This is a genomic window from Massilia sp., from assembly GCF_046293535.1.
Classification (GTDB): Bacteria; Pseudomonadota; Gammaproteobacteria; order Burkholderiales; family Burkholderiaceae_D; genus Telluria.
The window spans coordinates 1-57,671 of sequence record NZ_JBKBOV010000030.1; the positions used below are offsets into that span (position 1 = coordinate 1).

48 protein-coding genes and 1 pseudogene (1 of these 49 running past the window's edge) are annotated in these 57,671 nt (G+C 64.9%); 33 read left to right on the forward strand and 16 right to left on the reverse strand.

Annotated elements, in window-relative coordinates:
* The 13 genes from ACK4S9_RS15775 to ACK4S9_RS15835 form a co-directional block, all read left to right on the forward strand.
* On the forward strand, positions 1 to 2,625 hold a 2,625-nt coding region (locus ACK4S9_RS15775; protein ID WP_409727296.1), incomplete at its 5' end, for a FimV/HubP family polar landmark protein.
* Positions 2,622 to 3,422: a tRNA pseudouridine(38-40) synthase TruA gene (gene truA, locus ACK4S9_RS15780; protein WP_409727299.1), complete on the forward strand. Its 801-nt coding sequence runs from the start codon at positions 2,622 to 2,624 to the stop codon at positions 3,420 to 3,422. The genes ACK4S9_RS15775 and truA, both read left to right, overlap by 4 nt.
* Before the next feature lie 17 nt (positions 3,423 to 3,439).
* Entirely contained in the window at positions 3,440 to 4,132 is a 693-nt protein-coding gene (locus tag ACK4S9_RS15785; protein WP_409727302.1) for a phosphoribosylanthranilate isomerase, read from the forward strand.
* Complete coding sequence (gene trpB, locus ACK4S9_RS15790; protein ID WP_409727305.1) at positions 4,116 to 5,357, forward strand: tryptophan synthase subunit beta; 1,242 nt, start codon at positions 4,116 to 4,118, stop codon at positions 5,355 to 5,357. Before ACK4S9_RS15785 ends, trpB begins: the two co-directional genes overlap by 17 nt.
* Before the next feature lie 44 nt (positions 5,358 to 5,401).
* Positions 5,402 to 6,199 (forward strand): tryptophan synthase subunit alpha, encoded by a 798-nt coding sequence (gene trpA / locus ACK4S9_RS15795; RefSeq protein ID WP_409727308.1) that lies wholly within the window; start codon positions 5,402 to 5,404, stop codon positions 6,197 to 6,199.
* Between the two features lie 110 nt (positions 6,200 to 6,309).
* Positions 6,310 to 6,609 (forward strand): hypothetical protein, encoded by a 300-nt coding sequence (locus ACK4S9_RS15800; RefSeq protein ID WP_409727311.1) that lies wholly within the window; start codon positions 6,310 to 6,312, stop codon positions 6,607 to 6,609.
* 149 nt (positions 6,610 to 6,758) lie between these two features.
* A complete protein-coding gene (accD, locus tag ACK4S9_RS15805) occupies positions 6,759 to 7,631 on the forward strand; it encodes an acetyl-CoA carboxylase, carboxyltransferase subunit beta (protein ID WP_409266213.1) in 873 nt (290 codons plus the stop codon).
* Positions 7,632 to 7,700: 69 nt separating this feature from the next.
* Entirely contained in the window at positions 7,701 to 8,999 is a 1,299-nt protein-coding gene (gene folC / locus ACK4S9_RS15810; RefSeq protein ID WP_409727315.1) for a bifunctional tetrahydrofolate synthase/dihydrofolate synthase, read from the forward strand.
* A 12-nt stretch (positions 9,000 to 9,011) separates the two neighbouring features.
* Positions 9,012 to 9,953, forward strand: coding sequence for an SPOR domain-containing protein (locus ACK4S9_RS15815; protein WP_409727318.1), 942 nt, complete (start codon positions 9,012 to 9,014; stop codon positions 9,951 to 9,953).
* Positions 9,954 to 9,981: 28 nt separating this feature from the next.
* Positions 9,982 to 10,470 (forward strand): CvpA family protein, encoded by a 489-nt coding sequence (locus ACK4S9_RS15820; RefSeq protein WP_409727321.1) that lies wholly within the window; start codon positions 9,982 to 9,984, stop codon positions 10,468 to 10,470.
* Positions 10,471 to 10,520: 50 nt separating this feature from the next.
* On the forward strand, positions 10,521 to 12,044 hold the full coding sequence (gene purF / locus ACK4S9_RS15825; RefSeq protein ID WP_409727324.1) for an amidophosphoribosyltransferase: 1,524 nt from the start codon (positions 10,521 to 10,523) through the stop codon (positions 12,042 to 12,044).
* A gap of 4 nt (positions 12,045 to 12,048) precedes the next feature.
* On the forward strand, positions 12,049 to 13,287 hold the full coding sequence (locus ACK4S9_RS15830; RefSeq protein WP_409727327.1) for a cystathionine gamma-synthase family protein: 1,239 nt from the start codon (positions 12,049 to 12,051) through the stop codon (positions 13,285 to 13,287).
* Between the two features lie 314 nt (positions 13,288 to 13,601).
* On the forward strand, positions 13,602 to 14,336 hold the full coding sequence (locus ACK4S9_RS15835; protein ID WP_409727330.1) for a sel1 repeat family protein: 735 nt from the start codon (positions 13,602 to 13,604) through the stop codon (positions 14,334 to 14,336).
* Positions 14,337 to 14,361: 25 nt separating this feature from the next.
* Here ACK4S9_RS15835 and lexA read toward each other — a convergent pair whose 3' ends face one another.
* Positions 14,362 to 14,994, reverse strand: a complete 633-nt coding sequence (lexA, locus tag ACK4S9_RS15840; RefSeq protein ID WP_409727333.1) for a transcriptional repressor LexA — start codon at positions 14,992 to 14,994, stop codon at positions 14,362 to 14,364.
* A gap of 239 nt (positions 14,995 to 15,233) precedes the next feature.
* Here lexA and rpsF point away from each other — a divergent pair, with 239 nt between their 5' ends.
* The 8 genes from rpsF to ACK4S9_RS15880 all read left to right on the forward strand — a co-directional run bounded on the left by rpsF (position 15,234) and on the right by ACK4S9_RS15880 (position 21,181).
* Complete coding sequence (rpsF, locus tag ACK4S9_RS15845) at positions 15,234 to 15,632, forward strand: 30S ribosomal protein S6 (protein ID WP_409727336.1); 399 nt, start codon at positions 15,234 to 15,236, stop codon at positions 15,630 to 15,632.
* Positions 15,633 to 15,659: 27 nt separating this feature from the next.
* Positions 15,660 to 15,950, forward strand: coding sequence for a primosomal replication protein N (priB, locus tag ACK4S9_RS15850; RefSeq protein ID WP_281909440.1), 291 nt, complete (start codon positions 15,660 to 15,662; stop codon positions 15,948 to 15,950).
* Between the two features lie 42 nt (positions 15,951 to 15,992).
* Positions 15,993 to 16,283 (forward strand): 30S ribosomal protein S18, encoded by a 291-nt coding sequence (rpsR, locus tag ACK4S9_RS15855; protein ID WP_027866749.1) that lies wholly within the window; start codon positions 15,993 to 15,995, stop codon positions 16,281 to 16,283.
* Positions 16,284 to 16,320: 37 nt separating this feature from the next.
* On the forward strand, positions 16,321 to 16,773 hold the full coding sequence (gene rplI, locus ACK4S9_RS15860; protein WP_027866750.1) for a 50S ribosomal protein L9: 453 nt from the start codon (positions 16,321 to 16,323) through the stop codon (positions 16,771 to 16,773).
* A gap of 105 nt (positions 16,774 to 16,878) precedes the next feature.
* Positions 16,879 to 18,264 carry a replicative DNA helicase gene (locus ACK4S9_RS15865; RefSeq protein ID WP_224942844.1) on the forward strand — a complete coding sequence of 462 codons (1,386 nt, stop codon included), beginning with the start codon at positions 16,879 to 16,881 and terminating at the stop codon, positions 18,262 to 18,264.
* Positions 18,265 to 18,347: 83 nt separating this feature from the next.
* Complete coding sequence (locus tag ACK4S9_RS15870; RefSeq protein WP_409727341.1) at positions 18,348 to 18,974, forward strand: DUF47 domain-containing protein; 627 nt, start codon at positions 18,348 to 18,350, stop codon at positions 18,972 to 18,974.
* Between the two features lie 33 nt (positions 18,975 to 19,007).
* Positions 19,008 to 20,018 carry an inorganic phosphate transporter gene (locus ACK4S9_RS15875; RefSeq protein WP_409727344.1) on the forward strand — a complete coding sequence of 337 codons (1,011 nt, stop codon included), beginning with the start codon at positions 19,008 to 19,010 and terminating at the stop codon, positions 20,016 to 20,018.
* Positions 20,019 to 20,206: 188 nt separating this feature from the next.
* Positions 20,207 to 21,181 carry an IS1595 family transposase gene (locus ACK4S9_RS15880; RefSeq protein ID WP_409727432.1) on the forward strand — a complete coding sequence of 325 codons (975 nt, stop codon included), beginning with the start codon at positions 20,207 to 20,209 and terminating at the stop codon, positions 21,179 to 21,181.
* 89 nt (positions 21,182 to 21,270) lie between these two features.
* On the opposite strand, the gene ACK4S9_RS15885 is transcribed toward ACK4S9_RS15880, so the two are convergent.
* Positions 21,271 to 22,377, reverse strand: coding sequence for a collagen-binding domain-containing protein (locus ACK4S9_RS15885; RefSeq protein ID WP_409727347.1), 1,107 nt, complete (start codon positions 22,375 to 22,377; stop codon positions 21,271 to 21,273).
* A gap of 284 nt (positions 22,378 to 22,661) precedes the next feature.
* On the opposite strand from ACK4S9_RS15885, the gene ACK4S9_RS15890 reads away from it, so the two are divergent.
* Together ACK4S9_RS15890 and pulA are read left to right on the forward strand one after the other, a co-directional pair.
* The gene (locus tag ACK4S9_RS15890; RefSeq protein WP_409727350.1) at positions 22,662 to 25,367 is read left to right on the forward strand and encodes an EAL domain-containing protein; all 2,706 of its coding nucleotides are present in this window, start codon (positions 22,662 to 22,664) and stop codon (positions 25,365 to 25,367) included.
* A gap of 164 nt (positions 25,368 to 25,531) precedes the next feature.
* Positions 25,532 to 28,609: a pullulanase-type alpha-1,6-glucosidase gene (gene pulA, locus ACK4S9_RS15895; protein ID WP_409727353.1), complete on the forward strand. Its 3,078-nt coding sequence runs from the start codon at positions 25,532 to 25,534 to the stop codon at positions 28,607 to 28,609.
* 255 nt (positions 28,610 to 28,864) lie between these two features.
* On the opposite strand, the gene ACK4S9_RS15900 is transcribed toward pulA, so the two are convergent.
* Positions 28,865 to 29,770 (reverse strand): MBL fold metallo-hydrolase, encoded by a 906-nt coding sequence (locus tag ACK4S9_RS15900; RefSeq protein WP_409727356.1) that lies wholly within the window; start codon positions 29,768 to 29,770, stop codon positions 28,865 to 28,867.
* Between the two features lie 214 nt (positions 29,771 to 29,984).
* On the opposite strand from ACK4S9_RS15900, the gene ACK4S9_RS15905 reads away from it, so the two are divergent.
* The 5 genes from ACK4S9_RS15905 to ACK4S9_RS15925 all read left to right on the forward strand — a co-directional run bounded on the left by ACK4S9_RS15905 (position 29,985) and on the right by ACK4S9_RS15925 (position 40,433).
* Complete coding sequence (locus tag ACK4S9_RS15905; protein WP_409727359.1) at positions 29,985 to 31,604, forward strand: GAF and HD-GYP domain-containing protein; 1,620 nt, start codon at positions 29,985 to 29,987, stop codon at positions 31,602 to 31,604.
* Between the two features lie 15 nt (positions 31,605 to 31,619).
* Positions 31,620 to 33,884: a CHASE2 domain-containing protein gene (locus ACK4S9_RS15910; RefSeq protein ID WP_409727362.1), complete on the forward strand. Its 2,265-nt coding sequence runs from the start codon at positions 31,620 to 31,622 to the stop codon at positions 33,882 to 33,884.
* A 188-nt stretch (positions 33,885 to 34,072) separates the two neighbouring features.
* Positions 34,073 to 35,680 carry a ShlB/FhaC/HecB family hemolysin secretion/activation protein gene (locus tag ACK4S9_RS15915; RefSeq protein ID WP_409727365.1) on the forward strand — a complete coding sequence of 536 codons (1,608 nt, stop codon included), beginning with the start codon at positions 34,073 to 34,075 and terminating at the stop codon, positions 35,678 to 35,680.
* A gap of 9 nt (positions 35,681 to 35,689) precedes the next feature.
* Entirely contained in the window at positions 35,690 to 39,709 is a 4,020-nt protein-coding gene (locus ACK4S9_RS15920; protein ID WP_409727368.1) for a filamentous hemagglutinin N-terminal domain-containing protein, read from the forward strand.
* Positions 39,675 to 40,433: a FecR domain-containing protein gene (locus ACK4S9_RS15925; RefSeq protein WP_409727371.1), complete on the forward strand. Its 759-nt coding sequence runs from the start codon at positions 39,675 to 39,677 to the stop codon at positions 40,431 to 40,433. Before ACK4S9_RS15920 ends, ACK4S9_RS15925 begins: the two co-directional genes overlap by 35 nt.
* Positions 40,434 to 40,485: 52 nt before the next feature.
* Here the strand turns inward: ACK4S9_RS15925 and ACK4S9_RS15930 are convergent, their stop codons facing one another.
* The 8 genes and pseudogenes from ACK4S9_RS15930 to ACK4S9_RS15965 all read right to left on the reverse strand — a co-directional run bounded on the left by ACK4S9_RS15930 (position 40,486) and on the right by ACK4S9_RS15965 (position 47,326).
* Positions 40,486 to 41,757: an RNA polymerase sigma factor gene (locus ACK4S9_RS15930; RefSeq protein WP_409727374.1), complete on the reverse strand. Its 1,272-nt coding sequence runs from the start codon at positions 41,755 to 41,757 to the stop codon at positions 40,486 to 40,488.
* Between the two features lie 92 nt (positions 41,758 to 41,849).
* Positions 41,850 to 42,218: a YciI family protein gene (locus ACK4S9_RS15935; RefSeq protein WP_409727377.1), complete on the reverse strand. Its 369-nt coding sequence runs from the start codon at positions 42,216 to 42,218 to the stop codon at positions 41,850 to 41,852.
* 211 nt (positions 42,219 to 42,429) lie between these two features.
* On the reverse strand, positions 42,430 to 42,786 hold the full coding sequence (locus ACK4S9_RS15940; RefSeq protein ID WP_409727380.1) for a YciI family protein: 357 nt from the start codon (positions 42,784 to 42,786) through the stop codon (positions 42,430 to 42,432).
* A gap of 33 nt (positions 42,787 to 42,819) precedes the next feature.
* Positions 42,820 to 43,614, reverse strand: coding sequence for a hypothetical protein (locus tag ACK4S9_RS15945; protein ID WP_409727383.1), 795 nt, complete (start codon positions 43,612 to 43,614; stop codon positions 42,820 to 42,822).
* Between the two features lie 96 nt (positions 43,615 to 43,710).
* Positions 43,711 to 45,564 (reverse strand): PhoH family protein, encoded by a 1,854-nt coding sequence (locus tag ACK4S9_RS15950; protein ID WP_409727386.1) that lies wholly within the window; start codon positions 45,562 to 45,564, stop codon positions 43,711 to 43,713.
* 247 nt (positions 45,565 to 45,811) lie between these two features.
* Complete coding sequence (locus tag ACK4S9_RS15955; protein ID WP_409727390.1) at positions 45,812 to 46,282, reverse strand: peroxiredoxin; 471 nt, start codon at positions 46,280 to 46,282, stop codon at positions 45,812 to 45,814.
* 200 nt (positions 46,283 to 46,482) lie between these two features.
* Positions 46,483 to 46,890, reverse strand: a pseudogene (locus ACK4S9_RS15960) (SMR family transporter); the annotation flags it as partial.
* Positions 46,891 to 46,945: 55 nt separating this feature from the next.
* Positions 46,946 to 47,326 (reverse strand): Mth938-like domain-containing protein, encoded by a 381-nt coding sequence (locus tag ACK4S9_RS15965; RefSeq protein ID WP_409727393.1) that lies wholly within the window; start codon positions 47,324 to 47,326, stop codon positions 46,946 to 46,948.
* Between the two features lie 230 nt (positions 47,327 to 47,556).
* On the opposite strand from ACK4S9_RS15965, the gene ACK4S9_RS15970 reads away from it, so the two are divergent.
* Together ACK4S9_RS15970 and ACK4S9_RS15975 are read left to right on the forward strand one after the other, a co-directional pair.
* Complete coding sequence (locus tag ACK4S9_RS15970; RefSeq protein ID WP_409727396.1) at positions 47,557 to 48,783, forward strand: pyridoxal phosphate-dependent aminotransferase; 1,227 nt, start codon at positions 47,557 to 47,559, stop codon at positions 48,781 to 48,783.
* A gap of 45 nt (positions 48,784 to 48,828) precedes the next feature.
* Positions 48,829 to 50,148: a homoserine dehydrogenase gene (locus ACK4S9_RS15975; protein WP_409727399.1), complete on the forward strand. Its 1,320-nt coding sequence runs from the start codon at positions 48,829 to 48,831 to the stop codon at positions 50,146 to 50,148.
* 91 nt (positions 50,149 to 50,239) lie between these two features.
* Here ACK4S9_RS15975 and ACK4S9_RS15980 read toward each other — a convergent pair whose 3' ends face one another.
* Positions 50,240 to 50,422 carry a hypothetical protein gene (locus tag ACK4S9_RS15980; RefSeq protein WP_409727402.1) on the reverse strand — a complete coding sequence of 61 codons (183 nt, stop codon included), beginning with the start codon at positions 50,420 to 50,422 and terminating at the stop codon, positions 50,240 to 50,242.
* A 251-nt stretch (positions 50,423 to 50,673) separates the two neighbouring features.
* On the opposite strand from ACK4S9_RS15980, the gene ACK4S9_RS15985 reads away from it, so the two are divergent.
* The 3 genes from ACK4S9_RS15985 to ACK4S9_RS15995 all read left to right on the forward strand — a co-directional run bounded on the left by ACK4S9_RS15985 (position 50,674) and on the right by ACK4S9_RS15995 (position 55,193).
* Complete coding sequence (locus ACK4S9_RS15985; protein WP_409727405.1) at positions 50,674 to 52,560, forward strand: MFS transporter; 1,887 nt, start codon at positions 50,674 to 50,676, stop codon at positions 52,558 to 52,560.
* Between the two features lie 40 nt (positions 52,561 to 52,600).
* On the forward strand, positions 52,601 to 53,221 hold the full coding sequence (locus ACK4S9_RS15990) for a hypothetical protein (protein WP_409727408.1): 621 nt from the start codon (positions 52,601 to 52,603) through the stop codon (positions 53,219 to 53,221).
* A gap of 442 nt (positions 53,222 to 53,663) precedes the next feature.
* Positions 53,664 to 55,193, forward strand: coding sequence for a tyrosine-type recombinase/integrase (locus ACK4S9_RS15995; RefSeq protein WP_409727411.1), 1,530 nt, complete (start codon positions 53,664 to 53,666; stop codon positions 55,191 to 55,193).
* 85 nt (positions 55,194 to 55,278) lie between these two features.
* Here the strand turns inward: ACK4S9_RS15995 and dnaB are convergent, their stop codons facing one another.
* The 4 genes in view from dnaB to ACK4S9_RS16015 are tightly spaced (each overlapping or abutting the next) and all read right to left on the reverse strand, a layout consistent with a single transcriptional unit that may run on beyond the window.
* The gene (gene dnaB / locus ACK4S9_RS16000) at positions 55,279 to 56,628 is read right to left on the reverse strand and encodes a replicative DNA helicase (RefSeq protein WP_409727414.1); all 1,350 of its coding nucleotides are present in this window, start codon (positions 56,626 to 56,628) and stop codon (positions 55,279 to 55,281) included.
* On the reverse strand, positions 56,621 to 57,394 hold the full coding sequence (locus ACK4S9_RS16005) for a hypothetical protein (protein ID WP_409727417.1): 774 nt from the start codon (positions 57,392 to 57,394) through the stop codon (positions 56,621 to 56,623). Before ACK4S9_RS16005 ends, dnaB begins: the two co-directional genes overlap by 8 nt.
* The gene (locus tag ACK4S9_RS16010) at positions 57,394 to 57,567 is read right to left on the reverse strand and encodes a hypothetical protein (RefSeq protein WP_409727420.1); all 174 of its coding nucleotides are present in this window, start codon (positions 57,565 to 57,567) and stop codon (positions 57,394 to 57,396) included. The genes ACK4S9_RS16005 and ACK4S9_RS16010 overlap by 1 nt, the downstream gene beginning before the upstream one ends.
* Positions 57,564 to 57,671, reverse strand: partial view of a helix-turn-helix transcriptional regulator gene (locus ACK4S9_RS16015; protein ID WP_409727423.1) — the 3' portion only. Its footprint extends 417 nt past the window's final position; the window shows 108 of its 525 coding nt (coding positions 418–525); the start codon falls outside the window, past its right edge; it ends in the stop codon at positions 57,564 to 57,566. The genes ACK4S9_RS16010 and ACK4S9_RS16015 overlap by 4 nt, the downstream gene beginning before the upstream one ends.

A 57,671-nucleotide genomic window follows, 5' to 3' on the forward strand; every position in this document is an offset into this window, starting at 1 on the left:
GCGGCCCCGGCGGCAGCGCCTGCCGCGCCGCGCGCCGCAACGCCGCAGCAGGCCGCGCCGGCAAGCCAGCCGTCGCAGCAGACGCAGCAGGAACCGCGGCGCGAGACGCCGCGCGCTGGCGCGCCTGCGGTCGACGCGCCTTCGAGCTACCGCGTGCGCCCGGGCGACACCCTGGGCAGGATCGCCGCCAAGCTCAAGCCGGCCGACATCTCGCTCGACATGATGCTGGTGGCGCTGTACCGCGCCAACCCGGACGCCTTCATCGGCAACAACATGAACCGCCTGAAATCGGGCCAGATCCTGTCGGTGCCGGACTCCGGCGCCCTCAGGGGCACCGGCGAGGCCGAGGCGCGCGGCATCGTGGTCGCGCACGCCGCCGACTTCAATGCCTACCGTAACAAGCTGGCCGGGCAGGTGGCCAATGCCGCCCCGCAGCGTACGCCGCAGGCCGGCCAGAGCGCGGCCGGCCGCATCACTGCCAAGGTCGAGGAACGCCCGACCGCCGCCAACGAATCGCAGGACCAGCTGCGCCTGTCGAAAGCGACCCAGGCCAGCGCCGGCGCGCAGGGCGCGCCTGGGGCGACGACGGCAAGCACCGAAGAGGCGATCGCGCGCGAGCGCGAACTGGAGCAGGCCCAGGCCCGCGTGAAGGAACTCGAGAAGAACGTCAACGAGCTGGAGCAGCTGATGACGGTGAAAAGCCGTTCCGGCAGCGAAGTGCAGAACGCCGCCGCGGCCGGCGCCGTCGCCGGCGCAGCCACCGCGACGCCGGCCAGCCCGGCAGCCAAACCGGCGGCGCAGGCCAAGCCGGCAGCGCCGGCCGAACCCACGCCGCAGGAGAAGGGCTTCGCCGACATGCTGATGGACAACATCAACTATGTAGCCGCCGGCGCCGCCATCCTGCTGCTGGGCGCGCTGGGCATCTCGCAGCGCCGCCGCAAGAAAGGCGAGGGCGCCAAGACCATCGTCGCCGAACCCTCGGTGCTGGGCGTGCCGACCCAGGGGGCGCACTCGCTGTTCGCGGAAGCGGGCGGCCAGAGCGTCGACACCAGCAACAGCGTGTTCAATTCCAGCTTCGCCCCTTCAGCCTCGCAGCTCGACACCAACGAGGTCGACCCGGTCGCGGAAGCCGACGTCTACATCGCCTACGGCCGCGACGCGCAGGCCGAGGAAATCCTGAAGGAAGCGCTGCGCAACCACCCGGAACGCCACGCGGTGCGCCTGAAACTGCTCGAGATCTACGCCGCCCGCAAGGACCTGCGCGCCTTCGAGACCCAGGCCGGCGAGCTGCATGGCCTGACGCGCGGCATGGGAGACGAGTGGGCCCAGGCGGCCGCGCTTGGCCTCAGCATCGACCCGACCAATGCGCTGTATGCCGCTGCCGCCGGCGCCGCGCCGGTGGCGCCGACCCCGAGCCCGCAGGAGCGCGACCAGCAGTCGCTGCTGTCGCAGCAGCTCGAGGCATCGTTCCGCGGTGGTGCACCGGTGGCCGCCCTGGGCGCCGGCGCCATGGCCGGCGCCGCTTACGCCGCGCTGGACCACGACGTGGAAGAGGATGCCACCGCCGTGCCGCAAGCCGATGCCGTGCTGTCGCACGACACCACCCAAACGACCGAAGCGCGCGCCGACGACAACTCGCTCGACTTCGACCTCGGCGGCCTGACCTTCGAACCGGTCGCCAGCACCGAAGCGATCCCCATGGCCGGTCCCGGCCGCGATGATGTGCTCGATGAGGCGCTCGATGACACCGCCGTGCCGGATCTCGACTTCGCGCTCGATCCGGTCAGCCCGGCCGATCTCACCGCCGCGCCTGCACCCACGGGCGAAGAGCCCTTCGACCTCGCCTTCGACATGAGCTTCGGCGAGCCGGAAACCGCCGCCCAGCCGCAAGAGGCCGTCGCGGCCGAGCAGGCCGCGGTGGCGGAGCACGACCTGGCCGGCCTGGCCGCCGAATTCGACCTGCCACCGCTGCCGGCGCTGGCCGAAGACGAGCCGCCCGCGCCCGCCACGGCGGCCGCCGAACAGGATCCGCTGTTCGACCTCGACAGCATGGACTTCGGCCTGCCGGCCGCCGCCGCCGCGCCCGCCGCCGTGGCCGAGGCGACCCCGTTCCACGAAGAGCTGCCAGCCAGCCTCGGCGCCCCGGGCGGCGCAGACGATCCGCTGTTCGACCTCGACACCATGGACTTCGGCAGCCCGGCCGAGCCGAGCCCCGCGCCGAGCCTGTCCCAGCCGCATGTCGAACCCTTCGACTTCGACGCGCCGCCGGCCGCCGCCGACGCGACCGCCGATGAAGACCCGTTCGCATTCGACGAGGCCGCGCCGGCTGCGCCGACCGCCGCCGCGGGCGAGCCGTCCTTCGACCTGACCGACATCGACCTCGACCTGCCGACCTTCGAGCCGGCCGCGGGGGCGGATGCCGCGCTGCCGGTGCCGGGCGACGCCCTGGAGCCGGCCGCGATGTCGCCGGAACACATGGAAATGGAAACCAAGCTCGACCTCGCGATCGCCTACCAGGAAATCGGCGACAAGGAAGGTGCGCGCGAGCTGCTCGATGAAGTCATCAAGGGTGGCAGCAGCGAACAGGTGAGCAAGGCCAGCGCAATGCGCTCCCTGCTCGCGTGAGGCGCATCGCACTGGGTGTCCAGTACGTCGGTACGGGCTGGAACGGCTACCAGAAGCAGCCGGAACGAAACACCGTCCAGGACCGGCTCGAGATCGCGCTCGAGAAGTTCGCCTGCACGCCGCTTGCCACCACCTGCGCCGGCCGCACCGACGCGGGCGTGCACGGCATCGAGCAGGTGGTCCATTTCGACACCGAACTCGACCGCGCCATGCAGAGCTGGGTGCGCGGCGTGAACGCCTTCCTGCCCGACTCGATCGTGGTGCGCTGGGCGCACGAGGTCGCGCCCGATGCCGAGGGCAACGAATTCCATGCGCGCTTCTCGGCGCGTTCGCGCACCTATCACTATGTGCTCTACAACCACGCGAACCCGTCGGCGCTGCTGGCCGGCCGGGCGGGCTGGGTGTTCCGTCCGCTCGACGTGGAGCGCATGCGTGAAGCCGGCCAGCACCTGATCGGCGAGCACGATTTCTCGGCCTTCCGCGCCTCTGGCTGCCAGGCCAATTCGCCGGTCAAGCAGATGCATGAGGTCAGCATCGAGCGCTACGGCGATGTGATCGTATTCACGGTGCGCGCCAGCGCTTTCCTCCATCACATGGTGCGCAACATCGTCGGTTCGCTCATCTACGTGGGCACGGGGCGCAACGAACCGGGCTGGATGAAAGAGGTGCTGGAGAGCCGTTCGCGCGACGTGGCCGCGCCCACTTTCATGCCGGACGGCCTGTACCTGGCAAAAATCGATTACGATCCCAAGTGGGGATTGCCCCAGGAGCCATCACATCCGCTGCCTTGGCTCTAGGCTGTTTGAGGATCGTCATGCAACGCACCCGTATCAAGATTTGCGGCATCACGCGCGCGGAAGACCTGCGCGCGGCCGTTCATGCCGGCGCCGACGCGCTGGGTTTCGTTTTTTATCCGAAAAGCCCGCGCTACGTCACGCCGGAACAGGCGGCCGAACTGTGCCGGGCGCTGCCGCCCTTCGTGTCGGCGGTGGCCCTGTTCGTCAACCCGACGCCGGACGAGGTGAGGGCGGTGGCGGCAAATGCGCCGCTGTCGCTGATCCAGTTCCATGGCGACGAAACGGTCGAGCAGTGCGCGGCGCTGGCCGCGGACGTCGCGCGGCCCTTCGTGAAAGCCTTCCGCGTCAGGCCGGACACGGCTCCCGATGAACTGCTAGAATACGAACGCATATACCGCGCCGCCAGTCCCTGGTTCTCCGGCCTGTTGCTGGATACCTGGGTGGACGCCTACGGCGGCGCAGGAAAGGTCTTCGATTGGTCTCTCGTCCCAAAAGAGCTCGCGCCTCGGGTCGTTTTGAGTGGTGGGTTGAACGCACAGAACGCGACTGACGCGGTGGTACGTGTCCGTCCCTTCGCGGTCGACGTCAGCAGTGGCGTCGAAGCGCAGAAGGGCATCAAGGATGCCCGCAGGCTTGCCGATTTCGTTCAGGCAGTGCGGGCCGCCGACGCCATCCATTCGAGTGAGAACCATCATGAAAGATCGTCCTAGCGGGAACACCCCGCTGTTCCAGACCCCGGATTACCAACTGCCCGACCAGAGCGGGCACTTTGGCCCCTACGGCGGCAGCTTCGTCGCCGAAACCCTGTCGCATGCCCTGGCCGAATTGAACGAGGCCTATGCGCGCTATTCGAACGACCCCGAATTCCTCGAGGAATTCCGCTACGAACTGGCCCACTTCGTCGGCCGTCCCTCGCCGGTCTACCACGCCAGGCGCTGGTCCGAACAGGTGGGCGGCGCCCAGATCTTCTTCAAGCGCGAAGACCTGAACCACACGGGCGCGCACAAGATCAACAACGTGATCGGCCAGGCCCTGCTGGCACGCCGCATGGGCAAGAAGCGCATCATCGCCGAGACCGGCGCGGGCCAGCACGGCGTGGCCACCGCCACCATTTGCGCGCGCTTCGGCATGGAGTGCGTGGTCTACATGGGCAGCGAAGACGTCCAGCGCCAGGCGCAGAACGTCTACCGCATGAAGCTGCTGGGCGCGACCGTCGTGCCGGTGGAATCGGGCTCCAAGACCCTGAAGGACGCGCTCAACGAAGCGATGCGCGACTGGGTCACCAACATCGAAAACACCTTCTACATCATCGGCACCGTGGCGGGGCCGCACCCGTATCCGATGATGGTGCGCGACTTCCAGTCGGTGATCGGCGAGGAGTGCCGCGTCCAGATGCCAGCCATGACCGGCCGCCAGCCCGATTTCGTAGTAGCCTGCGTCGGCGGCGGCTCGAACGCCATGGGCATCTTCTATCCCTACATCGACGAGCCGGGCGTGAAACTGGTGGGCGTCGAGCCGGCAGGCGAGGGCCTGGAGACGGGCAAGCATGCGGCGTCCCTGAGCGCCGGCATCCCGGGCGTGCTGCACGGCAACCGCACCTATCTGCTGCAGGACGAGAACGGGCAGATCATCGAGACCCATTCGGTCTCGGCCGGCCTGGATTACCCGGGCGTGGGACCGGAACACGCCTGGCTGAAGGACATCAAGCGCGCCGAGTACGTGAGCATCACGGACGAGGAAGCCTTGCAGGCCTTCCACGACTGCTGCCGCATCGAAGGCATCATCCCGGCGCTGGAGTCCTCGCACGCGATCGCCTACGCGACCAAGCTGGCGGCCACGCTGCCGCAGGACCGGCTCATCCTGGTCAACCTGTCGGGCCGCGGCGACAAGGACATGCACACGGTGGCGCAGAGGATGGGGCTGGATTTCAGCTGACCGCCTGCCCACGCCTTCGTGAACCCTTGATAAGAAAGAACAGCATGTCCCGTATTGCATCGACCTTTGCCGCCCTCAAGGCGCAGAACAAGACCGGCCTGGTCACCTTCATCACCGCCGGCGACCCCGGTCCGGAATTCACCGTGCCCCTGATGCACGCCCTGGTGGAGGGCGGCGCCGACGTCCTGGAACTGGGTGTGCCGTTTTCCGACCCGATGGCCGAAGGCCCGGTCATCCAGCGCGCCTGCGAGCGCGCGCTGGAGTTCAATGTCGGCCTGAAGGACGTCTTCGGTTTTGTGCGTGAATTCCGCAAGACCAACACCACGACGCCCGTCGTGTTGATGGGCTACGCCAACCCGATCGAGCGCATCGGCCCCGACACTTTTATTAGCTGCGCGAAAGAGGCCGGCGCCGACGGCGCGATCGTGGTCGACTATCCGCCGGAAGAATGCGCGGCCTTTGCCGAGGCCATGCGCGCCAACGAACTCGACCTGATCTTCCTGCTGGCGCCGACCTCGACCACGAAGCGGGTGCAGCAGGTGGCGCAGTACGGCAGCGGCTTCAGCTACTACGTCTCGCTCAAGGGCGTGACCGGCTCCGGCAGCATCGACACGCAAGACGTGGCACGGCGCGTGGCCGCGATCCGCGAGCACGTCAAGCTGCCGATCGGTGTCGGTTTCGGCATCCGCGACGGCGCCACGGCCCGTGCGGTGGCGGAGGTGGCGGATGCGGTGGTGATCGGCAGCCGCATCATCCAGGAGCTGGAATCGGTGCCGAAGGAACAGGCTGTGGACGCGGTGCGGAGCTTCACCTCGGGCATCCGCAGCGCACTGGACGCCTGAGCAAAGCTTGCCTTCACGCAAGACGCGGCTTGCGCTGCCGCGTCTGAGAAAGGGGTTCATCGCGGTACAGTAGATCCGTTGTTTTCGATAAACAATTTTTGGATCTTGCGATGAAAATACAAATTGTAAACGTGTCGGTAGGCCAGACAGCGAAGGTCCTGGCAGTGCTGTACACAGTGATGTCCCTGCCCATCATGCTGTTCGTCACGGCAGCGGGATTTGTTGGCGGAGGCCTTGGTGCGGGCATTGGCGTGGCCATCATGACGCTGTTGATTGCTCCGCTTGTGTATGGCTTGCTCACCTTTCTTTTTGCCGGCCTGGTGGCATGGCTCTACAACCTTGTCGCCCGGCGGGTCGGCGGTCTGGAATACAGCATCGCAGACATGTCCGACGCGGCCGCCAAGACCTGAAGGCCCATGAGCAGGAAACACGGGGACGCCATCTGGCGTCCCTTTTTGTTTGATGTCGGAATGGCAATTGGCAGGGCGACATGATTCGACAAGCGGGACGCTTGCGGCTACACTACCGCCACTTCGAAGACTTGCCGCAAGGAGAAAAGATGAGTTGGCTAGAAAAACTGCTGCCCCCACGGATCCAGCGCTCCGATGCCGCCAAGAGCAAGACCATGCCCGAAGGGCTGTGGGTCAAGTGCCCGTCGTGCGAATCGGTCCTGTATCGCGCCGACCTGGAATCCAATCAGCACGTTTGCCCCAAGTGCGACCATCACATGCGCATCCGCGCCCGCGAGCGCCTCGATGCGCTGCTCGACGAAGGCGGCCGTTATGAGATCGGCCAGGAAGCCCTGCCGGTCGATACCCTGAAGTTCAAGGATAGCAAGAAATACCCGGACCGCCTCAAGCAGGCCATGGACGCCACGGGCGAAACCGATGCCCTGATCGTCCAGGGCGGCTCGATCATGAGCCTGCCGGTCGTGGTGGCCTGCTTCGAATTCGAATTCATGGGCGGCTCGATGGGTTCGGTCGTCGGCGAGCGTTTCGTGCGCGGCGCCCAGGTGGCGCTGGAGCAGAAGGTGCCCTTCATCTGTATCACCGCCACCGGCGGCGCCCGAATGCAGGAAGGCCTGCTGTCGCTGATGCAGATGGCCAAGACCACCGCCATGCTGACCAAGCTGTCGGAAAAGAAACTGCCGTTCATCTCCGTGCTGACCGACCCGACCATGGGCGGCGTCTCGGCCTCGTTCGCCTTCATGGGCGACGTCGTCATCGCCGAACCGAAAGCCCTGATCGGCTTTGCCGGTCCGCGCGTGATCGAGAACACCGTGCGCGAAAAGCTGCCGGAAGGCTTCCAGCGCGCCGAGTTCCTGGTGCAGAAGGGCGCCGTCGACATGATCGTCGACCGCCGCAAGATGCGCGAAGAAATCGCCCGCCTGCTGGCGCTGCTGCAAAACCAGGCCGCCGACGCGCTGGCCTGATTCACCCCGGTGCGGGTGCCCATGCATCCGCACCCGTGCTTCCCGCACGCATACCGACGTCTCCATCCAATGCCTACTCTCCCGACCACCTTGCCCGACTGGCTGGCGCTGCTCGAGTCGCGCCATGCCGAAACCCACATCGACATGGGCCTGGACCGCGTCCGCGCCGTCAAGGAACGCATGGGGCTCGCCTTCAGTTGCCCCGTGATCATGGTGGCCGGCACCAACGGCAAGGGCTCGACCTGCGCCATGCTGGAAGCCATGCTGCTGCAGTCCGGCTACCGCGTCGGCCTGTACATCAAGCCACACTTCCTCGACTTCAACGAGCGCGCCCGCATCAACGGCGAGATGGCGTCCGATGAAGCGCTGGTAGCCAGCTTCGATGTGGTGGAAGGCGCGCGCGGCGAGGTCTCGCTGACCTACTTCGAGTTCACCACGCTGGCGATCATGCACCTGATTTCGCAGGCCGGCGTGGACGTCGCCATCCTCGAGGTCGGCCTGGGTGGGCGGCTGGACGCGGTCAACGTGGTCGACGCCGACGTGGCGATCGTCACCAGCGTCGACATCGACCATACGGATTACCTGGGAGACACCCGCGAGAAGATCGGTTTTGAAAAGGCCGGCATCTTCCGCCCGGGCAAGGCCGCGATCTGCAGCGACCCGGTGCCCCCAACAACGCTCATCGAGCATGCGGAAAGCATCGGCGCCGACCTGTGGCTGCTGGGGCGCGACTTCAACTACCAGGGCGACCAGCAGCAGTGGAGCTATGGCGGGCGCGGCCAGCGCCGCAATTCGCTCGCCTATCCGGCCCTGCGCGGCGCCAACCAGCTGCTCAATGCCTCGGCCGCGCTGGCGGCGCTGGAAGTGCTGCGCATGCAGCTGCCCTGCGGCGCCCAGGAAGTGCGCGCCGGCCTGGCCATGGTCGAGCTGCCGGGACGCTTCCAGGTGCTGCCGGGCCGTCCGACCCAGGTGCTGGACGTGGCCCATAACCCGCACGCGGCAAGCGCCCTGGCGCACAACCTCGGCAACATGGGCTTTCACCGCTACACCTATGCGGTGTTCGGCATCATGGAAGACAAGGACATCGACGCCGTTGTCAACCCCCTGAAGGGCATCGTCGACCACTGGTGCGTCACCGCGCTGCCTTCGCCGCGCTCGAGCGACCCGCGGCAACTGGCCGAAAAGCTCGCGGTATTGAAGCCCGCCGGCGCGAAAGAAGACGATTTTTCGGTCGCCGCCTTCGCTACGCCAGCCGAAGCCTATGCGAATGCCGTGAGCCGGGCTGGGGAGAATGATAGAATTGTGGTCTTTGGCTCGTTCTATACGGTCGCCGGCGTCATGGCGGCCCGCAAACACTCTCTTCACTGATATTAGAAACGCATGGGCTTGTTCTCGTTCGGTAGCAAAAACAAGCAAGACACTGTCCGGGACAGCGGCCATTTCGTCAAGGATGACGACGCCGCTTATGGGCAGCAGGCCCGCGCCAAGCGCGCCACCCACGCCGGCGAAGGCGCCACCCGCGGCCGCGGCCGCGCCGGGGCCGATCCGATCCTGCCCGAGAAGAAGCGCGCGCGCCGCCGCCTGGTAGGCGCGATCGCGCTGGCCCTCGCCGCCGCGGTCGGCCTGCCGATGCTGCTCGATTCCGAGCCCAAGCCGCTCGGCGCCGACATCGCCATCAACATCCCATCGAAGGACAAGGCGGCGCCGCTGCCGGTGCCGGCCGCGGCCACCGTCGACAGCGGCGAGGAGATCGTCGAGCCGACCGACGACCCGACGCTCGCATCGGCCCAGCCGCCGGCACCCGCGACCAGCGTGTCGCCGCCGCCGGCCGATCCGCCGCCGGTCCGTACCCTCGACATCGCCCGCGCCGAGTCCGCCGCGGCAAGAGCCGAAGCCCGGCCGGAACCGGCCAAGCCCGAGCCCAGGCGCGAGCCGAAGGTCGAGGCGCATCCGAAGGTCGCCGACCTGGAACCGAAGAAGTTGGAGAAGCCGGCCGAGAAACCGCCGGTCAAGCCGGTCGCCGCGACGCCGGCGCCGGTCCAGAGCGACGCCGCGCGCGCCATGGCCATCCTGGAAGGCAAGCCGGTCGTGAAGGCCGGCGGCCCGTCGCAGAAATACGTGGTGCAGGTGGCCGCGCTGGCGACCCAGCAGAAGGTCGATGAACTGCAGGGGCGCCTGCGTGCGGCAGGCGTGTCCTCCTTCACCGAACGGTCCGGCGACCTGATCCGCGTGCGCGTGGGCCCGTACACCAAGGAAGAGGGCGAGAAGATCCGCTCGAAGCTGATCGCGATGGGCCTGTCCGGCTCCATGGTGCCGCTCTGATCCAGTATTCCAGGCAAGGGTTGGCGGCGTGACGATTTTCGATTACCTGGTCTTGTTCGTACTGGTATCGTCGGTCATCATTTCCACCCTGCGCGGCCTGGTCAAGGAGATCCTGTCGCTGCTGGGTTGGATCGTGGCCTTCGTGGTGGCGAACGCCTACGGCGCCCAGCTGGCGCCGCTGCTGCCGGAGTTGCTGCCCGGCGAGACCGCGCGCCTGATCATGGCCTTCGTGCTGCTGTTCCTCGGCGCGCGTATCCTGATGGGCCTGCTGTCGCTGGCGATCGGCGCCCTGATCGCGGCCAGCGGCCTGAGCCTGGCGGACCGCGGGCTGGGCGGATTGTTTGGATTGGCGCGCGGCATTGTAATCGTGCTGGCCGCCGTCATATTGTGTGGGATGACGTCCATCCCACAGCAGGATTTCTGGAGGAATGCGTTGCTGTCACCCATGGCGGAAACCGGAGCACGCACCGTCAAGCCCTTTCTCCCCGCTGCCCTGGGGCAGCACATCAATTTCTGAAGTCGGTTTTCATTTTTTGTAATCACGCAGTCCAGTTTTAGGAGCGCACCATGTGTGGCATCGTCGGCGTCGTCTCGAACAATCCCGTCAACCAGCTTCTGTATGACGCCTTGCTGCTGCTGCAGCACCGCGGCCAGGACGCGGCGGGTATTGCAACCAATCACAGCAGCATGTTCTCGATGTACAAGGCCAACGGCCTGGTGCGCGATGTGTTCCGTACCCGTAACATGCGTACGCTGCAGGGCAACACCGGTATCGGCCACTGCCGCTACCCGACCGCCGGCTCCTCGAGCGAGGAAGAAGCGCAGCCGTTCTACGTGAACGCGCCCTTCGGCATCACCCTGGCCCATAACGGCAACCTGACCAACCAGGCCCAGCTCAAGGAAGACCTGTTCAAGAACGATCGCCGTCATATCAACACCGACTCCGATTCGGAAGTGCTGCTCAACGTGCTGGCGCACGAGATCCAGGAAGCGGCCGACGGCTACAAGCTCGACACCGACGCGGTGTTCAAGGCGGTGGCGGCCGTGCACCGCCGCGTGCGCGGCGCCTACGCCGTCGTGGCCCAGATCGCCGGCCACGGCATGCTGGCCTTCCGCGATCCGTTCGGCATCCGTCCGCTGTGCCTCGGCGTGAACGAGACCGAAGCCGGCACCGAATACCTGGTGGCCAGCGAATCGGTGGCGCTGGAAGGCCTGGGTTTCCGCTTCGTGCGCGACATCGCGCCGGGTGAAGCCGTCTTCATCGGCAACGACGGCACCTTCCACGAGCGCCAGTGCGCCGAGAACCCGTCGCTCAATCCCTGCGCTTTCGAGTACGTCTACCTGGCCCGTCCGGATTCCGTGATCGACGGCGCCTCGGTGTACGCGACCCGCCTGCGCATGGGCGAATACCTGGCCGACAAGATCCGCAAGGAGATTCCGGTCGACGAGATCGACGTGGTCATGCCGATCCCGGATTCCTCGCGTCCGGCCGCGATCCAGCTGGCGCTGAAACTCGGCGTCGAGTACCGCGAAGGCTTCATCAAGAACCGCTACATCGGCCGCACCTTCATCATGCCGGGCCAGAACATGCGCAAGAAGTCGGTGCGCCAGAAGCTCAACGCGATCGCCTCCGAATTCAAGGACAAGAACGTGCTGCTGGTGGACGACTCGATCGTGCGCGGCACCACCAGCCGCGAGATCGTGCAGATGGCGCGCGACGCCGGCGCCCGCAAGGTGTTCTTCGCCTCGGCCGCGCCGCCGGTGCTGTACCCGAACGTGTACGGCATCGACATGCCGACCCGCGACGAGCTGATCGCCCACGGCCGCACTGTCGAGGAAGTCTGCAAGGAGATCACTGCCGACCGCCTGGTCTATCAGGACGTCGATGCGCTCAAAAAAGCGATCTCGGACGTCAACCCGGCCTTGAAGAATTTCGAGGCGTCCTGCTTCGACGGCGTTTATGTCACCGGCGACGTGACCCCGGAATACCTGGATCGTCAGGAATCCGCGCGCCACAAGGGCGGCAGCAAGGGCGTCGAGGACGCGGCCACCAACCAGCTCAACCTCAACCGTCCGGCCACGGCGGAGTAAGACCATGAGCGAGCAGAAGTACGGTTTCACCACCACCATCCTGCACAACGACCGCAGGAAGAGCATCGAGCAGGGCTCGCTGCACAAGCCGGTGCACACCTCGGTGGCCTTCGGCTACAAGGATGCGCGCCAGCTGGCCTCGGTCTTCCAGGGCAAGGAGCCGGGTTTCCGCTACGGACGCCAGGGCAACCCGACCGTCGGCGCGCTCGAGGACAAGATCACGATGATGGAAGACGGCGTCGGCAGCATCTGCTTCGCCACCGGCATGGCCGCCATCGGCGCGCTGTTCCAGGGACTGCTGCGCGCGGGCGACCACATCGTTTCGTCGTCTTTCCTGTTCGGGAACACCAACAGCCTGTGGCAGACGGTGGCGGGGCAGGGCGTGGCGGTCGACTTCGTCGATGCCACCATTGCCGCGAACGTCGAAGCGGCGCTCAAGCCGGAAACGCGCATGGTGTTCGTGGAGACCATCGCCAACCCGCGCACCCAGGTGGCGGACCTGGCGCGCATCGGCCAGCTGTGCCGCGAGCGCGGCATCCTGTACGTGGTCGACAACACCATGACCACGCCCTGGCTGTTCCGCCCGAAGGCGGTGGGGGCGGGCCTGGTGGTCAATTCGCTGACAAAGTCGATCGGCGGCCACGGCATCGCCCTGGGCGGCGCCCTGACCGACACCGGCCTGTTCGACTGGAGCGCCTACCCGCACATCGCGGCCAATTTCCGCAAGCAGCCGGCCGCTAACCAGGGCCTGGCCCAGTTGCGTGCCAAGGCCTTGCGCGACTTCGGGGCGGCGCTCGGGCCGGAAGCGGCCCACCACATCGCAGTGGGCGCCGAGACGCTGGCGCTGCGCATGGAACGTACCTGCGCCAACGCGCTGGCGCTGGCGCAGATGCTGGAGCGTGATGAACGCGTGGCAGCCGTCCACTATCCGGGCCTGGCCTCGCATCCGCAGAACGGCATCGTCACTGAGCTGTTCCGTGCCGGCGGCTCCCTGATGAGCTTCGAGCTGCGCGAGGATATCGACCCCTTCGACTACCTGAACCGCCTGAAGCTCGGCATCCCGGCCAGCAACCTGGGCGACACCCGTACCCTGGTGATCCCGGTGGCGCACACGATCTTCTTCGAGATGGGCCCCGAGCGGCGCGCCAGCATGGGCATCGCCGAATCCCTGATCCGCGTCTCGGTGGGCATCGAGGACACCGCGGACCTGCTGGCGGATTTCCGCCAGGCGCTCGACGCCTGAGCATGACGGCAACCCTTGGGTTGCCGTTTTTTTCGTAGGGTGGGGGCTGCACCGCATTGCTGGATCAGCCACTCGCGTGGACGCCGCCCACGCGTTCAAACAGCAGGTTAGCCGTGCCACTGTTCTTCGGAGCGTTGAACGCGTGGGCGGCAGTCACGTTGTCGATATGCCGGCCTTCGAGGTGGAGCCGCCCACCCTACGGAAAAAGTGCCGCTCCTTCAAAACGACGCCACTGGCGCCGTTTTGTTTCAGCGGTTGAGCAGGGCGGCACATGCCGCTATCATGGGATTTCTTTTCACCTGATCTCCCTGCCCATGAAGACCAAGCTGTTCCTTGCCTCCCTGCTGCTGTGCGGCGCCGCCTTTGCCGGCGAACTCGAAGACGCCAACGCCCTGTTCGAGAAGAAGGACTACGCGGGCGCGCTGAAGATCTACACCAAACTGGCCAATGCCGGCAATCCGGCCGCCCAGCAGGCGCTGGGCCAGATGTATTTCTACGGCGAGGCGGGAGAGGTCGACGAAGCGAAGGCCACCGATCTGTTCAAGAAAGCCGCCGCCAAGGGCAACAAGGTCGCGATCGCCTCACTCGAGTTGCTCGACCAGCGCGTCAAGCGCCGCAAGGACATCGACTACTGGATCAAGGGCTACGACGGCGAAGACCTGAAGTCGGGCGAGTTCCGTTGCGCCACGCCGCGCATTCCGGCGATGTCGAAGGTGAATGCCGACATCGACCGCATCGGCGCGGCCGTGCAGACCTGGCAGGACTGCTACAACAAGTACGTCACCAACCTGAACGCGGCGATGCCGCTGACCCAGCGCGTCCCGAGCGACATCCGGAAGCTGATGAACAAGGAAGAGCTCGAAAAATCGAATGCCCACCTGGCGCAGTTGCAGGAAAACCTGACCGAGGAAGCCAAGGTGAGTTCGAAGCTGGTGCTGGCGGACTACGCCGCATGGCGCTCGGCGACCGACGCCTATGTGACCGAGCACAACCAGATGGTGAAGTCCGCCAAGAAGGATTCCCACTGGGCGGACAAGAAGATCCAGTAAGCCGCCGCGCTGGCGGCTTGGCGAATCAATGCCAGCTGCGCATCAGGCCGACAGCCAGGCCTTCCAGGGCAAACTCGTCTTCCGGCGTCACCTGGATCACCTTGAAATCGGGATTCTCCGGCAGCAGTTCGACCAGGTTGCCGGTCTTGCGGTAGCGCTTGACGGTCACTTCCTCGCCCAGGCGGGCGACGACGATCTGGCCGTTCTTGGCGCTGTCGATCTTCTTGACCGCCAGGAAGTCGCCGTCGCAGATGCCGGCATCGCGCATCGACCAGCCCTTGACCTTCAGCAGGAAGTCGGGGCGCGCCGAGAACATGGCGGCGTCGACGGAGTAGGTGGCTTCGACGTGTTCCTGGGCCAGGATCGGCGAACCGGCGGCGACGCGGCCGACCAGCGGCAGCGACATCATGAGGTTGGGCGGCGGCATCGGGATCTGCTCGACCGAGGCGCCGACCAGGCGGATGCCGCGCGAGGTGCCCGGCGAAATCTCGATGGCGCCCTTGCGCGCCAGGGCCTGCAGGTGTTCCTCGGCGGCATTGGCCGACCGGAAGCCCAGCTCGGCCGCGATTTCGGCGCGGGTCGGCGGAAAGCCGGTGTTTTCGATCGCTTCCTTGATCAGGTTAAGGATCTGTTCTTGCCTTGCAGTGAGCTTGAGCATGGGTGTTATACGGCACTAGTTGTAAGAGCAGACTGTATTTTTGTACAGTATTCTGATATGCGCAAGGGCAAACACGGGAAAACTGTAAAAAATTTGTGCAGCACCGCGCATCCGTGGCGCCGGGGCATGCCCGGGTTCCCATCCGGTGATTTTTCAGGCTATAATCGAAGGCTTTCCCTTCCCACACTCGTCTTGACGCCGAGGTGGGCATTTGTTTAAACGTCCTTAAGGAGTGTTGCATGCGTCATTATGAAATCGTTTTTATCGTCCACCCGGACCAGAGCGAGCAAGTTCCGGCGATGATCGAGCGTTACAAGACCACGGTGACCAGCCGCGGCGGTAACATCCATCGCGTGGAAGACTGGGGCCGTCGCCAGATGGCTTACCAGATCCAGAAGCTGCCGAAGGCTCACTACATCTGCATGAACATCGAGTGCGACAACGAGACCCTGGTCGAGCTGGAAACCGCATTCAAGTTCAATGATGCCGTCCTGCGTCACCTGACCGTCAAGATGAAGAAGGCCGAAACCGCACCGTCGCCGATGATGAAGTCGGTCCAGCGCGAAGACGCAGCCAAGAGCCACCGCGCGGAAGCAGCTGCTGCTGCCCCGGCCGCTGCCGCTGCCGCTGCCGCCTAAGTTTTTCTCGGGAATTCGTCAAGCGCAGTGAACCGGTTCCAGCTCATCGCGACAATCGCGGAGCGAGACGTCCTGCGTTTCACCCCGGCCGGCGTCCCCATCGTGGGCGCGATCCTGATGCACGATTCGCAGCAGGTCGAGGCCGGAGTGGCAAGGCAGGTCGCGTTTGAAATCCCCGCGCTCGGCGCGGGCGAGATTTCGGGCAGGCTGGAAAGCGCCGAACTCGGCGCAGCCTACCGCTTCGACGGATTCCTCGCACGGAAAAACCGCAACAGCAAAGCCTTGGTGTTTCACATCATTGATTTCAGTGCCGCCTAACAGTAGGTTGGCGCAACTTAGATTAGATACAGGAGCCTCGAAATGGCATTCGGTAAAAAGTTCGACAAAAACAAAGCTAAAGAAAAAATGAAGCGCAAACAGCAGAACCCGCTGTTCAAGCGCAAGAAGTTCTGCCGCTTCACCGCCGCCGGCGTTGAGCAAGTGGACTACAAGGACGTCGACACCCTGAAGGACTTCGTCCAGGAAAACGGCAAGATCATGCCGGCACGCCTGACCGGCACCAAGGCGCACTACCAGCGCCAGGTCGACACCGCCATCAAGCGCGCACGCTACCTCGCGCTGCTGCCGTACACCGACCTGCACAACGCTTAAACAGCGGCACGTCAGTCAGAATACCTGGAGAATAAATATGCAAGTTATCCTGCTCGAAAAAGTCGTCAACGTCGGTAACCTGGGCGACGTCGTCAAAGTCAAGGATGGTTACGCACGTAACTTCCTGATCCCGCAAAAGATGGCACGCCGCGCCACCCAGGCCGCCGTGGCCGAGTTCGAAACCAAGCGCGCCGAACTGGAAAAAGCAGCAGCTGAAAAGCTGTCGGCTGCCCAGGCGCAAGGCGACAAGCTGAGCGGCATGACCGTCACCATCGCCCAGAAGGCGGGCGTGGACGGCCGTCTGTTCGGTTCGGTCACCAACTTCGACATCGCCGAAGCCCTGAGCAAGCAAGGTTTCCCGGTCGAAAAGTCGCAGGTTCGCATGCCGACCGGCCCGCTGAAGACCACCGGCGAATTCCCGGTTGCCGTCGCTCTGCACACCGACGTCGTCTCGGAAATCACCATCGCTGTGGTTGGCGAAGCCGCCTAAGCTGCTGTTGTATAAATGAAAAAGCCGGGTTCGCCCGGCTTTTTTTATCTCCGGAAACTCGCCAATTATTTCAGCCGTGTGACCGGAAACGGTATAATGCCCGCCATGAATTCCCCATCCGATCCGCAAGTCGATTCCCTGCGCATCCCGCCGCATTCCATCGAAGCAGAGCAGTCCGTCATCGGCGGTCTCCTGCGCGATAACGCGGCCTGGGACCGCATTGCCGACTTCATGCACGCAGAGGATTTCTACCGCTACGACCACCGCATCATCTTCGAGCAGATGGTCCGCCTGATCAACGCCGGCAAGCCGGCGGACGTGATCACGGTCTACGAAGCCTGCAACATGCTGGGCAAGGCCGAGGAGGTGGGCGGCCTGCAGTACCTGAACGCGATGGCGCAGAACACGCCGTCGGCGGCCAACATCCGCCGCTACGCCGAGATCGTGCGTGACCGCGGCATCCTGCGCAACCTGATCACCGTCGCCGACGAAATCTCGGGCAACGCCTTCAACCCGCAGGGCAAGGAAGTCAAGCAGATGCTCGACGAGGCCGAATCGAAGATCTTCGCCATCGCCGAAACCGGCGCCCGCGGCCAGCAGGGGTGGAACCCGATCCAGCCGCTGCTCACCCAGGTGGTCGAGCGTATCGACGAGCTGTACTCGCGCGAGAACCAGGGCGAGATCACCGGCGTGCCGACCGGCTTCATCGACCTCGACCGCATGACCTCTGGCCTGCAGCCGGGCGACCTGGTCATCGTGGCCGGCCGTCCGTCGATGGGCAAGACCGCGTTCTCGGTCAACATCGGCGAGAACGTCGCGATCGAAGCCGGCCTGCCGGTGGCTGTGTTCTCGATGGAGATGGGCGGCGCCCAGCTGGCCATGCGTATGCTCGGCTCGGTGGGCCAGCTCGACCAGCACCGCCTGCGTACCGGCCGCCTGAACGACGAAGACTGGCCGCGCCTGACGCACGCCATTCAGAAAATGAATGACGCCCAGCTCTACATCGACGAAACGCCGGCGCTCAATCCGATCGAGATGCGCGCACGGGCACGACGCCTGGCGCGCCAGTGCGGCAAGCTGGGCCTGATCATCGTCGACTACCTGCAGCTGATGCAGGGCAGCCAGCCGGGCGACAACCGCGCGGCCGAGATCTCCGAGATCTCGCGTAGCCTGAAAGGCCTGGCGAAAGAGCTGCATTGCCCCGTCATCGCCCTGTCCCAGCTGAACCGCTCGCTGGAACAGCGGCCCAACAAACGTCCCGTCATGTCCGACCTGCGCGAATCCGGCGCTATCGAACAGGATGCGGACGTGATCATCTTCCTGTATCGCGACGAGGTCTACAACCCCGACTCGCCGGATAAAGGAACCGCCGAGATCATCATCGGTAAGCAGCGTAATGGCCCGATCGGGGCGATTCGCCTTACCTGGATCGGCTCCTACACCAAGTTCGGCAACTACAGCGGCAACCTCGCCATCTACCAGGGCGACTAAGCCGATATCAGAAGTAAACACTCAGCCGCCGCCAGCCGTGGCGGCGGTATCGATGTCCCTAGAGATTCACAACGGAGAATAATATGTTCGGACGCCTGATGCCCCAGGAGGGCAAGTTTTTTGACCTGTTCAACCAGCACGCCGCCCTGTGCGTGAAGGGTGCGCAAGAAATGGTTGGTCTGATGACCAGCTTCGACGACCTGGAAAACCGCACCCACGCCGTGGAGAGCATCGAAAAACAGGCGGACAAGATCACCTACGAATGCGTCGACCTGCTGCACAAGACCTTCATCACCCCGCTCGACCGCGATGACATCCACAAGCTGATCACCAGCATGGACGACATCCTCGACATGATGGAAGATGCGGCCCAGACGGTGTCGCTGTACGACCTGCACGCCGTGACCCCGGAAGCCGCGCGCCTGGCGGAACTGTGCCTGTCGGCGTGCAAGAAGGTGCAGGAGGCCGTCTCCCTGCTGCACGACATGGGCAACGCCCAGAAGATCGTCGCCATCTGCGAGGAGATCGACCGCTTCGAGTCCGACGCCGACCACGTGATGCGCGCCGCCATGTCCAAGCTGTTCCGCGACGAACCGGACGTGCGCAACCTGATCAAGATGAAGGCCATCTACGAGATTCTCGAAACCGTGACCGACCGCTGCGAAGACGTGGCCAACATCGTCGAAGGCATCATCGTCGAAAACGCGTAAGGTTCAAAGCGCACACGCACAACAAGAATAAACATGGAAACTATTAACATCAGCATTTACGTGCTGGGCTTCCTGGTGCTGCTGGCACTGGTGTTCGACTTCATGAACGGCTTCCACGATTCGGCGAACTCGATCGCCACCGTGGTATCGACCGGCGTGCTCAAGCCCCAGCACGCGGTGGCGATGGCCGCCTTCTTCAACTTCATCGCGATCTTCGTGGTCAACATGAAGGTCGCGCAAACCATCGGCAAGGGCACCATCGACCCGCACGTGGTCGACCACTATGTGATCTTCGGCGCGCTGGTCGGCGCGATCACCTGGAACATCATCACCTGGTACTACGGCATCCCGTCCTCGTCCTCCCACGCGCTGATCGGCGGCCTGGTGGGCGCGGCGGTGGCCAAGGCGGGCACCGGTTCCCTGATCGCCGGCGGCCTGCTCAAGACCGTGGCCTTCATCGTGGTGGCGCCGCTGCTGGGCTTCGCCCTCGGGACGATCATCATGCTGATCGTGTCCTGGACCTTCGTGAAATCGACGCCGCGCAAGGTCGACACCTGGTTCCGCCGCCTGCAGCTGGCGTCGGCCGCAGCCTATTCGCTGGGCCACGGCGGCAACGATGCGCAGAAGACCATGGGCATCATCTGGATGCTCCTGATCGCCGCGGGCACCGTCAGCGCCACCGCCACCCATCCGCCGGCCTGGGTCATCATTTCCTGCTACGCGGCGATCGCCTTCGGCACGCTGTTCGGCGGCTGGCGCATCGTCAAGACCATGGGCCAGAAGATCACCAAGCTCAAGCCGGTCGGCGGCTTCTGCGCGGAAACCGGCGGCGCCATGACCCTCCTGATGTCGAGCTACTTCGGCATCCCGGTCTCGACCACCCATACCATCACCGGCGCGATCGTCGGCGTGGGGGCCTCGCAGAAGATGTCGGCGGTGCGTTGGGGCGTGGCCGGCAACATCGTCTGGGCCTGGGTCTTCACCATCCCGGCATCGGCCTTCATGGCGGCGATCGCCTGGTGGATCGGCACCCACATCATGTAAGGCGGTGGCCGCCCGACGATCGGGCGGCCCCTCGGCAAGACTGAACGGATTCACCGCAAGGTGAATCCGTTTTTTCTTGATGGCGGCAGTACCAAAAAGAGAGGCGCTGTCATCCTTCACTATGGATGAGCGCCGAACTGCTGAGCTGCTGCATGGTCAAACGCTTGTCACCACAGACGGGAACGACCATGCGCGCACCGCATTTCAAGAAGTGGTTTGCCAGACTCCCTGCACTGAACCTGCCCCAGCGCCTGCAAACACTGGCCGCCCTGCATCCCGCTGCCGGGCTGGACCAGGTGATTGCCCTCATCGGCCAAATCGGTGCAATGCGGCGCCGTTGCCCCAGTTGCGCCTGCGAGCGTTACTACCGGCATGGGCAAGCCAACGGCCTGCAGCGCTACCGCTGCCGCGCCTGCGGCCGCACCTATAACGATCTGAGCGGCACACCGCTGGCGCGGCTGCGGCTGCGCGAAAAATGGCTCGACTACCTGGGCACCGTGATCGATTCGACGTCGGTACGCGCCGCTGCCAAGAAAGTCGGGGTGCACCGCAACACAGCCTTTCGCTGGCGCCATTGCTTCCTCAAAGGCCCGGAGCAGGATCAGCCACGGCGCCTGGGCGGCATTGCCGAGGTCGACGAAATGTTCGTGCTGGAATCGCAAAAGGGCGCGCGCAAGCTGGACCGCCCGGCACGCCGGCGCGGCGGACGCGCAGGCAAGCGCGGCATCTCACGCGAGCTCGACTGCATTCTGGTCGCGCGCGACCGCAGTGGCCAGACCGTCGATGCCGTGGTCGGCCGCGGCGCCTTGACGGCCGCGCAGCTGGAGCGCCACCTGCTGCCCAGGCTCGAGCGGCAGGTGCTCCTGGTCAGCGACGGGCATGGCGCCTATCGCAGTTTCGCCCGCAAGCATGGCATTGCGCACGAGGCGGTGAACCTGCGCGCCGGGGTACGGGTACGCCGTGGCCTTGCCGGCGCCGTCCACGTCCAGAACGTGAACGCCTATCACCAGCGCTTCCGGCAATGGTTGAGCCGCTTCCGCGGTGTCGCTTCGCGCTACCTGCCGAACTATCTTGGATGGCGCCGGGCGCTCGATGCAGGACGTATCACGACGGCGGAGCAATTGCTGCGCATCGCGATCGGAGTCATCCATAGCGAACGGTGACAGCGCCAAAAGAGAACGCCAGCCGGCTTGGCCGACTGGCGTGTTGTCATGTGTGCCGGGCGCTCGGGCAGCAGCGCCTGCCATCGTCGTCAGTGGGTCCTGCGCCGCCGGCCCACGAAGCCGATCATTCCGACGCCGGTCAGCAGCAGTGCCAGGCTGGCCGGTTCCGGCACCGCCACCGATTCCCCCTCCTGCGCTGTCGAAGGAAGCGATCCGGTGAATGCCTGCGCGTGGATCTCGCCATACTGATTCAGGTTTTTGGCGTACACGCCGCCTTCGACGTTGGTGCCGCCGGTGTTGCTGAACGTGCCGTCCGCCACCAGCACCTGGCCGCCGAAGCTGCGGCCGACGGTCACGCTTTGGGCGCCTGCGAAATTCCAGATCAGCGAACTGCCCAGGCTTCGCGCCTCGTCGAAGTTCGCGCTGAGATTGAGCGTCTTGTCGTCCGTATTGAAAATGACCGTACTGGCGCCGTTCAGCCTGAAACTGAGGTCGGTCGTCGTCGACGAGAAAATCTTGCTGTCGAGCGCGGTCAGGTCGAACACCAGCAGGCCGTCGACCGCGGTGCCGAAGAAGGTGACCCGCTGGTCGTTGTTGCTGAACAGGACAGAGGTCCCGGCGGTGGCTTGCAGTGCCGACAATTGCGTGGACAGGCTGCCCAGCACCGACGAGAAATCGGTGGAGGCCGACGCCGCCAGCGTGCTGTCCATGGTGCCGGTGGGCGCGTCCAGCACCTTGCCGTTCAGGTTGATGCCGCTGTAGCTGGCGGCGTGGATCTTCTGGCCGAAGTTCACGTTGGAAGCGGCGCCGGCGACCCAGACGTTGCCGTTGAAGCTGGAGTGCGATGCCGTACCGCCGACATGGCTTTCGCCGGCGTTGACGTTGACGCCGCTGGCATTGCCGCCGACGACGGCACCCAGGCCGTTCACTTTCACGTTGCCGCCGGCATTGCCGCCAACGGTCAGGCCGGCATAGTTCGACGGGGCCGTCCTGCCTGGATGCTGCACATACTCGCCACCGCTCACATTGCCGCCGACATAGGTACGGCCATCGACGTGCGAGGTCGAGTTCAGGTTACCGCTGACGACGACGTTGAAGTGCTGCAGCATGTCGGTGGCGGACAGCGGCCCCGCGTTCGCCTGGCTGGCGCAACACGACATGACTGCGGCGAGAGCGATGGAACGACGAGCGATCATGGGCAAGCTCCGAGTAGGGGAAGGCGGACGGAACATAATTAACTATTGTTAACGTTCATTTCTTCTGGGATATTACGGTTTTGTGATGCCTTGCCCAATAAATTTATCGAATTTGATTTGCTGAAAATACAACAGCGGCGCGTCCGCGTGCCCGTTCTACCCTGCGACTGGCTGCTTCGCCCCGCACCGATGCGCAGCCCCAGGCCGGCGCATGATGTCACGGGGTTATACTGGCTTGCCGCCGTCTCCGTGCATGCGCCGTGAATCCTCGACCCGACAAGGCAATGCCGTCTGGAACCGCGACCGGTCTCCGGGCGATCGACGCCCTGCGTCCGCTGTGGACCTTCATGCGCCGGCACGTGGCCCTCTTGCTCCTCTGGCCGGCCATCGCGGCCTGCGCCGCGGTGGCGCTCTGGAGTTTCGTGCTGCTCGACCTCGGGCAGGAGCGGCGCGATCGTGAAGCCGAGCTCGCACACCGGGTCGACGCCTATACCCAAAGCATGGTCACCCGTACGCAGCGTGCGCTCGCCGACATCGACCGCCTGCTGCTGCTGTTGCGCCATATCTGGAACGATTCCGGCCGGCGCGCAAGCCTGGCGGGCGGTTTCGAGGCGGGAGCGTTTGCCCGGCAATACGTATCGACGGCCGCCGTGATGGATCGCAACGGCGTGGTCGTGACCAGTACCCATCCGCAAAGTATCGGCACCAATGCCGGCGACCGTCCCTATTTCATCGCGCAACGCGACAGCGGCGTCGACCGGCTCTATCTCAGCAATCCTTTCCACGGCCGCCTGTCGAACCGCGAAGTGATTGCCCTCTCGCGTCCGATTTTCGCGCCCGACGGCAGCTTCGATGGCATCGTGCAGATTTCCGTGCTGCCTTCCTACGTCGTGCAGCACTATGCCGAGCCGATCCTGGGGGAGTACGGATTCGTGGCCGTCATGCGCAAGGATGGCGTGATCCTTGCCAGCCGTACCGGCGCGAAAGTGCATTCGTTCACGCAGCCTTTCCTGCTGTCGCCCTTGCCCCAGGGGCAGGCGTCCGGCGTGGCCTCGCCCGATCCACGCCGCTGGTTTGCCGACGGGCGTGCCCGGGTGGTGGGCTGGCGTCCGTTTCCCGGACAAGACCTGATCGGCATCGTCGGCGTCGACAAGCAAACGGCGCTCGCGGCCTACGGCGCCCATCGGGCGGTGCAGATCGAAAACGCCTGGTGGAACACCCTCTGGCTGGTCCTGGCCGCGCTGCTGGCCACCGGCGTCTATGTGCATGCCAAGTGGCGCCGCTACCAGGTCGAGACGATCCGCTCCACCTACCGCCTGGCCACCGAGGACGCCGGCGACGGCTTCTTCATCAATCGGCCGGTGCGCGACCGCCATGGCGTGATCCGCGATTTCACCGTCGTCGACTGCAACCAGCATGGGGCCGCCATGTTCGGCAAGCAGGCGGAGGAACTGATCGGGCACCGCCTGTCCGAGTTCTACCAGGGCGAACTGCTGCGCAAGGCCTGCGATCGGCTGTGCCAGGCGCTCGAGGCCGGAATCTACGATCGCGAACTGCCGGTGACGCCGGCGCCGGACCAGCCCTTGCAGGCCCGCTGGATCCGCTACAAGGCGGTGCGCGCCGACGGCGACCTGGCGGTCACGATCCGCGACATCAGCGAATCCAAGGCGCATTTGTCCGAGCTCGAGAGAAGGAGCAATTCCGACGAGCTCACCGGCCTGCCGAACCGCTACTGGATCCAGCAATTCCTGCCGCAGGCGATCGCGCGGGCGCGCGGCGCCGGCCATGCGCTGGCGGTGCTGTTCGTCGACCTCGACGGCTTCAAGGCCGTCAACGACGTGCTCGGACATGCGGCCGGCGACCAGCTGCTGCGTACCGTCGGCAAGCGGCTGAAGCTGGCGGTGCGCCCGCGCGACCATGTGGTGCGGCTGGGCGGCGACGAGTTCGTGGTGCTGCTCGAGCACGTCGGCAGCCGCGAAGACGTCGAGCATGTCGCCTCGCGTGTCCTCGCGGCCTTCCACGACGGCTTCCACGTCCAGCATGCGACCCACGTGCTGGGCGCCTCGATCGGGATCAGCCTGTTTCCCGAGCATGGCGAGGATGCCGAGACCCTCTTGAAGAACGCGGACATCGCGATGTACTCGGTCAAGACCGGAGGGAAGGGCGGGTTCTGTTTCTTCCAGTCGCGCTTCTTCGAGGCGATTCGCGCCCGCCTCGAGACCGAGGTGGAGCTGCGGCGCGCGCTCGACCAGCACCAGTTCGTGCTGCACTACCAGCCGCGCGTGGACCTTGCCACCGGCAGCGCGTCGAGCATGGAGGCGCTGGTGCGCTGGGAGCGTCCCGGGCAGGGACTGACCGGGCCGGACCGCTTCATTCCGCTGCTCGAAGAGACCGGGCTGATCGTCCAGCTGGGAGAGCAGGTGATCGACGGCGTATGCCGCCAGCTGGCCATCTGGGCGCGCGAGGGCACGGCCCCGGTGCCGGTCTCGGTCAACATCTCGCCGCGCCAGTTCAGCCAGTCCGACGTGATGACGCAGTTCCGCGACGCGACCGCGCGCCACGGCGTCGATCCGGCGCTGCTGGAAATCGAAGTCACCGAATCGTCGATGATGCAGGAAGGGATCGGTGAGTCCGCCGTGTTCAGCCAGTTGCGCGAACTGGGCATCAAGCTGTGCATCGACGACTTCGGCACCGGCTACTCGTCGCTGTCCCAGTTGCAGAAGCTGCGCTTCGACGTGCTCAAGATCGACCGTGCCTTCGTGCTGCGCATCGAACACCCCGAGGGCGACACCCTGATCGCTTCCATGATCGCGATGGCGCACGCGCTCGGCATGCGGGTGGTGGCCGAGGGCATCGAAAGCCAGGGGCAGATGCGGCTGCTCCAGACCCTCGGCTGCGACGAGGGACAGGGCTACTTCTTTTCGCGCCCGGTTCCCCCGGAAGAATACCGCCGGCCCACCGCCCACGCCTGGCCGGGGCCGCGAGCCTGAGAATTTCTTGCGCGTTCCTTTACATTTTTACTAACGCTGGTAGTAATATTACACGGTGGCGCCCGCCACCGCTGCCGCTTGCGGCCTCGCTGCCCAGGTAATCAGCGTTTAAAAACAATGACAAAGGGGACATCATGCGCATGAGAGGTAGTTTGACTTCAAGAATGCGGCTCGGCTTGGCCGTGTGCGGGGTGCTGGCGGCCATGGCCGGCGCCGGCCTTCCAGCGGCCAACGCCCTGGCCCAGCAGCCGGCGGCAAGCGCCGCCGCGGCGGTCGCGCCCGGGACGATCCGCATCCATTTCCGCCGCGTCCAGAACGATGCGGGCCAATGGGGCGTGTACTCGTGGGACGGCCCGCTCAACCCGAGCTCGGCCTGGATCACGGACCGCTTCATGTTCACCGGGAGCGACGATTTCGGCGGCTGGGTCGATATCCCGCTGGCGCCCGGCAAGAGCGCCTTGTGGTTCCTCGTCACCGACGGCAGCGGTACCAAGAACTGCGGCGCCGACCAGGGCGCGCCGCTGCCGGCCGATGTGGGTAGCCGCGGCCACGAGATCTGGCTGCTCGAGGGCGACTGCAGCATCTACACCGCGCCGCCCGCGCTCAGCTACGGCAGCCTGACCCAGGCCAGCGCACACTGGCTGGGCGCCGCCACCCTGGCCTGGCCTGGCGCCCCGGCCAACGGCAGCTACAAGCTGTACTACGCCGCCAACGGCGGCCTGGGCTCGGGCGCCGCCGGCGTCACCGGCTTCGACGGCAGCATGGACCTGCGCCTGGCCCCCTTGCCGGAATCCGTGCGCGCGAAATTCCCGCACCTGGCAGGCAGCACCGGCCTGGCGCTGTCGCCGCCCGATGCGGCCAGGGCCGCCCAGCTGGCCAGCGCGCAGTTCGCCATCGCCCAGTTCGACGCCGGCGGCAAGCTGGTGCAGGTGACCTCGCTGCAGACCGCCGGCATGCTCGACGAGGTGTTCGCCGCCCGCGCGGCCGATACCCAGCTCGGTGTGAGCTTCAACGGCGCCGGGGTGCCGACCTTCCGCCTGTGGGCGCCGACCGCCAAGTCGGTGACGCTCGACATCTATCCGGACGCGAACGCGCCCGCCGCCACCCAGGTGCCGATGCGATTCGATGCCGCCAGCGGGGTGTGGAGCTATACCGCCCCAAGCGCCGCCTGGACCAACCGCGCCTACTACACCTATACCGTCAAGGTGCTGTCGCGCTGGGCCAACAACACGCTGGTGACGAATACCGTCACCGATCCCTACTCGGTGAGCCTGAACGCCAACAGCGCGCGCAGCTACCTCGGCAATCTCGACAGCGAGCAACTGAAACCGCGCGGCTGGGACAAGCACCGGATCCCGGCGCTGGCCCATGCGGCCGATATCTCCCTGTACGAATTGCACGTGCGCGACTTTTCGCTGAACGACGACTCGGTCCCGGCCGCGCGCCGCGGCAAGTACCTGGCTTTTGCCGAGCGCAACTCGCGCGGCATGCGCCATCTGCAGTCGCTGCAGAAGGCCGGCCTGAGCCACGTGCACCTGCTGCCGGTGTTCGACATCGCCAGCGTCAACGAAGCCGGCTGCGTCTCGCCCGTGATCCCGGACGCCGGTCCCGCTTCGGAAGCGCAGCAGGCCGCGGTCGATGCGGTGCGCGATGCCGACTGCTTCAACTGGGGCTACGATCCGGTGCACTACAACGCGCCGGAAGGCAGCTATGCCTCGGACGCCAACGACGGCGCCGCGCGCGTGCGCGAGTTCCGCGAGATGGTGCAGAGCCTGCACGAGGCCGGCCTGCGGGTGACCATGGACGTGGTCTACAACCACACCAGCGCCTCGCAGCAAGGGCCGCTGTCGACCCTCGACAAGATCGTGCCCACCTATTACTACCGCCTGAACGACAAGGGCGCCAACCTGAACGACAGCTGCTGCGCCGACACCGCCGCCGAGCACACCATGATGGCCAAGCTGATGAGCGATTCGGTGGCGCTGTGGGCCAGCGCGTACAAGGTCGACAGCTTCCGCTTCGACATCATGACCTTCGCGCCGCTCGCCGTGATGCAGGAACTGCAGGCGCGCGTGAACAAGGCCGCCGGCCGCGAGATCTACCTGTACGGCGAAGGCTGGAACTTCGGCGCGGTGGCCAACGACCAGCGTTTCGTGGCGGCGCGCCAGGCCAACCTGTTCGGCACCGGCATCGGCTCCTTCAACGACCGCCTGCGCGACACGGTGCGCGGCGGCGGCTGCTGCGACGGCGGCGAAAACCTGATTAGCCAGCAGGGCTTCATCAACGGCGTGTGGTACGACCCGAACGTGCTCGCAAGGCAGTCGCGCGACGATGCGCTGCGCCTGGCCGACCTGGTGCGCGTGGGCCTGTCCGGCACCCTGCGCGACTACCGCTTCGTCGACCGTTTCGGCTCACTGCGCAGCAATGCCGACATCGACTACTTCGGCCAGCGCGCCGGCTACACCGCCAGCCCGGTGGAAACCATCAACTACGTCGAGAAGCACGACAACCAGACCCTGTTCGACATCAACGCCTTCCGCCTGCCGCAATCGACCTCGATGGCCGACCGGGTGCGGGTGCAGAACCTGGGCAGCGCCATCGTGCTGCTGTCGCAGGGTATCCCCTTCATCCATGCGGGACAGGAGCTGTTGCGCTCCAAGTCGCTCGACCGCGACAGCTACAATGCGGGCGACTGGTTCAACCGCCTGGACTACAGCTACGCGTCGAACAACTTCGGCGTGGGTCTGCCGTCAAGCGACAAGAACCGCGACAACTGGGGCCTGATGACGCCGGTGCTGGAAAACCCGCTGATCAAGCCGGATACGAAGGCGATCCTGGCGGCGAAGGACGCTTTCGAGGACCTGCTCCGGATCCGCACCGACAGCGCTTTGTTCCGCCTGCGCAGCGCCCGCGACGTCGAGGAGCGCCTGCGCTTCTACAATACCGGCCCGGACCAGTTGCCGGGCCTGGTGGTGATGCACATCGACGGCGAAAAGCCGAGCCGCTACCCGGACGCGCGCTACCGCAGCGTGGCGGTGCTGTTCAACGTGGACAAGGAAGCGAAGACGATCGCGATCCCCGAGCTCAAGGGGCGCAAGTTCAAGCTGCACCAGGTGCAGGTCAGTTCGGATGACCCGGTGGTGAAGAAGTCCGGCTACGGCGACGCGGACGGCAGCTTCACGATCCCGGCGCGCACGACGGCGGTGTTCGTCGAGAGGGGGGCGAACCGCGGCGAGGACTGAGCGAAAAAAACAAGCAGCAAAAAGGCCAGGATGGTCCTTGACGGCGTTCAGTTAGCGATGAACGTTGACGAAGGCCGGAATCCAGGTTCTGCGAGTGCTATCGAAGCGCTTGCCCTGGGCTCCGGCCTTCGCCGGAGCGACGTGTTTTCTGCTAGCTGAACGGCATGACAGGATGATCGTGACCTTTTTCGCTGGCCACGGTGCGATCACCCATGGCGGGTGGCCGCAGCCGGAGGCCGGCCGCCGGCGCTTCCCTTACAGCCTCACCTCCAGGCCCTCGAAGGCCAGGCGCACTTCCAGGCCGCCGAGGCGCTCGCGGTAGCGCGCCATGACGGCGGCGAATGCGGCCTCGAGCTCGTCGTCGCCGCGGGTCGGCTCGTGGTGGGTGCAGTACAGGGCGCGCGCGCCCACGCGCAGCGCCGTCTCGATGGCGGCGTCGAAGGTGCCGTGGCCCCAGCCGGCTCTGGACGGGTATTCCTCGCGGGTGTAGGAACAATCCACCACCAGCGCGTCCACGCCCGCCATGGCGGCGTCGATCGCATGCTGGCGCTCGAGCAGGTGCGCTTCGACAGCGTCGAAGGCGGCGCTGCCCGGCGCATGCGGGTTGTGCCAGGGCTCGTGGTCGCCGGTGAAGAACAGCGAGCGGCCCTTGCAGGAAATGCGGTAGCCCAGGTTGGTGACCGGGTGGTTCATCAGGACGTTGTCGACCACCGCATCGCCGACCTCGACCGGCGTGCCGATGTCGAGGGTGCGGTATTCGATGGTGGCGGCCATCTCGGTTTCGCTGACCGGGAAGTAGCTGTTCTGCAGTTGCACCGCCATCACGTGCTCGATGCCCTTGCCGGTCATCGGATCGTGGGCGCCGTGCAGCCGCACCCGGCTGCCCTTGACGAACAGCGGGGTGAAGAATGGCAGCCCATGGATGTGGTCCCAGTGGCTGTGGGTGATGAAGATATTGGCCTGGACCGGCGCCGACTGCGGCGCGCCTGCCTGCGCCAGCAGGTGCTGGGCCAGCGGGAACAGGCCGGTGCCGCCGTCGAGGATGATCAGGGTGCCGTCGCTGCTGCGCACTTCGATGCAGGTGGTGTTGCCGCCGTAGCGCGCCGTGCGTGGACCTGGAGACGGGATCGAACCTCGCACCCCCCAAAAGCGGAATTTCATCGGGACTCCCAGCCGGACTTCTTATGTTCTTGGAATACCGAGCATGATAAGGCCTTTGTTCCCAAAAGCATCAAAAATCCGCATTTTTCGACCTCCCCCCATCGCTGGGATATACACCGGGTCGCAACCTGGCTACACTTCGAAGAAATTACCAAACGGCAAAAAAGTTTGCCGTATGCATATTCATATGCATACGCTTCCGGTCCGACTCGATATGCAAGAGCTCAATCCCACCCAGATCGCGCAACGCCTGCACCAGCTCACCGAAGTGGGCGTGGCGCTCGGGGATGCGCACGACACCGCCGCGCTGCTCGACCGTATCCTGCGGGTGGCCAAGCAGATGACCGACGCCGACGGCGGCACCCTGTACCGCCCGAGCGAGGACCGCAAGAGTCTGTGCTTCCACATCACGATCAACGACACCCTGGAGATCTGCCAGGGCGGGGTGAGCGGCAGGCCGATCGACATCGCACCGGTGCCGCTCTACGACAACTACGGGAACAAGAACATCGCATCGGTGGCGGCCTACGCGGCCAACTTCAACCAGTCGGTGAACATCGAGGACGTCTACAAGGCCGATGTGTTCAACTTCTCGGGCATGCGCTCCTTCGACGCGGCCTTCGGCTACCATTCGCAGTCGATCCTGACGGTGCCGATGACCGACCACGAGGGCGAGCTGGCAGGCGTGCTCCAGCTGATCAACGCCAAGGACCCGGAGACCGGGACCATCCGCGCCTTCACCCCGACCGACCAGCGTTTCATCGAGGCGCTGGCGGCGCAGGCGGCGGTGGCGCTGACCAACCAGCTCCTGATCCAGCAGCTGGAAAACCTGCTCGAAGCGCTGGTCAACCTGATCAACATCGGCATCGACGAGAAGTCCCCCTACACCGGCCGCCACTGCCAGTTCGTGCCCGAGCTGACCATGATGCTGGCCGAGGCGGTGCATGGCACCTCGGCCGGCCCGCTGGCGGGCTTTCGCATGACCGAGGCCGACCGCAAGGAGCTGTGGCTGGCCGGCCTGCTGCACGACTGCGGCAAGATCACCACGCCGGTGCACGTGGTCGACAAGTCGACCAAGCTGGAAACCATCTTCGACCGCATCCACCTGGTGGAGACGCGCTTCGAGGTGCTGCTGCGCGACTGCGAGATCCGCGCGCTGCGCGCGCGGGCCGAGCCGGGCGCCGAGCCGGATGCGATCGAGGACCGCCTGCATTCGGAGCAGGCGCGCATCCGCGCCGACCGTGAGTTCATCCGCCACGCCAACGTGGGCAGCGAAGGCATGTCGCCCGCGGACCAGGAGCGCGTGCGCCGCATCGCAGGCTACCGCTGGACCGGGCCGGACGGCCGGGAGCAGGATTTCCTGAGCGAGGACGAAGTGCGCAACCTGACCGTGCGCTTCGGCACCCTGACCGAGGACGAGCGCAAGATCATCAACAACCACATCGACGTCACCGTGCGCATGCTGGAGTCGCTGCCGTGGCCGAAGCACCTGAAGAACGTGCCGGAATACGCCGGCGGCCACCACGAGCGCATGGACGGCAAGGGCTACCCGAAGGGCCTGACGAAGGACCAGATGTCGGTGCAGGCGCGCATCATGGCGATCGCCGACATTTTTGAAGCGCTGACCGCCTGCGACCGCCCCTACAAGAAGGGCAAGAAGCTGTCCGAATCGCTGCACATCCTCGGCAAGTTCGCGCTCAACGGCCACATCGACCCGGACCTGTTCGACATCTTCGTGCGCAAGCGCGTGTACCTGCAGTTCGCGCACAAGAACATGGATGCGCACCAGATCGACGAGGTCGACGAGTCGGCGATCCCGGGCTACCGGCCGTAAGGGCGGCGGGATTCCATGAAGCGTCTTCGCCAGGTTCTTTCCCGGTATGCCGCGCGCTGGGCGTTCGGGCTGCTGCTCACGTTCGGCGCGGCGCTGTACGTCTACGGCGCCTGGTCGAGCCATGCGATCGAACGCCAGGACACGATCCTGTCCGACATGCGCATGCGCCTCGAGCCGGTCGAGCTCGACCCGCGCATCGTCATCGTCGACATCGATTCGAAGAGCCTCACCGAAGTCGGGCGCTTCCCGTGGAGCCGCGACATCCTGGCCCGGCTGGTCACGCGCCTGACCGAGCATTACGGCGCCGGCGCGGTCGGATTCGACGTGTCCTTCCCGGAGCCGGACACGAGTTCCGGCTATGAGGTGCTGGCCGGACTGGCGCAGCGCGAGCTCAAGGGCGTCCCCGGCCTCGGCCGCGAGCTCGATGCGCTGCGGCCCCGGCTCGACTACGACGGCCAGTTCGCCGCGGCGCTCGCGGGCAAGCCGGTCGTGCTCGGCTACAACGTGTCGGACGACCAGGTCAAGGGCGTGCTGCCGGCGCCGGAGTTCACCACCGAGATCCTGAATGGGCGCCAGGTCGCGGCCCATGCCTTCAGCGGCTACGAAGCGAACATCGCGCGGCTGCAGGCCGCCGCGCGCCGAGCCGGCATCTTCACGGCGGTGCCCGATGCGGACGGCGTGGTCCGCTCTTCGCCGCTCCTGATGCGGATCGGGGATGGCTTCTATCCCACGCTGTCGCTGGCGACGCTGGCCGCCTATGTCGAGGTCCGCGCGATGGGACCGGTCATGATGGACAACCGGGACCGGCTGTCGGCCAGCGAGCTCGCGGCGGGCGAGCTCGAATACATCCAGCTCTTCACCGCCGATGGTTCGGCGCGGGTGCCCGTCGGGGCGCACTTGTCGAACCTGGTGCAGTTCCGCGGCAAGGGCGGCCCGGACGGCGGCGCCTTCCGTTACGTGTCGGCGGTGGACGTGCTCGAGGGCCGCACGCCCAAGGAGGTGCTGGACGGCGCCATCGTGCTGGTCGGAACCTCGGCCCCCGGCCTGCAGGACCTGCGCGCGACCCCGGTCAACCCGCAGTTCCCCGGCGTCGAGATTCACGCCAACCTGATCAAGTCGATGCTGGACGGGCGCTTCAAGTCGCGGCCGTACAACGCCTTCGCCATCGAGTTGCTCCAGGTGCTGGCCGTCGGGATCGTGCTCAGCATTGCGCTGGCGCTGCTGCCGCCCGCATGGTCGGTGCTGCTTGCGGCGGCGGCCTTCGCGGCCAGCGGCTGGTTCAATTACTACATGTACACCGAACAGGACGTGGTGCTCGAGCTCTTCATCTGCCTGCTCCTGATCGCCGCCCTGTTCGTGACGAACCTCGCCTGGGGCTACTTCTTCGAGTTCCGCAAGGGCAGGGCGCTGGTCGCCCGCTTCGGCGAGTACGTCGCCCCCGAACTGGTGGAAAAGATGGCCGAGGACCCGCACGCCTACGACATGGACGGCGAGAGCCGCGAGCTGACCGTGATGTTCGCCGACGTGCGCGGCTTCACCACCATTTCCGAGGGCCTCTCGCCAAAGGCGCTGCGCGAGTACATCAACCTGTATCTCACCGCGATGTCCGAGGATATCCGCTCCAGCCACCAGGGCACGCTCGACAAGTACATCGGCGACGCGGTGATGGCCTTCTGGGGCGCGCCGGTCGCCTTCGCCGACCACGCCAGCCGCGCGGTGGCGACCGCGCTGCTGATGCAGGCCAGCGCCGCGCGCCTGAACCGCGACTTCCTGGCGCGCGGCTGGCCGGAACTGAAGATCGGCATCGGCCTCAATTCCGGCCTCATGCACGTCGGCGACATGGGTTCGAGGATCCGGCGCGCCTACACCGTGATGGGCGACGCCGTGAACCTCGGCGCGCGCCTGGAAGGCATCACCAGGGTCTACGGCGTCGGCATCGCGGTCGGCGCCGCGACCAGGCTGGCGGCCCCGGAATTCGTCTACCGCGAGCTCGACCTGGTGCGGGTCAAGGGCAAGCGCGAACCGGTCGCGATCTACGAACCGCTCGGCAAACCCGGAGCGCTGGCGCCCGCCGTCATGGACGAACTGGCGCAGTGGGAGGCGGCGCTGGCGCTGGTGCGCGCGCGCAGCTGGGATGCCGCGCAGGCCGCGCTCGAGACCCTCGCCGCCGCCCATCCGCAGCGCGCCCTGTACACCCTGTACCTGGAGCGCGTCGCCGGCTATCGCGTCCATCCGCCGGGCCCGGATTGGGATGGGGTGACGCGCTTCGATACCAAGTGATGTGTCACTAAAGCAACGGAAGCTCCCCCTTTGCAAGGGGGAAGTTGCTGCTCCTGTCTTAGTTTTTCTCCACTGCAACAAAAACCTCGTTACACTGCGGCCCTCGGCCACGCCTGCCGCTCGGCCACCGCATACCCAACGATTTATAAGAAAAACTTATAAAAACAACAGTTTATAAAGCAAATCCGATGATACAACGCTTTGCGCGCCTGCTTGCAGGCTCGGTGCTCGCCATGGGCGTGGCCAGCGCCTGGGGGCAGCAAGCCGACGCCGCCGCCGGCGCGGACGACATCGTCCGCTTCGAGATCGGGCGTTTCGAGGTGAGCGGCAATACCCTGCTCGGCGCCGCCGAGATCGAGCGCGCCGTGGCGCCCTTCACCGGCAAGGGCCGCGACTTCGGCGACGTCCAGCGCGCCCTGGAGGCGCTCGAAGCGCTCTACCACGCGCGCGGCTACAGCCTGGTCCGCGTGCAGCTGCCGGAGCAGGAACTCGTCGGGGGCGCGGTGCGCCTGCAGGTGCTGCAGACGCCGATCGGCAGGGTCAAGGTGGAAGGCAACGGCAGCTTCAGCACCGCGAACGTGCGCCGCAGCCTGCCGGCGCTGCGCGAGGGCGAAACGCCGAACCTGGCGCATGTCTCGGCCAACCTGAAGCAGGCCAACGAGAACCCGGCCAGGAAGCTCAAGCTGAGCCTCGGCGGCGGGCAGGACGAGAGCGTGGATGCGCGCGTCGATGTGCTCGACGAGCGTCCCTGGACCGTCATGGCCAACGTCGACAACACCGGCGCCGGCGCGACCGGCAAGACCCACGCCGGCCTGGTGCTGCAGCATGCGAACCTGTGGGGGCGCGACCACGTCGGCAGCCTGCAGTACACCACCACGGTCGAGGAGCCCTCGCAGGTCGCGGTCTGGGCCCTTGGCTACCACGTGCCCCTGTACGCGAGCAGCGCCGCCCTCGACTTCTACGCCAGCTATTCGGACGTCGATTCGGGCGTGGTCACGGCCGGCCTGTTCCACCTGGCGGTGAGCGGGCGCGGCGCGGTCTACGGCGCGCGCTACGGCAAGCTGCTGGACAAGCGCAGCCTGGGCGGACGCGAGCTCGAGGGGCGCTTGATCGCCGGCCTGGAAGTGAAGGCCTACAAGAACAGCGTGATGCTCTTCGACCAGGACTTCGGCAACGACGTCACCGTGCGTCCGCTCAGCATCGGCTACCTCGGCCGCCTGGCGCTGGACAAGGGCGACCTCAACGTCTCGGCGACCCTGCTGCGCAACATCCCCGGGGGGGCGCGCGGCGCGCAGGAAGACTTCACGGCGGCGCGCTCGGGCGCCAGGGCCGGCTACAGCGCCGTGCGCCTGGCCGGCGCCTTCAGCCGTAGCATCGGCGCCGGCGGCTGGCTGGGCCGCGTGCTGGCCAACGGCCAGTATTCGCCGGACGCCCTGGTGCCGGGCGAGCAGCTCGGCGCCGGCGGCTCGACCAGCGTGCGCGGCTTCGACGAGCGGGCGTTAGCAAGCGACTCGGGCCTGGGCCTGAACCTGGAAGTGTATACGCCGAACCTGTGCAGCCGCAGCGGCTGGCAGTGCCGCCTGCTGGGCTTCTACGACGCCGCCTACGGCAAGCGCAACGCGGCGCTGCCGGGCGAACTGCGCAGCACGAGCATCGCCGGCGCCGGCCTCGGCCTGCGCTTCGCGGCGGGGCGCGCGGCCAGCCTGCAGCTCGATTACGGCCATGCGGTGAAACAGGGCGCGCTCGGCGGCGCCGACAAGGACAGGCTGCACGTGCGCCTTGGCCTGGCCTACTAGGAGAATGTGATGAGGAACGGACTTATTCGACTCAGCCGGGCGGCGCTGTGCGTCGCCGCCTGCTTCGGCGGCGTGGCCAGCACCGCCGCGGCCCCGACGCTGCCGAACGTGGTGGCCGGCCAGGCGAGCTTCTCCCAGGACGGCAAGGTGTTCTCGATCACGAACACGCCGGGCACCATCATCCACTGGCAAAGCTTCTCGGTGAACGCGGGCGAGATCACCCGCTTCGTCCAGCAGGGCAGCGACAGCGCGGTGCTGAACCGCATTGTCGGCCAGGACCCCAGCCGCATCCTCGGGGCGCTGCAGTCGAACGGCAAGGTCTTCCTGATCAACCCGAATGGCGTGGTCTTCGGGCAGGGCGCACGCGTGGACGTGAACGGTCTGGTGGCCTCGACGCTCGACATGCGCGATGCCGACTTCCTGGCCGGGAACAAGAACTTCACTGCCGGTCCCGGCGCGGGGAACATCCGCAACGAAGGCGCGATCACGACCCCGAGCGGCGGCAAGGTCTTCCTGATCGCCCCGCAGGTCGAGAACAGCGGACTCGTCACCGCCCCGAACGGCGAGGTGGTGCTGGCGGCCGGCCGCAGCGTGCAGTTGGTCGATTCCGCCAACCCCGACCTGAGCGTGGTGGTGTCGGCGCCGGGCCACGCGGCCATCAACCTGGGCCAGGTGCTCGCGCAGGGCGGACGGATCGGCATCTACGGCGCCCTGGTGAACCAGCGCGGCGTGGTCAACGCCGACAGCGCGGTGCTCGGCCGGGACGGCAGGATCGTCCTCAAGGCCAGCAGGGAAACCGTGCTGGAACAGGGCAGCGTCACCAGCGCCGTGGGCGCCGGCAAGGGCGGCGAGATTCAGATACTGGGCGAGCGCGTCAGCCTGGCCGGCAATGCGCAGGTCGACGCCAGCGGCGCCGCCCAGGGCGGCACGGTGCTGGTCGGCGGCGACTACCAGGGCAAGAACCCGGCGCTGCCGAATGCGCAGCAGACGGCGATGGGCAAGGATGCCCTGATCCGCGCCGACGCGACCGGCAGCGGCGACGGCGGCAAGGTCGTGCTGTGGTCGGACGGCGCCACCGCGGCCAGCGGCAGCATCTCGGCGCGCGGCGCGGGCGCGGGCCGGGGCGGCCTGGTCGAAACCTCGGGCCGCCGGCTCGACCTCGACGGCCTGCGCGTGGATGCCGGCGGCGGCAATGCCGGCGGACGCAATGGCAGCTGGCTGATTGACCCGGACAACATCGTCATCGGCGACGGCGTCTCCACCGGAGACACCACCTACATCAAGGCGAGCACGCTGACCGCCACCAATGCCGACATCGTGCTGCAGGCCGCCAACGACCTGCAGATCCTGCAGAACCTCACCACGCCGCACGACGTGCGCGCCGAGGCGGGCAACGAGCTGACCGTCGGTGCGGCGGTGACCTCCACCACCGGCAGCATCGACCTGCGTGCGAAGAACCACATCAACCTGCTTGCGGACAGCCAGCTGGCGAGTCCGGACTACGTCGACCTGAAGTCCAACCGGATGACGCTGGCCGGCACGATCGGCGGCATCGGCAGTACGCTGCCGAGCGTCTCCTTCAACACCTTCGACCATGGCACCAGCATCTTCGTCAAGGCCGGCGAAGTGAATGGCGCCCTGACGCTGGCGCCCGGCCGTCTCGGCGCCTTCGGGGCCTACGGGATCAACATCGGCAACAGCGGCCATACCGGCGAAGTCGTGATCGACGATCCGCTGAGCCTGGGCGGCAACCTGGTCATCGATACCGCCGGCCGCGTGGTCCTGAACGCGCCCGTGCTGCTGAACGGCGCGACCAGCCAGTTCCTGGCCAGCCTGCACGCGCCTGGCGGCCTGTTCCAGGTCGGCAGTGCCGGCGCAATCGATGCCGGCCGCAAGATCACTGTCGGCGGCGCCGGCCGCGTCGTCGTCGACGGCGCGCTAAAGTCGGGCGATATCGCCATCGACGCGGGCAGCGGCGGCATGCTGCTTACCGCCGACATCAGCGCGAACAGCCGCATCACGCTGCGCACCAGCGGCGACATCCAGCAGGCGAACAAGGCCTTGACCGCGCCGCAACTGCTGGTCGACGCCAATAGTGCGAACCTGCTGGGCAACAACCGGGTCGGCACCCTGGCCGGCCGCGCCACCGGTAGCGCAGGCGGCGCAGGATTGCGTTTCCGCTGGACCGGCAATGTGCGCATCGGCAGCATCGGCGAGTACGCCGGCCTCGCTTCGCGCAACGACATCAGCCTCGCCGGCGAGCATCTCGAGGTCGACGCCATGGTGGATGCGCCGCTGGCGATCGTGGCGGAGGTGGCATCGGCCAAGGGAGCGGGCGGGCTCAGGTCGAACGTCCTGTCGATCCAGTCGCGCGGCGGCATCGGCGAAGCCGGCCGTGCGCTGCGCACCAGCACCAGTTTCCTGCTGAGCGCGAAGAACACGGCCAGCGGCACCGCGCCGATCAACATCGTGAACGACCGCGCCCTCGTGGTCGGCAACGTGGCCCAGGAAGGCAGCGGCAACCTGGGCGCGATTTCGATCGAAAGCAGCGGCGGCCTGACCGTCGGTCCGGGCACGGCGCCGCTCGACGGCGTCAGGACCGGCGGCGGCGACATCCGCCTGGTCACGCACAGCCCCTTGACCATCCAGGGCCAGGTCGTCACCGACAGCGGCAACGTCACGCTGCTGGCCGCCAACGACGGCGCGCTGACGATCGGCCCGGCCGGGCATGTGGCTTCCGCTTCGGGCACGGTACGCCTGACCGGCGGCCAGGTCAGCTACCCGGCGGGCAGCGTCGTCGGCAGGCTGGAAGTCGTACAGACGAAGCCGGGAAGCCAGCAGCCCGACCCTGTGCAGCCCGATGCCGGGCGTCCCGATCCGGTGCAGCCCGATACCGGGCGTCCCGATACCGGGCGTCCCGACCCGACGCCGCCGCAGTTGAACGTCTGCCTGGCCAACCCGGCCACCCCGGGCTGCGCCAACGTGATCGAACAGGCCACCCGCGCCTGCATCGACAATCCGGATGCCCCGGGCTGCGCCCAGGTGCTGCCGCCGCTGGACAGTTGCCGCGCCAACCCCGGCAGGCTGGGCTGCGGCGTGGTCATGGGGCGCGAAGAAATCCGCCAGTGCATCGCCGCGCCGAAGGCGCCGGGCTGCGGCGGCGTGCTGCCGTCCTACGCCACCTGCGAGAAGACGCCGGGCACCTACGGCTGCGCGCCGGTGTTCGCCCAACGCGAGGCCATCAGCGCCTGCATCGCCGCGCCGGCGGCTCCCGGCTGCGCCGAGACGCTGCCGCCGCTGACGGCCTGCCGCCTGGATGCTGGCCTGTACGGCTGCGCGCCGGTCATCGCACGCGCCGAGTTCCTGGCCTGCGTGGCCAACCCGGGCGGCGCCGGCTGCGGCGAACGCCTGCCGGCCCTGTCGCTCTGCAAGGCGAGCCCGGGCATCGAGGGTTGCGCCCAGGTCATGCGGCTGGTCTTCGATGCCTGCCTCGCCAACAAGAACGATCCGTCCTGCGCCGGCATCCTGCCGACCCTGGCGCAGTGCGAGGCGAACAAGGCCCTGGCCGGTTGCAGCGTGGTGCTGCCGAGCATGCAGCAGTGCATCCTCGATCCGGCCCGGCAGGCTTGCGCGGCGATCCTGCCGCGCCTGGAGCAGTGCGCGGCGAATCCGAACCTGCAGGGCTGCGAGGCGGTGCTGCCGCGACCGGACTTCTGCAGCAGCCACCCGCTCGACCCGCGCTGCGCCGTGTTCAACGCGGCCCCAGGCCAGGGCGGCGGCGAGGCGAAGAAGCCGGTGGCCCAGGTCCAGCAGAACACGATCAACCTGATCAATTCGCGCACCCCGGCGCAAGAGAAGCTGCCGGCGGCGGCGCCGCCCGCCGGCAATGCCGGCACCGGCGCCGGCGAAGGCAGCGCAGGTACGGGCGCCACGCCTTCCGAGCAACCGGAGAACGGGCCCGCTCCGGCGGCAGGCACGAACACTGGAGAAAAGAATGAAAAACCAGTCGCAAAAATGTATTGCAACTAAGCGGGCCCTGGGCGCGCTGCTGTTCGCGGCGCTGCTCGTGACCGGCAACGCGGCCTGGTCCGCGCAGGTCGCGGGCGTGGTGGCGCGCCTGAGCGGCCCGCTATTGGCGAAGAAGGCCGACGGCAGCATCAAGGTGCTGGGCCTGAAGTCCGAGGTCGAGAGCGGCGACACCCTGGTGTCGGAAAAGAACACCTATGCGCAGATCAAGTTCATCGACAACAGCGAGATCACGCTGCGCCCCGGCACCACCTTCAAGGTCGAGCATTTTTCCTTCGACGAGGGCAAGCCGGAGGGCGACAATGCCAGCTACAGCCTGGTGAAGGGCGGCCTGCGCTCGATCACCGGCCTGATGGGCAAGCGCAACAAGGAGAAGTTCTCGCTGAAGACCCCGACCGCGACCATCGGCATCCGCGGCACCACCTTCGTTGCCCAGTATGTGCCGCCGCCGATCGCGGGCGCCGCGCCACCGGCATTGCCGCCCGGCCTGCACCTGAACGTGACCGATGGCGCCATCGTCGTGACCAACCACGGCGGCGCGCTCGGCTTCCAGGCCGGCCAGTTCGGCTACGTGCCGAGCGTGAGCCAGGCGCCGCTGATCGTCCCGAGCAACCCGAACATCCAGTTCGTGCCGCCGCCGGCCTTCGACGCCGGGGCCGGTGTCGGCGGGCCGCAGTCTGGCGCCGCTCCGGCACAGGAGAGCGGCGTCGACTGCGTCGTGCGCTAAGAGCCTATCCCAGCGGAGCCTCGTGCGCCCCAGGCCCACGGGGCTTTGTACGTCAAGAGCGCAAGGAGCGTGCCCGCTCCAGCAACAGCTCGCGTTCGCGGCTGTTGGCCGTCATGGCGGCGGCGCGTTCGAATTCGCTGCGCGCTTCCTCGACCCGGCCCAGCTTGGCGAGCAGGTCGGCGCGCACGCTCGGCAGCCAGTGGTAGCCGGCCAGCTTGCCCTCCGCAAGCAGCGCATCGGCCAGGGCCAGGCCGGCGGCGGGACCGTCGGCCATGCCGACCGCCACCGCGCGGTTCAGTTCGACCACGGGCGAGGGCTGGACCTGCGCCAGTTCGGCGTACAGCGTGGCGATCGCGCGCCAGTCGGTATCCATGGCGGCGCGGGCGCGCGCATGGCAGGCCGCGATCTCGGCCTGCAGCACATAGGGGCCGCGTGCGAGGCCAAGCCGGGCGGCGCGCTCGAGCGCGGCCAGGCCGCGCCGCACCAGCACCCCGTCCCAGCGCGCCCGGTCCTGGTCCAGCAGCAGCACCGGGCGGCCTTCGGCATCCAGGCGCGCTCCCATGCGCGAGGCCTGCAGTTCCATCAGCGCGACCAGGCCCTGTGCCTCCGGCTCGCCGGGGGCCAGTTCGGCCAGCATGCGGCCCAGGCGCAAGGCTTCGTCGACCAGGGCGGGACGCATCCAGTCCTCGCCGGCGGTGGCGGCATAGCCTTCGTTGAAGATCAGGTAGACCGCTTCCAGCACCGTGCCCAGGCGCTCACCCAGCTCGCTCGGCGGCGGCAGTTCGAAGGGCACGCGCGCTTCGCCCAGGCTGCGCTTGGCGCGCACGATGCGCTGGGCCATGGTGGCCTCGGGCACCAGGAAGGCGCGCGCGATCTCCTGGGTGGACAGGCCGCCCAGCAGCTTGAGGGTGAGCGCCAGGCGGGCGTCGAGCGAGAGCACCGGGTGGCAGGCGGTGAACATCAGGCGCAGCAGGTCGTCCTGGAAGACGTCGTTGCGGGCAGCGTCCAGGCTGTCGACGAAATCGGGCACGGTCAATGCCTCCTGTGCTTCGAGGTCGAGGCCGATTCTCTCCAGTTTCTGCCGCAGCAGGCGGTCGCGGCGCAGGCGGTCGAGCGCCCCGTGCTTGGCCGTGGTCGTGAGCCAGGCGCCAGGATTGTCGGGGATGCCCTGGCGCGGCCAGTGCTCGAGGGCCGCCACCAGGGCATCCTGGGCCAGCTCCTCGGCCAGGCCGACGTCGCGCACCATGCGGGCGACAACGGCCACGATCTTCGCCGATTCGATGCGCCAGACGGCGGCGATGCTGCGTTCGACCTGGGCGTCCATTCAGATCGCGGGGGCCAGGCTGCGTTCGAGGTCCCCGACCGGGAAGGCGAGGGCGATCTGCCGTTTCATGCTCTTTTCCTTTCGTGCGGGCCTCAAGAGGGCAGGTCGGCCGGCTCGTAGAGCTGGCGCACCTCGATCTCGGCATTGGCGAATTCGCCGTGCGGGTTGGGAAAGCGGCGCGACCATTCCATCGCTTCCTCGCGCGAGCGCACCTGGATCAGGGTGTAGCCGGCGACCAGTTCCTTCGTTTCGGCGAAGGGACCGTCGGTAACGCTGCGCCCCCCTTCTCCGTAGCGGATGCGCCAGCCGTCGCGGCTGGGGCGCAGGCCGTTGGCGTCGAGCAGGACGCCGGCACGGGCCAGCTCCTGGTTGTACGCGGACATGGCGTCGAACAGGGATCGAGCGGGCATGATGCCGGCTTCCGTGTCGGGGGTGGCCTTGACGATGATCATGAAACGCATGGCGGTCTCCTTGTCGTGGGGAAGCGCTTGGGCTTCTATTGGATACGACGAATGGAGTGATTGGCATTCGACATCGTGGCCGAGATATTTTCGTCACTGCGCTGCTGAATTGGGTTCCGGCCTGCGCCGGAACGACGTATCTGGCGGTGCTGGCCTGGAGACCGTCGTCCCCGCGCAGGCGGGGACCCATTTATCATGCACGCCGCCGAGCTCAGCGATCAAAGCACGGTGCGAGCCCCCGGACTTCCACCGTCGCCCACTCCGCCGCCGGACACTGCTGCGCCAGCGCGATCGCTTCCTCGCGGGTGTCGACGTTCACCAGGAAGAAGCCGCCCACCATTTCCTTGGCTTCCGCGAAGGGGCCGTCCACGATGCGCGCCTTGCCGTTCGGGACGCTCACGCGCGCCGCCCGGTCCGTCGATGCCAGCGATTCCGCGCCCAGCAGCAGGCCGCGGCTGCGCAATTCCTCGCCCCAGCGCAGCATGCGCTCGTAGAGGGCGCGGCCCTCGGGCTCGCTGCGGGCGGCGCGCTGGCCGACGGGTTCATGGATCAACAGCATGTGCGGCATCTGAATCTCTCCTCGGTAGTGGACGCGGCCATTCTATGCCGCCTTCTCTTCGCCGGCACGCTGCGGCGCGCAAGAACGCTGCACGATCCATTTGACTCCCACCTGCACCAGCAGTGCGGCGCCGGTCGCCGACAGGAAGGCCACGGCGATCGTCTGCGAGCGCAGCAGCAGCGACAGCACCAGGCAGAACACGGCAAAGGCATAGTAGCCGTTGACCATGCCGTGCAGCAGCGCCACCGCGAAGTCCGGCCCGCTGGCGCGGTGCGAGAAGCCCACCAGCACCGTGCTCATCACGGGGAACATCGCGAACAGGCCGGACAGGCGCGGACCGAGACCGGCGGCGGCATACGTCACGCTCAGCGACAGCGCGGCGCCGGCCAGCATGCGCCAGGGCAGGTCATTGGCCGGCCTGGCGGCGGCCGGCGCCGGCGCCGGACCGAACAGCCGCGGCGCCAGCAGCAGCGCGAGCACGACGGCGGCGAAGCCGGCCCACAGCGGCGGCGCCATGGCCTGGGCCTGCAGCAGCAGCAGCACGGCCAGCCCATAGGCGAGCAGGGCGGCGGTCAATGCGCGCGGCAGGCCGAGGTGGGCGCAGCGTGCATAGGCGATGCTGAAGACCAGGATGGCCAGTACCGCCAGCAGCGTGTTGGCGGCCGCGCCGGCTGCGAAGGCCGGTCCCTGTTCGAGCGCGAGCACCAGCAGGATCGGGCCGGACACGATGGGAAAGGCGGACAGCCGGCCGGCCACGCCCGGCCCCCAGCGTCGGCCGGCCAGGGTGACGAGGGCGATCAGGATCGGGACGAGCAGCAGTTTGAGCAGGAAGATCATGCGTGGCGAATAGTAGGCGCAAAAGAAAAACGCCCACCTTGCGGTGAGCGTTCCGGACTGCGCCTGCCGCCGCGGCGGCAGGCGGGATCGGCGGGCTTAGAGCACGTCGCTGGCGTGGTCCGCCAGGCGCGAGCGTTCGCCGCGCGCCAGGGTGACGTGGCCGCTGTGGCTCCAGCCCTTGAAGCGGTCGACCACGTAGGTCAGGCCGCTCGAGCCTTCGGTGAGGTAGGGCGTGTCGATCTGGGCGATGTTACCCAGGCACAGGATCTTGGTGCCGGGACCGGCGCGCGTGACCAGGGTCTTCATCTGCTTCGGCGTCAGGTTCTGCGCCTCGTCGATGATGAGGAACTTGTTCACGAAGGTACGGCCGCGCATGAAGTTGAGCGACTTGATCTTGATGCGCGAACGGATCAGGTCTTGCGTCGCGGCGCGGCCCCAGTCGCCGCCGTCGCTGTCGGACTTCATCAAGACTTCCAGGTTGTCGTCGAAAGCGCCCATCCACGGCGACATCTTTTCTTCCTCGGTGCCCGGCAGGAAGCCGATGTCCTCGCCCACCGGCACCGTGACGCGGGTGACGATGATCTCGTTGTACTGCTTGGTTTCCAGCACCTGCGCCAGGCCCGCGGCCAGCGCCAGCAGGGTCTTGCCGGTGCCTGCCTGGCCGAGCAGGGTGACGAAGTCGCACTCCGGATTCATCAGGAGGTTGAGCGCGAAGTTCTGCTCGCGGTTGCGCGCCGTGATGCCCCACACGTTGTTCTTGTTGTGGCTGTAGTCGCGCAGGGTCTGGAACACCGCGGTCTTGCCGTTGATCTGCTTGACCTGGCCGTAGAAGGGCGCTTCGCCACCCCGCGGCTCGATGAACACGAACTGGTTCACGAGCAGGGTCGGGATCACCGGACCGGTCACGCGGTAATAGGTGGCCGAGTTGCCGTTCTTGTTCTCCTGCCAGGACTCCATGTCCTTGCCATGCTTGTTCCAGAAATCGTCCGGCAGCTGGACGATGCCCGAGTACAGCAGGTCGGTGTCTTCCAGCACGTGGTCGTTGAAGTAGTCCTCGGCCGGCAGGCCCAGCGCACGGGCCTTGATGCGCATGTTGATGTCTTTCGACACCAGCACGATGGCGCGGCCGTCCATGCGCTCTTCCAGCGCACGCACCACGCCCAGGATCTGGTTGTCGGCCTTGCCTTCCGGCAGGCCTTCCGGCAGCGGCGCCGATTCCAGGTTGGTCTGGAAGTACAGGCGCCCGCGCGCATCCTTGTTGCCGAGCTTGGCCAGCGGGATGCCGGCCTCGATCGCGTCGTCGTCGACGTTGGCGATCAGGGCGTCGAGGGTGCGCGCCACCTGGCGGGCGTTGCGCGCGACTTCCGACATGCCCTTCTTGTGGTTGTCGAGCTCTTCCAGCGTCATCATCGGCAGGTAGACGTCGTGTTCCTCGAAGCGGAACAGCGAGGTCGGATCGTGCATCAGGACGTTGGTGTCGAGCACGAACACCTTGGTGGTGCCGCTCTTGTCGGCCTTGCGGCTGGTGGAGGACTTGACGTTGACTTCGACCGGCTTGTGCTTGGCCGGATGCGGCTGGTCGGCATCGAGCTCGCGCAGGCGTGCGCCGACGCCGTCATTCGACTTGCGGGCCGGGCCCTTGGCCAGCGGGGCTCCGCCGGTCGGCGCTGCGGCGGCGGGTGCGCCGACGACGTTGACGGGAGCGGTGCCGGTCGTGCCTGCGGCGACCGCATCATTGGCGGCAGGGGCCGCAGGGGCGGCGGCGGCCTTGGCCTTGCGTGCCCGGGCCGCCTTCGGCGTCGGCACGGCCTGGCCGCTGATCAGTTCTTCGAGTTCGGCGTCAGCGGTCGCGGACGCCGGCCGCACGGGCGACTTGCCCGGTTCGGCCTTGGGATAATCTTTTGCCAGCAGCATGGTCGCTGGCTTGCTTGGCATTTTTGGCAGTGGCATCAGGTTCTCGATTCGAAAAAGGACTTAAATAGGACGTGCGGGCGCAGCTCGGGGCGCGCCGCTGCACGAAAACGATGCTACTTGGAGGTGGTGCTGAGGCTGGCGATGCCAGCTTGAGGGCTGCGGCCGGAGGATGCCGGTCCGGCAGCAGCGGGAAGAATAATGCTGATGAAATACGTGGTGACTCAAAATAGGTGGCAATGTCCAGCAAAGTTATCGGTAACTGGGTTGCTGGAGCCATCCGTTTTCAGGGCTGGCTCTTCAGAAATTCCAGCACTTCGGCCACGTGGTCGTTGACTTTCACGCCACGCCATTCTTTCACCAATCGGCCTTGAGCGTCAATGATAAACGTACTGCGCTCAACACCGCGCACTTGTTTGCCGTACATGTTTTTCATCTTCATGACACCGAACCGGTTACAGACCGTTTCCTCCGGATCGGAGATCAGTTCGAAGGGCAGGCCCAGCTTGCCCTTGAAGTTTTCGTGCGAGCGCAGCGAGTCGCGGCTGATGCCGTAGATCTCGGCATGGGCGGCCTGGAACTCCGGGTAGGCTTCGCGAAAGGCGATGCTCTCGGTGGTGCAGCCCGGCGTGTTGTCCTTGGGATAAAAGTACAGCACGGTGTACTTTGCCGGACGGCCGGCCAGCTCGAAGCTCTGGCCTCCCGTCATGGGAGCGGTGAAATTGTCGACGGTTGCGGCGGTTTGGCTCTCGGCCACGGGATTCTCCTGGTGTCATGGCGCACTGGCGCCGGGTCCCTGCAGGGCAGCGGATACCGGCATGATAATCGGCGCGGCCGCCCCTTGCTAGTCCGTATTTACATCAAACATGGGGACAATGCTGGTGCGGACCGGGTCTCAATCCGCAATATGGCGCAGGTTTTCATTCCTTCAAGATGCAAAATGGAAATAATTTGGGCTCAGCTACGCGCCAGCAGCACCACGCCCAGCACGATGACGCCGAGCGCCAGCATGCGCTGCGGCGAGATCACTTCCCCCAGGAACATCCAGGCGCCCACGGCGCCGATCACGTAGCCGAGCGAGAGCATCGGGTAGGCGACCGTGACGTCGGTGCGCGACAGGCCCAGGATCCAGACCACCAGCGAGACGCCGTAGCACAGCATGCCGAGCACGATCGGCCACTGGGTGGCGACTTTCAGGCCGGTCATGAACCAGTTGTCGCGGGTGAGGTGGATGGCGCCGCCGAGGGCGTTGGTGCCGGCCTTGAGCAGGAGCTGGGCGGCGGCGTTCAGGATGACGCCGGTGATGATGAAGGCGAAGGCCGATGCGTTCATGGTCGTGGTGGATTGCAGGGACTGGAAGGACGCGACCGGGGACGCGCCGCGCCTGGGCGCGGCGGCTCGGAACGCGGCAGGGCGGGAATCAGGTGCCGCTGCCGATGATCAGGGCCAGCGTGACCTTGCGGCCTTCGCCCATCAGCACGTTGTAGGTGCGGCAGGCGGCCTGGTTGTCCATGCAATCCACGCCGACGTGCATGGCGGACAGGCTGGCGACCAGTTTCGGGTGGACGAAACGCTGGCGCTCGCCGGTGCCGAGCACCACGACGTCGGGCGCATCCCTGGCGATTTCCTCGAAATGGGCGGCGCTCAGGTCCTCGAAACGGCGCACGTTCCAGGGACGCGGCGGCACCTCCGGCATCACCGTCAGGCTGAAGTTGAAACGCTGGGCGTTGATCTCGACACCGCTGGCGTCATAGCCGGTGACGGTCTGGTACTGCTGGGTATTGTCGGAATGGAGCTTCATCGTAGTGCGCTTGCGGTGTTGGCGTCGAAGCATGCATTGTAACCGCAGCGGCGCGCCGTCCCGCATCCGGGGCGGATGGACGGCAAGCCAGGCCCGTTTGGCGGCGTTTCGGCAGGATTTTATTCGGTCGGGAGGGGGTGAGGTTGCTTAAATCGGGCGCTTTCGGCAGAATGGGTATTTTTCGCACTGCAACAAAGCGCAAGCGCGAGACCTAGCTCACAGGGGATACTTTGCGACCGATCCTGAAATCGAACAAGCTGGACGACGTCTGCTACGAAATCCGCGGCCCGGCCATGGAAAAGGCCCGCGAGATGGAAGACGACGGCCAGAAGATCATCAAGCTGAACATCGGTAACCTGGCCGTGTTCGGTTTCGATCCGCCCGACGAGATCGTGCACGACATGATCCGCAACATGCACGGCGCGGCCGGCTACACCGACTCCAAGGGCATGTTCGCACCGCGCAAGGCGGTCATGCACTATACCCAGAGCAAGAACATCGAAGGCGTCGGCATCGACGACATTTACCTGGGTAATGGCGCATCGGAACTGATCGTGATGGCCATGCAGGGCCTGCTCAACAACGGCGACGAGGTGCTGGTGCCGGCGCCCGATTATCCGCTGTGGACCGCGGCGGTGAGCCTGGCCGGCGGCAATCCGGTGCACTACGTGTGCGACGAGCAGGCCGGCTGGCTGCCGGACATCGAGGACATGCGCAGGAAGATCACGCCGAACACGCGCGCCATCGTCGTCATCAATCCGAACAACCCGACCGGCGCCCTGTACCACCGCGAGGTGCTGCTCGAGATCGTCGAGCTGGCGCGCCAGCACGGCCTGATCGTCTACGCCGACGAGATCTACGACAAGACCCTGTACGACGGCGCCGAGCACGTCTCGATCGCCTCGCTGGCCGACGACGTGCTGTTCCTGACCCTGAACGGCCTGTCCAAGAACTACCGCTCCTGCGGCTACCGGGCCGGCTGGATGGTGGTGTCGGGCGACAAGCGCCACGCCAAGGGTTACATCGAAGGCCTGAACATGCTGGCCTCGATGCGCCTGTGCGCCAACGCGCCGGGCCAGTTCGCGATCCAGACCGCGCTTGGCGGCTACCAGAGCATCGCCGACCTGGTCGGCCCCGGCGGGCGCCTCCTGAAACAGCGCGACCTCGCGCACAAGCTGCTCACCGATATTCCGGGCGTGTCCTGCGTCAAGCCAAAAGCGGCGCTGTACATGTTCCCACGCCTCGACCCGAAGATGTACCCGATCGCGGACGACCAGCAGTTCATCTGCGAACTGCTGTCCGAGGAAAAAGTGCTGCTGGTGCAAGGCACTGGCTTCAACTGGATCGCACCGGACCACTTCCGGCTGGTGTTCCTGCCCAATTCCGACGACCTGACGGATGCCTGCGGACGCATTGCGCGCTTCCTTGACGGCTACCGAAGGCGCCACACGCGCTGACGGTCCGAACGGTCCTCAGTTCGCTCATTCACGAGATACGAGATCATGAAACCCATCAAAGTAGGCCTCCTGGGCATCGGCACCGTCGGCGCCGGCACCTTCAACGTTCTTCAACGCAACCAGGAGGACATCCGCCGCCGCGCCGGCCGCGGGATCGAGATTACGATGGTGGCGGCGCGCAACCTGGACAAGGCGCGCGGGATCGTGGGCGCCGGCGTGGAAGTCGTCGGCGACCCCTTCGCCGTGGTGAATCATCCGGACATCGACATCGTCGTCGAGCTGATCGGTGGCTACGAGCTGCCGCGTGAGCTGGTGCTCAAGGCAATCGCCAACGGCAAGCACGTCGTCACGGCGAACAAGGCGCTGCTGGCCCTGCACGGCAACGAGATCTTCGCCGCGGCCCAGGAAAAGGGCGTGATGGTGGCCTTCGAGGCGGCCGTCGCCGGCGGCGTGCCGATCATCAAGGCGCTGCGCGAAGGCCTCACCGCCAATCGTATCGAATCGGTGGCCGGCATCATCAACGGCACCACCAATTTCATCCTGTCGGAAATGCGCGAGAAGGGCCTGGACTTCGCCACCGTTCTCAAGCAGGCGCAGGAGCTGGGCTATGCCGAGGCCGACCCGACCTTCGACATCGAGGGCGTGGACGCGGCGCACAAGCTCACCATCATGTCGGCGATCGCCTTCGGCATCCCGGTGCAGTTCGACAAGGCCTACATCGAGGGCATCAGCCAGCTGCAGGCGCGCGACATCTCGTATGCCGAGCAGCTCGGCTACCGCATCAAGCTGCTGGGCATCACGCGCCGCACCCATACCGAGAGCGGCGAGGGGATCGAACTGCGCGTGCACCCGACCCTGATTCCGGAGACGCGCCTGATCGCCAACGTCGAAGGCGCGATGAACGCGGTGCTGGTGCAGGCCGATGCGGTCGGCGCTTCGCTGTACTACGGCAGGGGCGCCGGTTCCGAGCCGACCGCCTCGGCCGTGATCGCCGACCTGGTCGACGTGACCCGCCTGGCCACCGTCGACCCGTACTGCCGCGTGCCGCACCTGGCCTTCCAGCCGAACGAGATGACCGACGTCGCCATCGTGCCGATGGCCGAGATCACCACCAGCTACTACCTGCGCGTGTATGTGAAGGACCAGCTCGGCGTGATGGCCGACCTGACCCGCATCCTGGCCGATGCCGGCATCTCGATCGACGCGGTGCTGCAGAAGGAGCCGGGCGACCAGGTCAACCTCGACATCATCCTGCTGACCCACCAGACCCGCGAGAAGAACATCATCGCGGCAATCGAGAAGATCGAGAAGCTGCCGGCCGTGATCGGCAAGGTGACGCGGATTCGCCTGGAAACGCTGGCCTGAGACCGTGGTCGCCGGAGCGGCGGCCGGGCATCACATGATTCAATTTTGCGGCCTTGCTCGCAAAATTGAATCATTTTTTTTGCCCGGCGCCTCAGGTCTGCGGTAGATCAAGCCGTTGCATCGCATGCGGGGGCAGGGCATCCTGCCAGGCTGGTGGCGCGGTGTCGTCATCGTCGATGAAGGCACAGGACAGGGCCAGCATGTCGTGTTCGATGTGGTCGAACAGCGCGGTTGTCACGCTGGCGTAGCGGAGGAGGAAGTCGGAAGAAGTCATCCGCGGATTCTACCTGCGCTGCGCTGCACAATCATGTTGTATGTACCGGTGCTTGAGACGTTTCAATCAACTTTATCAATGCCTCCGGTTGACATGGCGCGCCGCTTGAACCGTTTGGCGGTCTATGCTTTTTACCCATCCGGTATCGCCAGCCGCCACTTTACGGTTTAGTATCGGCAATACAACGATGAAACAGAGCAATAGCCCAGTGGCTGTTGTAGATTACGAAACTCTCGTTCAAGACAAGCTGCATGAGCCAACCAAGCCAGTTCTCCCTGCTGACCCAGCGTCGCTTCGGCCCCTTTTTCTGGACCCAGTTCTTTGGCGCCTTCAACGACAACCTGTTCAAGACCGCGCTGCTGGTCGCGCTGACCTTCGACACGGCGAACTGGACCACGCTTGATCCGGGCATGCTGAACAACCTGATCGCCGGCCTGTTCATCCTGCCCTTCGTACTGTTCTCGGCGACCTCGGGCCAGATCGCCGACAAGTTCGACAAGGCGCGCATGGCCAGGTTCGTCAAACTGCTGGAAATCGCCATCATGCTGGTGGCCGGGATCGGCTGGCTGACCCAGACGCTGTGGGTGCTGGTCGCCGCGGTGGTCGGCATGGGCCTGCACTCGACCCTGTTCGGGCCGGTCAAGTACGCTTATCTGCCGCAGCACCTGAAATCCGACGAACTGGTGGGCGGCAATGGCGTGATCGAGATGGGCACGTTTGTCGGCATCCTGCTGGGCGAAGTCGCCGGTACGCTGCTGGTCGGCATCAAGCCCTGGGGCATCGAACTGGTCGCCGGCGGCACGCTGCTGTGCGCACTGCTCGGCCTGGCCGCCAGCTGGCGCATTCCGCCCTCGCCGGCGCCGGCGCCCGAGTTGAAAATCAGCCGCAACCCGTTTGCCGAGTCGATCCGCAACCTGAAGTTCTCGCGCCAGAACCGCACCGTGTTCCTGTCGATGCTGGGCAATTCCTGGTTCTGGTTCTACGGCGCGCTGATGCTGTCGCAGTTCCCGCTGTACGCCAAGGATTACCTGCACGGCGACCACAGCGTGATCATGCTGCTCCTGACCGTGTTCTCGCTCGGGATCGGCGCCGGCTCCCTGCTGTGCGAGAAACTGTCCGGCCGCAAGGTGGAGATCGGCCTGGTGCCTTTCGGTGCGATCGGCCTGTCGGTGTTCGGGATCGACCTGTATTTCGCGAGCGTGGCCTACACCAACACGGCGCCGGTGGATGCGATCGCGCTGCTGGGCCTGCCGGGCGTATGGCGCATCATGCTGGACCTGGTCCTGATCGGCGTGTTCGGCGGCCTGTTCATCGTGCCGCTGTTCGCCCTGATCCAGACCCGCTGCGACCAGAAGCACGTCTCGCGCACCATCGCCGGCATGAACATCCTGAATGCGCTGTTCATGGTGGCCGCCGCCGGGGTCGCCATCGTGCTGCTGGGGCAGGGCTTCACGATTCCCGAGATGTTCCTGGTGACCGCGCTGCTCAATGCCTGCGTGGCGGTGTACATCTTCTCGCTGGTGCCGGAATTCCTGATGCGCTTCCTGGCCTGGCTCCTGATCCACACCGGCTACCGCGTGCGCACCATCGACGCCGACCGCATTCCGGAGCAGGGCGCGGCGGTACTGGTCTGCAACCACGTGAGCTATGTCGACGCGCTGGTCATCGGCGCCGCCAGCCCGCGCCCGATTCGCTTCGTGATGGATCACCGCATCTTCCGCACGCCCTTCCTGCGCTGGATCTTCCGCGCCGCCAAGGCGATCCCGATCGCGCCTGGCAAGGAAGACCCGTTCATGATGGAGCGCGCTTTCGTCGACATCGCGGAAGCGCTGCACCAGGGTGAGCTGGTGTGCATCTTCCCGGAAGGCAAACTGACCCATACCGGCGAGATCAATGAATTCCGCAGCGGGGTCGCCAAGATCGTCGAGCGCAGCAAGGTCCCGGTGATCCCGATGGCGCTGCGCGGGCTATGGGGCAGCGTGTTCACGCGCGACAAGTCGAACGTGTTCGAGCGCTCGTTTGCGCGCGGAATCCGCTCGCGTCTGGCGCTGGCGGTGGGGCAGCCGGTGGCGCCCGAGGCGGCCTCGCCCGAGTACCTGCAGCAGCAGGTGCTGGCCCTGAGAGGGGAGTGGAAATAGGCAGGGCCCGTGATGATCGTGAGCGGACCTGGGTCGACTGTTGAATCTTATCCGCAACCGCATGCGCAAGGAATACCTGATGCGAGCTTTCATTCTTGCTGCCTTCCTGTCCTGCTCTGCGTCGTCTGGCGTGATGGCATGCGGGCCAGTTGCACCTGAGTTTTGGGAAGACTCGCCAAAGCGCGTGAAGTCGAATTTCGACAATGCGGAATTTGTGGTCGTTGCGCTTGTCAGCGACGTCAGAAATGTGTCGGTCCCGGATAAGACATTCCCCCATTTTTCATCCATCGTAGAGCGCGCCAAATTTCGCGTCGAGCGCTCATACAAGGGGAAGCTGAATCCCGGCGATACGTTCACGATCGAATCCGGCAAGACTGTTTGTGGGCGCGGGGTCTTGAGCGCGGAATGGGTCCCCCCTACATCCGGGGACGAGTCGCCGCGAGCCGAATACCCAAAACGATGGCTCATCTATTACACGCCAACGCCGTTCATGCCAGATTCCCCCGTCCAGCCTCCGGCTTTCGAAATCAGCGTATCACGGCAGACCATGCCAGTGGACTATGCATCCTATGACCTGGAGCTGCTAAAGAAGTTTGCTGGGTCATGGGCACGGCAGGATGAGCAGTACAAGCGTACACAAGCTCAGCCGCCACACCGCTAGCAGTTCGGGCATGACCGAACCAAACGAAGATTGCGGCGAGCAGATTTGTCACGGCGCAGAGCCAAGACTGGGCGAAATACACACGTCCGACGTCTCGCCGAAGTGCCATTCCAATGCTTGTCTGGCGCTCGAAGTCAGCTCGGACATGGATGGGCTCTGTAGGCATTACGGAGCCACAAAAAAGAAAAGGCCAACCGATGGTTAGCCCTTGATATTGTTGGTCGGGGCGAGAGGATTCGAACCTCCGACCCCCTGCACCCCATTTAGGTCGCCGAAATGTCCATAGACATCTACAACTGTCTATGGTCTAAAATTTTACCTATATATTTCAACGACTTGTGGCAATCTTGTTGTCTCGCAACGTACACTTATGTACACTAGAAGCCGAGCACTTTTTCTTACCGGTTTCTTACCAACATCGGAATGGGGCAACGCGACAACGATGGCAGCGCATAGACTGACAGCAACAAAAATTGAAAAGCATAAGCTCACTCGTGATGACGAAATAGTGACGGATGGTAACGGACTGTACCTCCGGTTTCGACGTGGCAGTTCAGGAGCAACTTCCAAAACGTGGATGTACGCATACAAGGTGGGAAAAAAGTCTTCCTATCTGCGGCTAGGAGAGTACCAAGCGAATATTTCGGAATTCGACATCGGTCTGTATCGCCTTCCAGAGAACTCTCGTCTCTCGCTTGAGATTGCTCGTAGGGTGGCTGCTGAAGTTACTGACTGGCGGAAGCGAGGCTTAGATCCCAAACTCCATATTCAGTTGGAGTTGGATCGACTTGCAACGAAGGCACAGACAGAAAGTATTGAGGCGGAACGAGCTAGGTTGTTAGCACAGGCTGATCTGCTAACTCTAGGGGACCTATTCGAGGCTTGGTTAAGAGATGGTGTACGGCGTAAGGACGGTAACGCAGAACTTCGTCGAACGTTCAACCTAGACATATTGCCCGTGCTTGGGCAGAAGCCATTAAGGAATGTTACAGAGCATGATGTGCGAGCCGTTCTACGCTCCATAGTTGACCGCGGAGTAAACCGTACAGCCGTCATAGCTAAGAATAACCTGACGCAAATGTTTGCTTGGGCCGGCAAGCGCCAGCCCTGGCGGAAGCTTTTGATCGAAGGTGATCCTATGTCCCTTATTGAGATCGAAAAGATTGTGAGCCCAGAATATGACCTTCATAACCGACGCGATCGTGTGCTTGAAATAACTGAGATCAGCGAGCTTTATTCGATATTCCGTAAGTCACGTTCTCAATATGAGGCGGCGCCCAATAAGCGCGTAGCTGTGCAGCCGATTGAGCGGCACACCGAGCTAGCGGTAGGAATTATGCTGTCGACTATGTGCCGTGTTGGGGAATTGTCAATGGCTCGCTGGGAACATATAGATCTTGCATTAGGAAAGTGGTTTATTCCTCGCGATAATGTGAAGGGGAATTTTTCTGACCACTCAGTTTATCTATCTGAATTCTCCACAGAATTATTTCGGCAACTATATGAAATCTCGGGAGAAGGTGAATGGTGTTTCCCATCCAGAGATAAGCTGACCCATATCAATACGAAAGCAGTTAGCAAGCAGATCGCCGACCGGCAGGCAATGTTTAGAAAGAGTCAAGGGATTGAGCATTGCTCTGGCCTACAAAACCGCCGTAGCGATAACACACTTGTACTGGCCAAAGGGAAAAATGGTGCCTGGACACCGCACGATCTGCGTAGAACTGGCGCAACGATCATGCAAAAATTGGGTATTCCATTGGAAACGATCGATCGCTGCCAGAACCATGTCCTACCTGGAAGTAAAGTACGCAGGCACTATCTCCATCATGATTACGCAGACGAGAAGAGGAGCGCATGGCAGCAGCTTGGGCAGTACGTGAAAGCGTTATCATCTCAGCCGCCGTTAGAACTCATACCCAACGCCACTTCATCGAGGAACATCAATGAAGACCTTGTGGCGTTGAGATGATAATTTCTACCTATGCGGGTCGATCGAACTGCCGTGACGCCCGCTCAAAGTACTGCGGCTTGTTTATGCCTTACGGCCTCCGGGCCTAAAGTCGCGCAGCTAGCCCCCTCTTGGTTTCTGCTTGTGCTTGAGGGCGCCACGGACTTGCCAACGACTCGAATCGGGTTTCTTCTCCAATATATCGCAACCCCACGCGACCGGGAGCTCCTTGACGACATAGCGCAATATCAACCTCGCAAATTCCTTTGTCATTACTGTTTGGATCATATACTTCGTCTCGGTACAGGAAAATTACAGCATCAGCGTCTTGCTCAATCGCCCCTGAATCGCGGAGGTCCGATGGTTGGGGCCTTCTATTAGGACGCTTTTCCAAATCACGGTTTAACTGGGATAGCAAAATAATCCCTATTTCTAATTCTTTCGCAAGCGATTTGAGCCCACGTGTGATTCCTTCAATCTGTGCATTTCGCGTGTCTCCGTCGCCATCCATCAATTGGAGATAGTCGATGACTAGCAAGTCTAAGCCGTGACGACGCTTCAAGGCTTTTGCTTTCATTTTGATGTCGAAAAGTCGCAAGCCGCCCTGGTCATCTAGGTAGAGCTGCATGGTATTTAGGATTTGAACTGATTCCGTTACTCGGGCCCACTCGTCCTGCCCCAGTCGTGACGGTTGTAGTAACCATGGCAATGGAATGCGCCCGAGGTAAGCAACATTGCGATCGTGGAGCTGTTGTCGCGGCATTTCCATAGACAAAAATAGTACGCTTGAGTGCTTGGCTACATTGCAGGCGACATTAAGGGCGAAGCCGGTTTTCCCCATCTTTGGTCGCGCAGCGACGACAATGAGCTCTCCTGGGGCCACACCTCCATTTAATTTTGCGTCTATTTCAGCGAAACCGGTTGGTGTTCTTGTGCCACGACCTTCTAACCGACGGTCGAGCTCGCGGAAGTATTCCACCATGTCTGCGCCGGCATGAACCGGCACAATTTTTGTCTGGCCATTGCTAAGTCGTTCCAGTTCAGATGAGGCCTGATCAAGCAACACATCTGTGGGCTCTCGCGAGACCCCAGCAGATTCCGCAATCTTACGACCAACAGCAACCAAGGCACGTTTGATTGCTTTCTCGCGCACGATTTCACTATAGCGTCGAATGTTCGCGGACGATGGCGTCGAGTGGACCAACGATATTAGATAACTCCCACAGTCCGTGATTTTCTTATCTAATGCAGCGACTACGGATATAACGTCACACGAGGTCCCGCTGTCAATCTGACGTATTATTTCCTCGAAAATTTTGGCATGATCAGCCAGATAAAAATGCTCGGGCTTTAGCGATGCCATATTGTCCACGCTGTTAGAGTCAATGAGGAGGGCTCCCAACACAGATTGCTCAGCCTCAACGCTATGCGGCAAAATTTGCGGAGAGTTATTCATACTTTTGTTCCCTTACCTTTGTGAAATTCGACGATTTGGTTAGCCACTCGAGATCCGCCAAGAAAGGGCGCTTTTTTGGATCCGATTGGTGCCCAACGAGAAACGAGCAAGACTTGACATAAGTGAAATAGTTTTCCCAGTATTCCAAATTCTGTCGTACTACGTCCTCATTCCAACGCGCCCGCAGCTGCGCCTGCCTTGCAGGCGTCCAGTCACGTACTCTCGGACACATCGGCAAAATTCGATGGTAGATATCGATGATCTTTTGGTGTGGACATGGTGTTGAGTGGCGCGGTTCAGGGACAGCCGTCCCAAGAAGCGTTGGCGAACTAGCTACTTTGCTGTCAAACTCTTCCGTCGTTTCTAAATCCAAAAAGTCTGCTGTTCTGGTACCAAAGACTGTTGTTCCAGAGGAAGAGATTTTGGCAGTGCCGGCTGCTTTCCGGCGTGCGTCGCAAGAACGCCGTTTGGCTGAGGTTCCGTTGTGTTCGTTGAAACGCGTGATGCTGATTCCACTTGGCTCCTCGGCAATCCATCCCACTGCTATCAGCGCTGCCGAAAACTGCGGGATGGTGGTCTTCCGATCAATGGCGGAGAGGCTAAGGCCAGGCATGAACCCTGATTCGGTATGTTCGTCTGCTACTGACCAAAGCCAGTAGAGGCCTCCGATAATCGTTGCTTCGGATGCCCCCGTTAGATCGCATAAGCGGGAAATTCTCGGGTCATCCCACAAATTAGTGCGCATTTTTATCCAGGTTGCCCCCATCACTGCTCTCCGCATCCCAGAACAAGAGCGTCCTGCAAGTTTGCTCTAGCTAAATCGCTGCTCGTTGCCTCTTTACCTGCCGACAATGCCAACAGTACGTTCTGTTGGTGCGGCACAAGCTGGCTGTTCAGGCTCTCAAGGAAATCATGAAGAAATTCGACAGCATGCTTCACGATGCATCTCCCACGCGTTTGGCCATCCACTCATCGACCTCTTGCTCTAAGAAGGCTACGGCCCTGGGACCTATCGGAATTTGAGGAGGGAATGCATCTAACGA

Bases quoted from the DNA above. Each gene is read 5' to 3' on its own strand.
- ACK4S9_RS15785 (WP_409727302.1), top strand. From the start codon at position 3,440: ATGCAACGCACCCGTATCAAGATTTGCGGCATCACGCGCGCGGAAGAC.
- trpB (WP_409727305.1), top strand. From the start codon at position 4,116: ATGAAAGATCGTCCTAGCGGGAACACCCCGCTGTTCCAGACCCCGGAT.
- trpA (WP_409727308.1), top strand. From the start codon at position 5,402: ATGTCCCGTATTGCATCGACCTTTGCCGCCCTCAAGGCGCAGAACAAG.
- ACK4S9_RS15800 (WP_409727311.1), top strand. From the start codon at position 6,310: ATGAAAATACAAATTGTAAACGTGTCGGTAGGCCAGACAGCGAAGGTC.
- accD (WP_409266213.1), top strand. From the start codon at position 6,759: ATGAGTTGGCTAGAAAAACTGCTGCCCCCACGGATCCAGCGCTCCGAT.
- folC (WP_409727315.1), top strand. From the start codon at position 7,701: ATGCCTACTCTCCCGACCACCTTGCCCGACTGGCTGGCGCTGCTCGAG.
- ACK4S9_RS15815 (WP_409727318.1), top strand. From the start codon at position 9,012: ATGGGCTTGTTCTCGTTCGGTAGCAAAAACAAGCAAGACACTGTCCGG.
- purF (WP_409727324.1), top strand. From the start codon at position 10,521: ATGTGTGGCATCGTCGGCGTCGTCTCGAACAATCCCGTCAACCAGCTT.
- ACK4S9_RS15830 (WP_409727327.1), top strand. From the start codon at position 12,049: ATGAGCGAGCAGAAGTACGGTTTCACCACCACCATCCTGCACAACGAC.
- ACK4S9_RS15835 (WP_409727330.1), top strand. From the start codon at position 13,602: ATGAAGACCAAGCTGTTCCTTGCCTCCCTGCTGCTGTGCGGCGCCGCC.
- lexA (WP_409727333.1), bottom strand. From the start codon at position 14,994: ATGCTCAAGCTCACTGCAAGGCAAGAACAGATCCTTAACCTGATCAAG.
- rpsF (WP_409727336.1), top strand. From the start codon at position 15,234: ATGCGTCATTATGAAATCGTTTTTATCGTCCACCCGGACCAGAGCGAG.
- rpsR (WP_027866749.1), top strand. From the start codon at position 15,993: ATGGCATTCGGTAAAAAGTTCGACAAAAACAAAGCTAAAGAAAAAATG.
- rplI (WP_027866750.1), top strand. From the start codon at position 16,321: ATGCAAGTTATCCTGCTCGAAAAAGTCGTCAACGTCGGTAACCTGGGC.
- ACK4S9_RS15865 (WP_224942844.1), top strand. From the start codon at position 16,879: ATGAATTCCCCATCCGATCCGCAAGTCGATTCCCTGCGCATCCCGCCG.
- ACK4S9_RS15870 (WP_409727341.1), top strand. From the start codon at position 18,348: ATGTTCGGACGCCTGATGCCCCAGGAGGGCAAGTTTTTTGACCTGTTC.
- ACK4S9_RS15875 (WP_409727344.1), top strand. From the start codon at position 19,008: ATGGAAACTATTAACATCAGCATTTACGTGCTGGGCTTCCTGGTGCTG.
- ACK4S9_RS15880 (WP_409727432.1), top strand. From the start codon at position 20,207: ATGCGCGCACCGCATTTCAAGAAGTGGTTTGCCAGACTCCCTGCACTG.
- ACK4S9_RS15885 (WP_409727347.1), bottom strand. From the start codon at position 22,377: ATGATCGCTCGTCGTTCCATCGCTCTCGCCGCAGTCATGTCGTGTTGC.
- ACK4S9_RS15890 (WP_409727350.1), top strand. From the start codon at position 22,662: ATGCCGTCTGGAACCGCGACCGGTCTCCGGGCGATCGACGCCCTGCGT.
- pulA (WP_409727353.1), top strand. From the start codon at position 25,532: ATGCGGCTCGGCTTGGCCGTGTGCGGGGTGCTGGCGGCCATGGCCGGC.
- ACK4S9_RS15900 (WP_409727356.1), bottom strand. From the start codon at position 29,770: ATGAAATTCCGCTTTTGGGGGGTGCGAGGTTCGATCCCGTCTCCAGGT.
- ACK4S9_RS15905 (WP_409727359.1), top strand. From the start codon at position 29,985: ATGCAAGAGCTCAATCCCACCCAGATCGCGCAACGCCTGCACCAGCTC.
- ACK4S9_RS15910 (WP_409727362.1), top strand. From the start codon at position 31,620: ATGAAGCGTCTTCGCCAGGTTCTTTCCCGGTATGCCGCGCGCTGGGCG.
- ACK4S9_RS15915 (WP_409727365.1), top strand. From the start codon at position 34,073: ATGATACAACGCTTTGCGCGCCTGCTTGCAGGCTCGGTGCTCGCCATG.
- ACK4S9_RS15920 (WP_409727368.1), top strand. From the start codon at position 35,690: ATGAGGAACGGACTTATTCGACTCAGCCGGGCGGCGCTGTGCGTCGCC.
- ACK4S9_RS15925 (WP_409727371.1), top strand. From the start codon at position 39,675: ATGAAAAACCAGTCGCAAAAATGTATTGCAACTAAGCGGGCCCTGGGC.
- ACK4S9_RS15930 (WP_409727374.1), bottom strand. From the start codon at position 41,757: ATGGACGCCCAGGTCGAACGCAGCATCGCCGCCGTCTGGCGCATCGAA.
- ACK4S9_RS15935 (WP_409727377.1), bottom strand. From the start codon at position 42,218: ATGCGTTTCATGATCATCGTCAAGGCCACCCCCGACACGGAAGCCGGC.
- ACK4S9_RS15940 (WP_409727380.1), bottom strand. From the start codon at position 42,786: ATGCCGCACATGCTGTTGATCCATGAACCCGTCGGCCAGCGCGCCGCC.
- ACK4S9_RS15945 (WP_409727383.1), bottom strand. From the start codon at position 43,614: ATGATCTTCCTGCTCAAACTGCTGCTCGTCCCGATCCTGATCGCCCTC.
- ACK4S9_RS15950 (WP_409727386.1), bottom strand. From the start codon at position 45,564: ATGCCACTGCCAAAAATGCCAAGCAAGCCAGCGACCATGCTGCTGGCA.
- ACK4S9_RS15965 (WP_409727393.1), bottom strand. From the start codon at position 47,326: ATGAAGCTCCATTCCGACAATACCCAGCAGTACCAGACCGTCACCGGC.
- ACK4S9_RS15975 (WP_409727399.1), top strand. From the start codon at position 48,829: ATGAAACCCATCAAAGTAGGCCTCCTGGGCATCGGCACCGTCGGCGCC.
- ACK4S9_RS15980 (WP_409727402.1), bottom strand. From the start codon at position 50,422: ATGACTTCTTCCGACTTCCTCCTCCGCTACGCCAGCGTGACAACCGCG.
- ACK4S9_RS15985 (WP_409727405.1), top strand. From the start codon at position 50,674: ATGAGCCAACCAAGCCAGTTCTCCCTGCTGACCCAGCGTCGCTTCGGC.
- ACK4S9_RS15995 (WP_409727411.1), top strand. From the start codon at position 53,664: ATGGCAGCGCATAGACTGACAGCAACAAAAATTGAAAAGCATAAGCTC.
- dnaB (WP_409727414.1), bottom strand. From the start codon at position 56,628: ATGAATAACTCTCCGCAAATTTTGCCGCATAGCGTTGAGGCTGAGCAA.
- ACK4S9_RS16005 (WP_409727417.1), bottom strand. From the start codon at position 57,394: ATGGGGGCAACCTGGATAAAAATGCGCACTAATTTGTGGGATGACCCG.